The following is a 57,671-nucleotide window of genomic DNA, read 5'->3' as shown; positions in this document are numbered from 1 at the left end:
GGGCGAAGCATTTCGGCCGACAATTTATTAGTGATAACCAGAGATTTACTGCCGAAATGCTTCGCCCCTACCAGTATATTTGCAAAAATGGGATGTTCCCGGTGTATCCCCATTTACAAATTTGCAAATTTCATCGAACATCTCACAGTGACGAACCCTACAAGTTGATACCACACAATATAGTCTTTCGATTACCTGCACAGAACCAATGCCCAATTCCCAATGCCCAATTCCCAATGCCCAATTCCCAATTCCCAATTCCCAATTCCCAATTCCCAATTCCCAATTCTCAATGCCCAATTCCCAATTCCCAATTCCCAATTCCCAATTCCCAATTCCCAATTCCCAATTCCCAATTCCCAATTCCCAATTCCCAATTCTCAATGCCCAATTCCCCAATCAATAAATCTCTTCCAACCGGCGAAAATCCCGCTCAACTTCCGCCCACAAAGCCCGATTGTGAGGGTCAGTTTTCACCGCCTTTTTCAAATAAATTCTCGCTTTGTCAACCTGCTTTTCTCCGATCAAATACCGTCCCCACCGCTGATAGGCGATCGCCTGCCACTGTCGCACCTCCCGATCTTCGGGCATCCGCTGGGCCAAACCCTCAATTAGGGCGATCGCCCGCGGGAACCTCTGATATTTCAGCAACTGTTGCAGTTCAAAATAAGCATCTTTTTTTAACTTGTCTTCCGCCGCCGACAGATCCTGCTTATCTTCAGTGGGTTGCTGTTTCCGAGTCACCTTAACTGCTTGCGGTTGAGCTTTCACCGCCTCCGCTGGCGCTGTCGGAGTCGGCGGTACAGTTGAATTGGCAACTTTCGATTCCGCAACATCGGCGGGTGCAATATTCACCAGGAACTTATAAGCCTCAGTAATAGCAATAAACTTATTCTTAGCCTGTTCGTTTCCCGGATTCACATCCGGGTGATACTGTCTGGCTAACTTTCGATAAGAGGCCTTAACTTGCGATAAACTCGCACCAGATCTTAGCCCTAACTGTCGGTAATAATCTGCAATATCCATTTAGCATGAATCAAGTTTTCTAATACCATTAAATATGGCAGAATCCTTAAATGTAAAGATTCTGCCAAAATTTACCGCGAACTATGGTAGTGCGAGGGTTGCCCGCACTACTACACTATCAAAACCACTTACCAGAAAGAATTGGTTTAAAGCCTCTCCCTTAAGCGGGAGAAATTAAAACAAGACTATTCATTACTCAAATCCTCGGACTTGCAGGTCAACTGTCAACTGTCAACTGTCAACTGTCAAGGACGATCTTCTACCACTTTGTCGATCAAGCCGTATTCCTTGGCTTCCTCGGCGGACATGAAATAGTCGCGATCCATGTCTTTCTCGATTTTCTCGATCGGCTTTCCGGTATTTTTAGCATAGATACCGTTGAGTTGGTGGCGCAAGCGCAGAATCTCCTTCGCCTCAATCTGAATATCCGTTGCTTGTCCCCGCGTCCCCCCAGAAGGCTGGTGAATCATGATCCGCGAGTGAGGCAAAGCCAACCGTTTGCCCTTCGTACCCGCAGCCAGCAGGAAAGAACCCATCGAAGCAGCCAAGCCCACACAAATCGTCACCACGTCAGATTTAATGTGCTGCATGGTATCAAAAATAGCCATGCCTGCCGACACCATCCCCCCGGGGGAATTGATGTACAAAATAATATCTTTGCCCGAATCTTCCGAATCGAGATACAGCATCACCGCGATGATTTGATTGGCAATTTCATCGTCAATGTCCTTGCCCAAGAAAATAATCCGTTCCCGGTAAAGGCGATCGTAGATATTAATCCACTGAGTATCATAACCACCCGGCATTTTGTAGGGAACTTTTGGCACACCTATAGGCATAATTCGGAACTCCGTTTAGTTGGTAATTGGTAATTGGGAATTGGGAATTGGGAATCGGTAATTGGGAATCGGTAATTGGGAATTGTTAGTCATAAAAAAACTATTGAATAACTAATTCAGGGTAGAAACTACTAGCCATTAACCCTTAATTTTTACTCATGCCACATTCCCCATTCCCCATTCCCCATTCCCCATTCCCCATTCCCAGTTATACGACGGCCGCAGAAAGGGCTTTCGGCAATTCTTCCGAACTTTCAAGAACGCGATCGATCAAACCGTATTCTTTCGCTTCATAGGGCGTCAGGTACAGCAACCGATCCATATCTTTAGTAATTTTGTCGATCGGTTGGCCAGTACAGCTTGCAAAAATATCGAGCATCGTCGCCTTATTTGCCAGCACTTCCTTCGCCCGAATTTGAATGTCGCTGGCTTGACCTCGCGTGTAAGCCTTGGGTTGGTGCAATACAATCGAAGCGTGGGGCAAACTCGCCCGAAAGCCCTTTGTACCAGCCGCTAACAGCATCGCAGCCATGCCCATTGCCGAACCGAGACAAATAGTCTGCACGGGCGGCTTAATGTACCTGATCGTGTCGCAGATAGCGAAGGCTTCGGTTTCAAAGCCGACGGGTTCGCCACTGTAACCAGAAGTGCCGGTCGAGTTGATATAGATTTTGATCGGCTTATCCGGGTCTTCGTACTGCAAGAACAGCAGTTCAGCGATAATCAGTTCTGTTACCGCAGGCACCAGAGGCATACCCAGATAAACGATCCGCTCCTTCAGCAACAGGGAAGGTAAATCGGGAGGGGGAGTTCGAGAGTTGCCCTCTCCGTAGTATTGCGATTGCACGGCTTTAATGGGTGTGTTCATGTTTGTTTTTGCCTGGGGACACCCACCATACTTCGGCTACGGCTCGCTTGAGCTAAGTCGAAGGGCTCAGCACAAGTATCTGTACTCAGCTTGGTGGGACGAAGAAAGGAGGGCAGAGTATGTGCCTTTCCTCAAAAGAATGGGGTTGTTGACAACCGAAATGTTGCCTGAACTCATGGAGTTATTCTTAAAGAAATAGTAACGCAATCTTTAGGTATCCCGCATGAAAGTTAGTTTGCTCCCGGTCTTGAACGACCCCAACCTTGATGCTGCTGCGCCATCAACCCAGCGCCAGCTAGCCGTTTCAGTGTCGGCGACGGCAAGCGCGATCGACTCCAGCGTACCTTTAAACCTGTGCCTGATTCTCGATCACAGCGGCTCGATGGGCGGGCGCCCCTTGGAAACCGTCAAACAAGCCGCCGGACGGTTGCTGGACAGGTTAAAACCTGGGGATCGCTTTTGTGCGGTGGCTTTCGATCACAAAGCCAAAGTTCTCGTCCCCAATCAAGTTGTGGGAGATCCCGCCAGCATTAAACGGCAAATCGAGCAATTGCGCCCCGCTGGCGGCACGGCAATTGATGAAGGGATTAAGTTAGGTATTGAAGAGTTGGGGAAAGGCAAAAAAGAAGCAATATCTCAGGCGTTTCTGCTGACTGACGGCGAAAACGAACACGGCGACAATAACCGCTGTTTGAAGTTGGCGAAACTGGCCGCTGAGTACAACATGACTTTGAATTCTCTGGGATTTGGGGATAACTGGAACCAGGATATTTTGGAAAAGATTGCTGATGCTGGCGGCGGTGCTCTGGCTCATATTCAGCGGCCGGAAGATGCGGTTGATGAGTTTGGCAAGTTGTTTACTCGCATCCAAGGTGTAGGTTTGACTAATGCTTATTTGCTATTTTCGCTGATGCCAAAAGTGCGGTTAGCCGAACTCAAACCGATCGCGCAAGTTGCCCCGGATACGATCGAATTACCGGTGCAGCAGGATGGCGATCGCTTTATGGTGCGTTTGGGAGATTTAATGAAGGATGTAGAGCGAGTAGTTTTGGCTAATATTTATATTGGACAGTTGCCGGAAGGTACGCAGGCGATCGGGCAATTACAAATTCGCTATGACGATCCGACAGTCGGTGAAGGTTTGCTTTCCGATCCTGTTGCAGTTTCGGCTAATGTCCTAAAAGTTTATCAGCCTGCACTTAACCCGATGGTGCAGCAGCACATTTTAGCTTTGGCTAAGTACCGCCAAACTCAACTCGCAGAAACTAGGTTACAACAGGGCGATCGCGCTGGTGCGGCCACGATGCTACAAACGGCTGCTAAAACTGCTCTGCAAATGGGCGATAAAAGTGCCGCAACTGTGCTGCAAACCTCTGCTACTCGTTTGCAGTCTGGTGCAGAATTGACGGAAGCCGATCGCAAGAAAACTCGCATTGCTTCTAAAACTGTATTGAAGTAATATTATTTTCGCTTAATTGCGATCGGCAGCATTGTTCGTAGTAAGGAATGCAAGTCCTAATTTACTAAAAGCCTTAGAGAGGACTAAAGTCCTTACTACGAACCGGTTTATAATGTTTGTACCACCTATCGAGAGTGCTTGTATGAGCCAGACAATATCTGATAAAGTACGCTGGACTACCGCCGATTTAGAACTCTTACCCGATAACGGCGATCGTTATGAACTTATTGATGGAGAGTTATTTGTGACTAGAGCACCGCATTGGGGTCATCAACAGACTTGTGGCAGATTTTTCTCTGTGCTTGATACTTGGTCGATGTCTGCTGGTTTAGGACGAGCTGCAATCAATCCAGGGCTGATTTTCACAGAGGCCGATAACGTCATTCCTGATGTAGTTTGGGCGAGCAATGAACGCTTGGCCCTCTTGCTAGACGAAGCCGGTCATTTAACCGCCGCTCCTGAGTTAGTGGTTGAAGTATTATCTGCTGGTACAGATAATGAAAGAAGGGATAGAGATTTGAAACTCCGACTTTATTCAGTGCGGGGAGTACAAGAATACTGGATTGCTAATTGGCGGTTGCAGCAAATAGAGGTTTATCGCAGGGAACAAGCAAGTTTAAGATTAGTTGCTACGCTGTTGAGAAACGATCAACTTACTTCACCTTTGTTACCTGGTTTTAGTTGCTCTGTAGCTCAGGTTTTTGCTTAGACTTATGAAATATTTGTACAGAGCGATCGCACTTTGCGGATTTGTTACCGTTTTGGGTGGCATATCCCCTGCCATTTCTATTCAACCCTCACCAATACTCATCGTTCAAAATTCGGCTGAAGACTTATTTAACAGCGGTTTAGCCAAGTCAGAGGCTGGAGATATCCCAGGGGCGATCGCAGATTACACCGCAGCTATTGCCATCAACCCCAACTACGCCAAAGCTTATAACAAACGCGGCATCATTCACGGCCGCTATCTCAAGGACTATCCAGCAGCCAAAGCCGACTTCGATCGCGCCATTGAAATTAACCCGAAGTATGCCGATGCTTACTACAACCGTGCGAAAGTCCGCTATTTATTAAAAGACAAACCGGGCGCGATCGCTGACTATCAAAAAGCCGCCGATTTTTATCAAAAAGACGGCAAGACAGAAGATTATCAAGATGCAATAAAACACCTGCACAGGCTGCTATTATAAATGTTTTGGGAAACAGGGTATAATATAACCACAGCTTTAAAATTTTCAAATTATGACCTTAAGCAAAAGTTACAACTACGCCTCCCATGAAGACTATTTAGAAGGGGAAAAATTTAGCCCGATCAAACACGAATACAGACAAGGAGAAATCTACGCAATGGCGGGAGCAAGCGATGCCCATGAAACAATTGCAGGCAACTTATTTGCGCTGCTGAGAAACCACGTTCGGGGTACAGGATGCCGCATTTACATAGGAAACATGAAAGCCAGAATTGAGCAAGCAGACGTGTTTTACTATCCAGACATCATGGTGACTTGCGACGAAAGAGATAGAAGCCTTGAATATTTCAAACGCCACCCGCGCTTAATCGTAGAAGTTCTATCTCCAACAACAGCATCATTCGATCGCGGAAATAAATTTGCCGACTACCGCACCGTAGAAACTTTGCAAGAATACGTAGTGATTAATCAAGAAAGAATCGGTGTAGAATGTTATCGGCGCAATGCAGAAGGGCGCTGGGAACTTTACCCTTACGGTGTTGGCGAAGAAGTTCGCTTGGCTAGCGTAGACTTTCAATGCCCGATCGCACAAATTTATGAAGATGTTTTAGAAATCGGTTAAAATAGTCGATCGCACAAACACCAAAAATTCATCAGCGTTCATCAGCGTCCATCAGCGGTTGAACACTCCAAATTAACCATTCAAAAAATGCCTGCAACCTCCACCGTCACCGTCACCGTACCCGCCACAACCGCCAACCTCGGCCCCGGATTCGACTGCATCGGCGCCGCTTTAAGCCTCCACAATCATTTCCAATTCTCCCTAATAGAACCCTCCGCAACAGAGAAACTAAAAATTACCGTTACGGGCGCAGAAGCTGCCAAAGTCAAGACAGACGACAGCAATCTCGCTTACCAAGCCTTTGTCAAGTTATACGAATACCTCCGTCAATCCCCCCCACCAGTGGCGATACACATAGATATGCAAGTGCCGCTGGCGAGGGGTTTGGGGAGCTCCGCTACAGCTATTGTCGGCGGGTTAGTCGCTGCGAATTGTTTAGCCGGCAAGCCTTTGAGTCAGGTGGATGTGATGCAGTTGGCGATCGAACTTGAAGGACATCCCGACAACGTTGTCCCCGCTTTGTTGGGAGGTTGTCGCCTCGCTGCTAGTAATACACCCCCCCAACCCCCCCTTAGCAAGGGGGGGCTAAGAGAACAACTCCCCCTTAGCGAAGCGGGGCTAAGAGAATCACCCCCCCTTAGCAAGGGGGGGCAGGGGGGGGGTTCCTGGCAAATTTGCGACATTCCGTGGCATCCCGATCTCGTGCCCGTGGTAGCCATTCCCGATTTTGAACTTTCTACAGCCGAAGCGCGACGAGTTTTGCCAACAGATTACAGCAGGGCTGACGCGATTTTCAATGCTGCACATCTCGGTTTGTTGGTGCGGGCTTTGGCTACGGGCGATCGCAATTGGCTGCGTTGCGCCCTCCAAGACAAGATTCACCAGCCTTACCGGCGATCGCTGATTCAGGGATATGAAGCGGTGCAAGAAGCTGCAATGAATGCAGGGGCTTGTGGGATGGTAATTAGCGGTGCGGGGCCGACGCTTTTGGCTTTAACGGATGTTACTAATGTTGATGCGGTTGTGAGGGAAATGGCGGCTGCTTGGATGGAATTTGGGGTGAAGGCTGATGTGCGGGCGATTTCTATTGATACTCAAGGTGCACAAGTCTCCAGTTAATTAGTCGTAAGGTGTGTACCCTTTCGGGTAAACGCATCTTAAAAATTCGCCATCATCTAAAAATATTAAGACTACCTATGATTGACAGTCCATAAACCGCTGAAAAGCCGGCCTAATGGAATCTGTGTTACAAAAATAACAGAAATCTTCTATGGGTAGCTAAGTTATGCCAGTTCGCTTCATCAACGATCGCTATGCTATATCCCCCAATCCGCGATCGGGCGGGATGGCTGATGTCTATCGCGCAAGAGACTACGATCAGGAAGAACGGCTGGTTGCAGTAAAAGAATTCAAACACGGGCAGATTGAAGCAGATATTCTAGCCGAGTCCTTCAAACGTGAAACCCAAGCCCTGCAAGAGTTGAAGCACCCCGGAATTGTGGAACTTCTCGATTTTGGCAAGGATGAAACTACGGGTAACTATTTTCTCGTCTTGGAGTGGATGGACAAGGATTTGGCAACTCTTCTGAAAGAATCTCCTCCCGACGGTTGGGATTCATTTTGGAAAGCGGTAGCGTTACCCGTGTTGGAGGCTCTGGCTTTTTCCCATAATCGCAGAATAATACACCGCGATATCAAGCCCAGCAACATTTTAGTGGGGAGTGACGGTCAACTCAAACTTGCTGACTTTGGCATATCCAAGCTTAAGGGCTATTTGCAACCAAGCATTACTCTCAAAGACTTTGTATCGCGTACATTCACTCCGCCAGAAACCGACGATGGTTCCTATACCTACACTCGCGATATCTACAGTTTTGGTGTATTGGTTCTAAAGTGCCTGACCAATATTGAACTCACAGATCATAATAGTATCCCCAGCGCACTGAAAGCGTTTAATGCACCACCTGAAATCCTTGAAATAATCGAGCGTACTGTTTCTCTCTATCCAGAAGAGCGTCAGCCTAATGCAGAGGTACTGCTAGCTCAACTTAATGCTATTCAAGGGAAGACAAAAACAGGAGTAATTAAGAAGCCTCCTTGCTTCCTTAAGCTTATACCAAAGTGCTTGAACAGACTTAAAAGTGAAATTGAGATTTATTCTGAAGTTGAGATCGAGAATCTTATCCTTGACGATCTCAATAATGAATCGGGTTGTGGGATTCGTCCCTATAAATTTAAGGACGACGCAGACGATTCATCTCGTGAAGATCATTACGAAATTTATGGTGTTTCCTATCGGTATCACATGAAGGTGGATCAAAACCGAGGAAATCACCTAGTTATTTTCAATGCTTGGTCTACTTCCTACTCGCAACTGGAACAGCGTCGAGAGCGTGCTTGGAATCTATCCTACGAGTTCAAATTTGGAATGCCACTGAATTCATATGAAGCAAAAGAGGTTATTCAGAAGCTACAGGATTCAGTGATAGAGCATGAAGCCAACTTAAAAGAACAAGAAGATGAAAAAGAAAAGCAACGGATATTCCAAGTTTGGTGGGATATTCTCAGAGCCAAGACAGATTGGGAAAAAAACCGAGAGAAACCGATTAAATACACAAGCGTTACTCGTGAGGGAAACCGCGTTATCTTTGAACTATCAGAACTTCCAGAAAATGACATAGCTGGACAACCCCGCCATGTGACAAACCCAAAAGGATTTAGCATCTTGGGGGGAGATATTGAGCAGGTCATCAGTGACAGATTGACTCTTTATGTTAAATATGGAGAACCAGACAGACTCCCACAATCTGGCGAGTTACGCTTTGATACTCGTGCTGCTGAGGTTGCCCTAAATCGACAAAAAAATGCCCTTGATGCGATTCGATTTGACCGGGGAGTACGCTCAGACATTCGCCAATTACTCGTCAATCCTCAAGAAGTTCGTAATCCTAAAGTAGAGGTGGATGTCCAGTTTGTTCAACCTCTCAATGAATCACAGCAGGAAGTTGTTAAAGCTGCACTCGCAACAGAAGATTTTCTGATTGTTCAAGGTCCACCAGGTACAGGAAAGACAACATTTATTACAGAAGTTGTTCTGCAAACTCTTAAAACTAATCCTGATGCTCGAATTTTGCTCAGTTCACAAACTCATGTTGCACTAGATAACGCCCTAGAACGGATTCAAGCTAAAAATCCTAACTTGAAGTTGGTGCGACTTGGTAACCATGAACGGGTATCAGAGAATGTTCATTCGCTCTTACTCGAAGAACAGATGGAACAGTGGCGAGAGGGTGCAATTGCTAAAGGACAGGAATTTATTGATAATTGGTCAGCGCAACGAGGTATTTCTCAGCATAACAGTGAAATAGCCACACTATTTCAAGAAATGAAAACTCTGGTTACAAAAATTGAAAATCTCAGAGGAGATGTTAATATCTGGAAACACGATTTAGATGAAATACTAGCAATAAATTACAACCCAGAAAACCCAGATTCATTGTTGGAAACTAAAATCCCCAAGGATAAGCTAGAGGAATGTCAGAGTATTGAAGCTGAAATTAGTATCCTTCGTAAACAATTAAAAGAAGCACGAGAGCAACAGAAGGAAAAATCAAAGCGTCTTAAAGAATTAACCGGAAGCAGTATCAATAAACTTTTGAGACTTTCGGTTCAGGAGATAGAAGAGCGGATAAATCAACTAATAAATCCAAATGCACCTGATGCGAAGATGCTCCAACGGCTGATAGCTATTCAGGCGGAGTGGTTCGATCAGTTTGGTCGAAATGAGAAATTCAATGCACCTTTGATTAAGCGATCGCAAGTGGTAGCCGGAACCTGCATCGGAATTCCTAGAGATATTCAAGACATAGAATTTGACCTGTGTATTGTTGATGAGGCTTCAAAAGCTACGGCGACAGAAGTGTTGGTTCCAATTGCGCGATCGCATCGCTGGATACTTGTTGGCGATCCCAAACAACTCCCACCATTTCGAGATGAAGCTAGCAGAGATTCTGACTTTCTGGACAAATACGACCTAACTCAAGAGGATATCCGAGAAACCCTGTTCGATCGACTGCTGAGAACACTCCCAGATGGCTGCCACAAGATGTTAACAATTCAACATCGAATGGTTGCACCAATCGGCGATCTGGTCAGTGAGTGCTTCTATGATAGTCAGCTAAAAAGTGCCAGGACTGACTTAGATCAGCATCTTCGCAGTGTTTTACCACAACCTGTGACTTGGTTAACAACAACCAAACTTCAGAATAGTCGCGAACAGTCTGCCAATTCTAGCTTTAACAATATTTGTGAGGTCAATGTCATAGTTCAGTTTCTCAAACAGCTAAACCAGACGGCACTAAAGGCGCAGAAAAAATACAGTGTCGCTGTATTGACGGGGTATGCAGCACAGCTAAAGTTGCTCGATCGTAACCTGGCCTCAGAATTAAACAATTGGCAAGCATTAAAAGTTGAGTGTAATACAGTGGATGCCTTCCAAGGACGCGAAGCTGATATTGCAGTGTACTCTGTGACTCGTTCTAACAAAGAAGGTAAAGTGGGTTTTCTGCGCGATGCAGAACGATTAAATGTGGCCTTATCCAGAGGTAAAGTTGGCTTAGTAATCGTGGGAGATCATTACTTCTGTAGAACCTCACATGACAACCCATTACACCGAGTTTTGGATTACGTTGAAAGTCACCATGAAAATTGCGCCCTAAAGGAGCTTAACTTATGAGTTCAGAAGAATCAGTTTTTCTTACTCCAGAAGAACTACGCCGCTATGACAATCGTACAGGCTTCGATTTAGTTAGCTGTAAAGAAGTCGGATTGCCAGTTTATAAAATCACTGTTCTAGCTCTAACCCAACTCCATAAACCGATTCCCCCTATAGAAGAATATGTCTTGAAAGCTATTAATGCTAGTTTATCCTCAGAAGTGGATATTGCTGGATTTCTTGGTCTCGAACCGTCTATCGTCAGGGATGCAATGATAAATTTAAGGATGAGTGAGGATATTGACCTTATAGCTCCTGATGACTCTCTGATGCAAGTTTGGAAGTTGACCAAAAAAGGTGAAGGAACGCTCCGCGATGCCAAAATTATTGTTCCAGAGGAGCGAACATTTGATATCAACTTTGATGGACTCCTACGGCATCCTCGCTGGTACGGGCGATTGGAATCACGTTTACTCAAGCAAAAAGACTTGCGTAATCAAGAAATTATAGAAATTGAACCATCTCCGAAAAAGCCACCCGAACTTTCCGATCTTAAACTCAAAGATGTGGACGCAATTATTCGCCAGATTGAGGGGGCAAGCAAAGCCAAAGTCAAGCAAGATAGAGACCTGCTAGCCTTGAAAGCTATTGAGCGTAGACAGAGATTTTTTCAACCTGCATTGGCACTAATCTATAAAGCAAAAGATAGTGATGATGTTCAGGTTGCCTTCGGTATTGATGGTGTCCTGTCCACTGAACATGAAGCCGCTTTCGCCCGTTCTAATGGAGTCAAGAAACTTAAAATATTAGAGACGATAAAAGAAAGCGCACCACGGAAACTAGCTGAAGAAGTTTTAGGACGTGAATTCATCGATCAAAACCCTATTCCAAATATTGAAATCGTCAAAGAAAAAGTATTTACGGCTCAGGCTGAACTACAAGCCCAAATTGAGACCACACAAAATCGGATTGAGCAGACTAATAACGATGAAGAAAAACGTCTTCTAACTCAGCAGCTTCAAGAGGCTTTACAGCGAATAGAATATCTTGAAAATCAACTTAAATCAGAACTAGCTTTGCTGCCTATTCGTTTTCTAGAAGTATATGAACACCGTCCACTGCTCGAACAGGCTCTTAAAGAGAGCCAAGAACGTCTGATGATTATCTCGCCTTGGATTCGAGCAAGTTCTGTGGATAAAAAATTTCTCCAAGAGTTTGAAAATCTCCTCAAGCGGGGAGTACAAGTTTTCATTGGGTACGGTTTGGGAGAAAATGATGATAAAAAGTACCAATCTGATATCCGGGCTGAGAATAATATTCAAAAATTAGCGAGTCAGTATAAGGATAATTTCCGGCTCAAGCGCCTTGGAGATACTCATGCAAAAATCCTCATTTCTGATGTGAAATTTGCTGTAACGACAAGTTTCAATTGGCTTTCCTTCAAGGGAGACCGCGATCGCACGTTCCGGGATGAGCGGGGGACGCTGGTATCTGACCACCATAAAATCGATGAACTGTTCGATAGCTATAGGTCGCGATTTAAAGATTGAATGGTCTCGCTTCCACAAAGTTAAAACCTTCTTCCCTCTTCCTTCCTCTGCGGTGGGTTAAAAATTTTAGTGATTTTGAATACAATTCCCGACTAAATAGCCGATCGCACTCCTCAATTTTGTCTGGGGATCTAAAGTTCCCCTAAAGTTCCATGCCCGATCGCAAAACCCTCCCTAAAATAGAAGTTGCAGGACTATCGGTCTCATCGCCGATTCAGGAACACCTGAAAAATCCCAAACTAGCGAGCCACAAGACAGGGAGAACATCAAAATCATGGTAAACGCGCCGACAGGGGAAGCCCGCCTAGGCCAAACCGAGCAGGTACAAGCCTTAGACCGCGATTGTACGACTCTATCCCGTCATGTACTCCAGCAACTGCACAGCTTTTCAGCAGATGCTCAGGATTTGAGTGCCCTAATGAGTCGCATCGGATTGGCTGCAAAGTTGATCGCAAGGCGACTCAGCAGAGCCGGGTTAATGGAAGATGCTTTAGGGTTTACAGGGGCTGTAAACGTGCAGGGAGAATCTGTCAAAAAGATGGATATCTATGCTAATGAAGTGTTTATCTCGGTATTCCAGCAAAGTGGACTTGTCTGCCGCTTGGCTTCGGAGGAAATGGAAAAACCCTATTACATTCCTGAAAATTGTCCGATCGGGCGTTACAGTCTGCTCTACGATCCCATAGACGGTTCTTCCAATCTTGACATCAATCTCAATGTCGGCTCCATATTCAGCATCCGCAAGCAAGAGGGGGATGATGAAGACGGTTCTGCTGCCGATTTGCTCCAACACGGGCACAAACAAATCGCTGCCGGCTACGTGCTGTATGGGCCCAGTACCATGCTGGTTTATTCGATCGGGCAAGGCGTTCATTCATTTACCCTCGACCCCAGTTTAGGCGAGTTTATTCTATCAACCGAAAACATCAAGATTCCAGATAACGGCCCGATCTACAGTGTCAATGAAGGTAGCTTTTGGCAGTGGGAAGAATCTTATCGGGATTACATTCGCTACGTACATCGAAATCAAGGCTACACTGCTCGGTACGGCGGGGCTTTGGTGGGAGATTTTCACCGGATTTTATTTCAGGGAGGCGTGTTTTTGTATCCCGGAACCGTGAAAAACCCCGATGGCAAATTGCGTTTACTCTACGAGTCGGCTCCTTTGGCGTTTTTGATGGAGCAAGCCGGAGGGCGCGCTAGTACGGGTATTCAAGACATCTTGGACGTGGTGCCGACTAAAATTCACGAGCGCACGCCTTTGATTATTGGCAGTAAAGAAAATGTAGCGTTGGTTGAGTCTTTTATTAAAGAGCGATCGCGCAATCCCATAACACTTGAGGAGTGAAGTTAGTTGACAGTTGACAGTTGACAGTTGACAGTTGACAGTTGACAGTTGTCAATTGATAGTTGTTAGTTGTTAGTTATTAGACCGAAGTTGGAAGATAGTAAGAGGAAAAAAGGAAGAAGGAAGAAAGTTTTCACTGCCCATTACCAATTACCCATTACCCATTACCAATTATCCAAGTTTAGGAGTTAAATCAATGACGGACCAGACAAAGAATCACCTGTTAGAAATCAAAGAAATTGGCCAGAGCATCTGGATGGACAATTTGACCCGCAATCTGATCGAGTCCGGCGAACTCAAAAAGATGATAGAAAGTCGCGGGCTGCGAGGGATTACATCCAATCCGGCTATTTTTGAGAAGGCGATCGCGGGTAATGTGATTTACGATGCTGATATTGAAGCGGGCATCCGGGCTGGTAAATCTGTACTCGAAATTTACGAATCTCTGGTATTTGCAGATATCCGCAATGCTTGTGACATCTTCGCCCCAGTTTACGCAGAGTCCAAGGGTTTGGACGGTTACATCAGTATCGAAGTGCCACCGACGATCGCGAATGACACAGAAAGTACAATTAGCGAAGCCTTGCGCTATTATCAGGCGATCGGCAAACCAAATGTGATGATTAAGATTCCCGGAACTGCTCAAGGTTTGCCCGCCGTAGAGCGAGTCATCAGTGAAGGGATTAACGTTAACGTGACTTTGCTGTTCTCGGTTGACAGCTACGTCGAAACTTTCTGGGCGTACATTCGCGGTTTGGAAGCGCGGGCAGCTAAGGGTTTGGATGTGAGCAACATCGCTTCTGTTGCCAGTTTCTTCTTGAGCCGGATCGACATCAATATTGACGGCAAGATTGACGAGAAACTCAAAAACGTCACAGATATTTCCACCAAAGCCAAACTGGAAGCAGTGAAGGGAAAAATTGCGATCGCCAATGCCAAGGTAGCTTACCAGAAGTATAAAGAGATCGTCGCGAGCGATCGTTGGCAAGCATTAGCAGCAAAGGGAGCCGAAGTGCAGCGTTTGCTGTGGGCTTCCACCAGCACCAAAAACCCCAACTACAGCGATGTGATGTATGTGGATGAGCTAATCGGCCCCGACACGGTTAACACTTTGCCGCCGAACACCGTGGAAGCTTGTTTCGATCACTGCGATGTCGCGCCCCGGATTGAGAATAACGTTGCAGAAGCTTACAGCCTGATCGAAAGTCTCAAAGATCCCGACATCGACATCAACTTGGACAAAGTGATGGAAGACTTGCTCCTGGACGGGATCGAGAAATTCGTCAGCCCCTTCCAATCCCTGATGGATTCCTTGGAAGAGAAAGTTAAGAGGCTCGCACCCGTATAGTTCGCCGATTTGGTATCGGTAAGGGCAGAAACTCTCAGGAGTCTGAACACATAATCGTTTTGGCTCCTGAATCCTGATTAAATGCTCGTCCCCAATTATTGACGCGACTGAGATTATGGAAAATTTGTGTACGAACGTACACAATTCCCTTGTCAAAGAATATTTTGTGTACGAACGTACACAATTCCCTTGTCAAAGAATATCAAGTCCGCAAATTCCTGATTTTTCATACCTGACTGCTAAAGAAGTGTTATGTTAACTCCCCATACCATTCAACAAAGCGAGGAAGTCAACGCCCAACTGGATATCGCTGAACGGGCGAGGCTTCAACAACTCGAATCGATCGTAGAACAAGGACTTCATACTTTTTACGAAGTTGGCAAAGCCCTTGAGGAAATTCGGGAACAAAAACTGTACCGGGAAACCCACAAGAATTTTGAGGCTTATTGCCACGAAAAGTGGGGAATCACGAAACGAAGAGCTTATCAGTTCATTGACGCGGCTGAGATTATGGAAAATTTGTGTACGAACGTACACAATTCCCTTGTTAAAGAATATCAAATCCGCCCATTAAAGGGATTGCCCCCCGAGGTACAGCTAGAAATTTGGCAAGAAGCAGTAGAGTCATCGCCCAACGGGATTCCTACTGGTGCAGCAGTTCAGCGTTTGGTTGAACAGCGATTTCCATCGCTAGGAAGCGGGCGAACTCCCAAGGATACTGCTTCAGAATTGGAAAAATTGCGATCGGACAATCAACGCCTCAGACAGCAAATCCGAGAGCAAAACAGAGAGAGGGATCGGCGTGCTGCTGCTGTGGCGTTGGAAATGGAGCAACTTCGAGCCGAAAACAGGCAGCTAAAAGCTGAACTGCTACAGCGCGATCGAGATTGGGAAGTCAGACTAGCTGCTGAAAGGGTTAAAATCCGGGCGGAAGTTATAGCGGAACTCAGAGAGGAAATCCGGGCGGAAGTCAAAGCCGAATATGAAGGGCAGATCAACTCTCTGACCCAGCAATTAGCAGAAATGACGGCAAATTATCATGCTGTACTGGCAAGATTAACAGCACTAGAACAAGGAAAATAAATGGTAACGATACTTGAAAATCCACTGCGGGTTGGTTTGCGAAAGGAACGGATGCCGGAACCGCAAATTCTGGTGATATTTGGAGCTTCCGGCGATCTCACCCAGCGCAAACTGGTACCAGCAATTTATCAGATGAAGCTCGATCGGCGTTTACCACCAGAAACTACCGTGGTGGGAGTCGCCCGTCGCCCTTGGAGTCACGATTACTTCCGAGAACAAATGCGGGAAGGCATCGAAGAATTTGGCGGCGGTATTAGCAATGAGGAATTGTGGCAAGATTTCGCCAAAGGTTTGTACTACTGTCCCGGCGACATTGATAACCCCGAAAGCTATCAAAAACTCAAAGCTTTCTTAGCCGAACTCGATGAAGAAAGGAGAACCCGCGGCAATCACATCTTTTATCTGTCCGTTTCTCCGAACTTTTTCCCAGAAGCAATTCGGCAACTGGGCGCAGCTCAAATGCTGGCAGATCCAATAAAACATCGCTTGGTAATTGAAAAACCCTTCGGCCGCGACTTGAGTTCGGCAAAAGCTCTCAACCGTGTGGTGCAGCAGGTTTGCCAAGAACAGCAAGTTTACCGGATCGACCACTATTTGGGTAAAGAAACGGTTCAAAATTTGATGGTGTTCCGGTTTGCGAACGCGATTTTTGAACCGCTGTGGAACAGGCAATTTGTGGATCACGTACAAATTACGGTTGCAGAAACTGTGGGCGTAGAAGACCGGGCCGGTTACTACGAATCCTCTGGGGCGTTGCGGGATATGCTGCAAAACCACTTGATGCAGATTTTCTGTCTGACGGCGATGGAACCGCCAAACTCCCTCGATGCTGACAGCATCCGCACCGAAAAGATGAAAGTTCTGCAAGCAACTCGCTTGGCGGATTTGAATAACTTAGAGTTTTCCGCGATTCGCGGTCAATATTCCGCAGGGTGGATGAAAGGCAAACCCGTGCCGGGTTATCACGAAGAACCGGGGGTTGCTCCCAACTCGACAACGCCGACTTTTGTGGCGATGAAGTTTATGATTGACAACTGGCGATGGCAGGGAGTGCCTTTCTACCTGCGGACTGGTAAGCGGTTGCCGAAAAAAGTTAGCGAAATTGCAATTCAGTTTCGGGAAGTGCCGCTGTTAATTTTTCAGTCGGCGGCCCAACAAACTACTCCTAACGTTTTGACGATGCGGGTGCATCCCAATGAGGGGATTTCGCTGAGGTTTGAGGCGAAAATGCCGGGGCCAGATTTGCGGACGCGGACGGTGGATATGGATTTTAGTTATGGTGCTTCGTTTGGGGTGACATCTTCGGATGCTTACGATCGCCTGTTGATTGATTGTATGCTGGGCGACCAAACTTTGTTTACCCGTTCTGATGAAGTGGAAGAAGCTTGGCGGGTGGTAACTCCGGCGCTGATGGCTTGGGAATCTTCCAACGACCAAAGTTTGGTTCCTAAATATGAAGCTGGTACTTGGGAACCGGCAGAAGCAGAATTAATGATTAACAGAGACGGCCGCAAGTGGCGACGACTTTAAAAGTCAATTGTCAGTTGTCAGTTGTCAGTTGTCAGTTGTCAGTTGTCAGTTGTTAGTTGTTAGTTGTTAGTTGTCATTAGGTAAGAGTTGCTAACTTAAGAATCATCAAGGACTAATTTAGTAATCCTAATGTTCGGGAACTCTTGCGTGATAGCAGTTGTGACCAATGACCAATGACCAATGACCAATGACCAATGACCAATGACCAATGTCCGATGCCCGATGCCCGATGCCCGATGCCCAATGACCAATAACCAATAACCAATAACCAATAACCAATAAGAAAGGAGAAAAAACCGATGACGATGACACCGATGAAAGCTCCGCCTCTGGTTTCGCTGCAAAACCCTAAAGATGTGTCGATCGACCAAATAGAGGCAGAACTGAGTAAAATCTGGGAAAGTTACAGAGAATCAGGATCGAAGGGCGATTTTCCGATCGCGACTAGGGCAGCAACTTTTACTTTTGTCGTGTACGAACCGGAAGAAACCCAGCAATTATTGGCGGATCTGGGATTTTATGACGGGCCTGTCGATGGTATTAGCGGGCCGATGACGGCATCTAGCATCAGGGCTGCTCAAAAAGCTTACGGAATGCCCAGAAGTGGCAAACCTAGCGCTGAATTGTTGGCGATGTTGCGCGAAGAAGTGGCTCGCAAAAATGCCAAGGGAGAGCTTTTGGGTTCGAGTGGCTTGGGTTCCGGGGGTTCGGGGGTGGCTGATGCGATCGTAGCTGCGAATCCCTGCCGGATTATTGCTCTGTGCCCGACGGCGGGAGAAGATACGGGCGTGCAGGCTCAAGTGGCTGCTTACTGTCCGGTGCACAAGCGCGGCAGCGGCAATCTGATCTGCTGCGAGTATATTACGCTGCGGGGTACGGAAGCTGCTCTGGAACGGGTGAGCGCGATCGTGACAGCGCTGACGATCGCGGATTTGCCGACTTTGTTATGGTGGAAAGCGAATCCCGATGCCGATCGAGGTTTGTTCCAGCGGCTGGCGGCAACTAGCAGTTCTGTGATTATCGACTCTAGCAGTTTTGCCGAGTCTGAAGCGGAATTGCTGTTGATGCAAAGTCTGATCGAGGAAGGAATTCCGATCGCGGATTTGAATTGGCGCAGGCTGGCGGCGTGGCAGGAGTTGGCTGCCGAGGCCTTCGATCCGCCGGAACGTAGGGCGGCAATTCGGGAGATCGATCGAGTGACGATCGATTACGAACAAGGCAATTCTACTCAAGCGCTGATGTATTTGGGCTGGCTGGCGAGCCGGCTTCAGTGGCGTCCGGTTGCTTTCAAGCAAGAAGAGGGCGATTACCAAATTAAGCGCATTAAATTCGCAGGTGCGGACGAACGGGTTGTAGAAGCCGAGTTAGCTGCGATTCCGATTGCCGATACGGGCGATGTCCCCGGCGATTTAATTGCTCTGCGTTTAAATTCTACGAACGAGAAAGCGGCCTGCGGTACGGTTCTGTGTTCGGAAACGGGGGGCTGTATGCGGATGGAAATGAAGGGAGGCGCTCAAACCGATCGATTTAACCAGGTGACTCCTCTGTTCGATCAGGTGACGGAACAGTTGCTGGGCCAGCACTTGCAGAGTTGGGGCCGGGATATGCTGTACGAGGAAAGTTTGGCGGTGACGGCTCAAATGCTGAAGTTGGCTAAGAGGTAAAGAGAAGTTCGGCAACGGATGCAAGTAACGGATGTAACGGATGTAACGGATAGAATAAGGAAGAAGGAATTGAGTTAATATAAAGTAGAGCAGGCAATGTCTGCTCTACTTTATATTCTTCTTTCTTTCTTCGCGTTCTTCGTGTCTTCGCGGTTCGTTAAAGCATTATTTAATAGATGAGAGAGCTACACTCATAACTTTATCAACTATCTGTTTTCAGTATTTATTGTAACTAACTAGAACTATGGCTTTAGTAATTGCTGGCGAACGAAGCGGGGCAGGAAAGACTACTGTAACGATCGCCCTTTTAGCTTATTTAATCCGCCGCGGCTTGAACGTGCAATCTTTTAAGGTCGGCCCTGACTACATTGACCCGATGTTTCATGCTTTTGTGACTGGCCGCCCCTGTCGGAATTTAGACCCGGTTTTAACGTCTGAATCTTATGTAAAAAAGTGTTTTTCCCGCCACATTCAAGATGTCGATTGTGCTTTGGTTGAAGGGGTAATGGGTTTATTTGATGGGGTTTCTCCAAAGAAGGAAGAAGGAAGAAGGAAGAGGGAAGAGGGAAGAGAGAAGAGGGAAGAAGAACAAAATTATCCTATTTCCTTTGCTTCTACGGCTCATGTTGCTTATTTGTTGAATTTGCCGATATTGTTTGTGATAGATTGCAGCCGGCTTTCTGGTTCTGTGGCTGCGATCGCCCACGGTTTTCGTTCTTTTAACCCAAATCTTAAGTTCGCGGGTTTGGTGCTCAATCGGGTGGCGAGCGATCGACATTTGGATCTGCTGACAGATGCTCTGGAACCGCTCAATTTACCGATTTTAGGAGTTTTGCGTAGGGATGAGGCTGTGACGATTCCCGATCGGCATTTGGGTTTGATTCCGGCCGAGGAGTTGCCGCATCTTCACGGTGCGATCGATAAATTGGCTGATTTGGCTGCTGTTAGTTTTGACTGGGAGCAACTTTTACCTTTATTGGCTGCAACTCCTCATGGGGGGGGTGAGGGGTCTGAGCAACTTTTGGGTAGATACAGTCTCCCTTACTCAATTGTAACTAAAAAAGATGATGTTGTCAACTGTTTGGAAAAAAAGTTTTCGGTGAGGATTGCAGTTGCGCGCGATCGGGCTTTTAATTTTTACTATCAGGACAATCTTGATTTGCTGGAAGAGTTGGGCGCCGAGTTGGTATTTTGGAGTCCGTTGGATGACTCGGTTTTTCCTGAGAATGTGCAGGGGTTGTATTTTGGCGGTGGTTTTCCCGAAGTGTTTGCTGGGGAATTAAGCGGTAATGTTTTAATTCGGGATGCTGTCAGAAGTGCGATTTTTTCGGGAATGCCGACTTATGCGGAGTGCGGCGGTTTGATGTACTTGTGCGATTCGATTGTAGACTTCGACGGGAATTCTTGGCAAGGAGTGGGAGTTTTGCCGGCTGTGGCTGCGATGGGAAAGCGTTTGACTCTGGGATATCGAGAAGCTGTGGCGGTGGGAGATAGTTTGGTGTTAACTGCGGGGGATGTGGTTTGGGGACATGAGTTTCATCGATCGCATTTAACAGTGGAACCAACTAATCCAATTTATCACAGTTGGAGGTACGGCAAACGGGGAGAAGTTGAGGCGGTTGCTGAAGGTTGGGGGGTTTATGGGGTGCACGCTGCTTATTTGCATTTGCACTGGGGTGCGAACCCTGATATTGCGGTTCGTTTTTTGCAGCAGTGTTCTAATTTTGATTGTAAGGGTGTTTTGGGCGATCGAGTGAATTAGATTTTTTTAACCGCAGAGGGCGCAGAGGGCGCAGAGAAGAGAGATAGAGGAGTATTTGTATTATGTTTTTGATGAAATGAGTGAGGAGGTGTTGGGATTTATGAGTACATCAGTTTCAATGAAGCAATTGCCGGCACAATGGATAACATCGGAGAATTTTCGGAGTTACGGTCAAGTTATTTCTGCGAGTTTTGATGGCAAGTCTTTTGATGATGAGGATGCTAAGTTAAATTTGCAAAATGGCATTCCTAGATTTTACATTATGCGGTTGCACGAGAAGGGTCGCAAGTTTGGTAAAATTACGCGGCACGTTGAATGTACTCAGTGTTTGGGTTCTCTGGAAGGGAAGGATTGGTTGATGGCTGTTGCGCCTCCTGGGGATAGCGATCGACCTAGTTTGGAGGATATTGTTGCTTTTCGGATTCCGGGTGATTGTTTTATTAAGTTAGATGTGGGGACTTGGCACGCGGGGCCTTATTTTGATGCTGATTTTGTGGATTTTTATAATCTGGAGTTGAGCGATACTAATGTGGTTGACCATTTTAGCTTTGATTTGGTGAAGCATCACAATCTGGAGTTTGAGATTGTCTAATGTTGGTGATTTGTCGTTGCGCTTTCTTCCTGGTGATTATTTTTCGTTATGGGTTGTTTTTTTGAGTAAGATTTTTTGACCGCAGAGGGCGCAGAGGGCACAGAGGAAGAGATGGAAGAGAAAGAAATAAATAGGATGTGTGAACAAAAGTATAGCATGGTTCTGCGCCGATGTCGTTTGTTGGGTGCGGGCGATCGCGAAACGGTGGATATTGCGATCGATGATGATACAATAGTTGCGGTATCGCCGCGCATATCAGGAATGGGCGAACAGGAAATCGACATTCAAGGCAATTTAGTTAGTCCTCCGTTTGTGGAGTCGCACATTCATCTCGATTCTGCTTTGACTGCGGGGAACCGCGATGGAATCAAAGCGGCACTTTGTTTGAGGGAATTCAAATTTGGGGTGAACGCAAGCAAGGTTTAACTCTGGATGATGTCAAAAAACGGGCGATTGAAACTTTAAGGTTGCAAGCATCTCAAGGGATTTTGTTTGTCAGGAGTCACGCTGATGTTAGCGAACCGACGCTGACTGCTTTGCAAGGACTTTTGGAAGTACGAGAAGAAGTCAAAGATTGGATGACTTTGCAAGTTGTGGCTTTTCCCCAAGACGGGATTTATGGGAGTCCTGGAAACGACAAACTTTTAGATAAATCTCTGGATATGGGTGCGGATGCTGTGGGCGGGATTCCGCATTACGAGTTGACACGGGAAGATGGAGTAAAATCGGTTCACCGCATATTTGAACTTGCAGAAAAATACAATAAATTAATTGATATCCACTGCGATGAAATCGATGACGAACAGTCGAGATTTTTGGAAGTTGTAGCAGCTTGTGCGATTAGAAGCGGTGCGGGTTCGCGGGTGACAGCCAGTCACACGACAGCTTTCGGTTCCTACAACAATGCCTATGCTTTTAAGCTGATGGGAATTTTGCAAAAATCCCACATCAATTTCATCGCTAATCCTTTGATTAATATCACTCTGCAAGGGCGTGCGGATAGTTATCCCAAACGTCGCGGAGTGACGCGGGTTAAGGAGTTGTGGCAGCATGGATTGAATGTGAGTTTGGGGCACGACTGCGTGCAAGATCCGTGGTACAGTTTGGGTACGGGAAATATGTTAGATGTGGCTCACATGGCGGTTCATGTTTGTCAGATGACGGGAATGGCTGAGATTGCAGCTTGTTTTAATATGGTCACTGTCAACGGTGCTAAAACTCTCTATCTGGGAGATGATAATTATGGGATAGATGCGGGGAAACCTGCAAATTTGATTGTGTTGGATGCTGAGGATTGTTATGATGCAATTAGGAGGCGCGCTGCGGTTCGGTATGTGATTTCGCGGGGTAAGTTGCTAGCGGAAACTGTCCCAGCAAAAACTTGTTTTTTCTGACTGTCAACTTGCGGTTTTTTTTAGTAGTGCGCTGTACAAACAACAACTTTATCGATATAAAATATCAAGGGTTTTAGCTGGAAAAGCAACCTTGACTAATATCGTAAAAAATGATAGCTTTTAGATAAAATTAATCCTTCAAACACATATGAACGCTAAGTTTCAAGACCTAGAGTGCGATACAGATATTTTGCTTATAGAGAAAGATACTTTTACAGTTGAAAGATTTAAAGACCTAATGCGACAGAAGCTTGCTAAAAACCTTAATGAAATAATACCCAACTCGCGAGAGGTAAGAATGTTTTTTAAATTGTTTTATGATTGCTCTATTGGTGAACTAGATCTAAAAGTAGATAAAGGTCAATGGATTTTTCCTCCTGCAGGAATGACCTGTCAGCTTCTCAAAATCGGTTCCCAAGCTTGGCAAAAAGGTAAGCTAAGAGTAAAAGCCTATTTAAAATTTAATTTCTCTAGCGTGGAAGTGCAAATAAGTTGTGATTTTTGTCCTGATGAACCTGCCGAACCAGAATCTATTCTAGATGACATCCGCCAATCTGAAGAGTACAAAAAACTCGCTAATAACAACTGACCTCTGAAACTGCTAAACTATGAGTCAAGGTGCTATTCCCGATGAGAGTCCGAGAAACTTGCCAGAGCAACTGCTTCTGCAAGATGCAGTTGCTGGAAATAGCAAAGGTATTCAAGGCGGAGTGAATAATATGCTGGGAGATGCTCCCAGACTTGTGGCAATCTATGGTGGATATCCTGAACATTGGTATAAAATGACCAGCATTCAGTCTTTTATGATTGATGGAGCGTCTGTACAAGTTCATTGGTTTCGGAATAGTCAGACTCAGGAAAATGTAGAGTACAAGTTCAAACGTCAGTACCCGAAAATAGCTCCCAAGAATCTGTAATTAGGAAAGAAAAAAATATGATAATTCGCTGTATCGCTAATACAGGTGCATTGCTTCCTGATGATTACATAGAACCTACTATAGGTTACACAAGACAACTACAGTTCTCATTAACGGTAGGTCGTGAATATGTTGTTTATGCTTTTAGAGAATGGCGGGGAACTATTTGGTATTATATCTGCGATGATAATTACAGCTATTATCCCATGCAGAATCCGGCGCCACTGTTTGAAGTGGTTGATGACAGAGTTTCTAAGTATTGGCGGTTTAAACTTTCGCCCAATGGATTCTTGATGATAGCATTTGAACAGTGGTTTACCGATCCTTATTTTTATGATAAGCTGACGGATCAGGAAGAGGCGGAGGTTGAGATTTTTGATAAGGTTAAGGAATTGATGGATGCTGAGGATTTTGATTTGCCTCCCTTAGATGTCGCCGTTGAAAAATTGCGGGAAGCTGTCAGTGTTTGAGTTGAGAAAGAGAGAAGTTCAATTTAGTCTTTTTCGTGTGATTCACATACTTTTTCAACAAATGACATCGGAAACTGTTAAACTATGAAGCAAGGTGCTATTCCCGATGAGAGTCCGAGAAATTTACTAGAGCAACTGCTACTGCAAGATGCTAAAGCTGGTAATTGTAGAGCCATTCAGGGCGGATCTGACGATATACTAGGGGATGTTTCCAGACTGGTTGCCCTCTATGGAGGTAATCCCGAAGACTGGTACAAAATAACCAGCATTCAGGCTTTTGTAATTAATGGAGCTTCCGTACAAGTGCACTGGTTTGAAAACAGGGAAATTTTGCAACAAGTTGAATTAAAGTTTAAACGACAATATCCTAAAATAGCCCCTAAGAATTTATAGGTATACAAGTTATGATTGTTCGCTGTATTGCTAATACTGGAGAACTTCTACCGGAAAATTATATTGATCCTGCCCGAGGTTATACTAAAAAGGTTGAATTGCCGTTGACAGTTGGCAAGGAATATGTTGTTTATGCAATCCGATCGTGGCAGGGAAGAGTTTGGTACTATATTTGTGATGATAATTACACCTATTATCCCATACAGACTCCGGCACCGCTGTTTGAAGTAGTTGATAACCGAGTTTCTAAGTATTGGCAGTTTATGCTTGAGCCGAATGGGGTGTTAAGGTTTGCTTTTGAGCAGTGGTTTACTGACGCTTATTTTTATGATAAGCTGACAGACCAAGAAGAGGCGGAGGTGGAAATTTTTGATAAGGTTAAGGAATTGATGGATGCTGAGGTTTTTGATTTGCCTCCCTTAGATGTCGCCGTTGAGAAGTTGCGGGAAACTGTCAGTGTTTGAGTTGGGGAAAGTACGAGAGTAAATTGATTTTGTTAACCAGATTGACTAAGATAGCTTGAAATGGTATAAAATATCAAAGAGCAGAAATTGGTAAAATAAAATGGAAGAAAAAGTTAAAATCAATACAAGCTATGAGACACTAGACGGCGAAGATGATGTTTTGTTATTGGGGAAAGCTACTTTTACTGTTCGTCACTTGAAAGAGCTAACAGCTAGCAAGTTTTACAAGATAATGGTTCAGACTTATGTAGCAGAAACTAACAAGCGTGAGCAGTCGATAATTCAGTGGATACAATATCTGTCGATTAACGAAGAAACAAAAATTATGGGAGGGGATATAAACTGGAAATCGCCTCAAGAAGGAATTGATTGTCAAATTCTAAAAATTGGTTCTAAGGGTTGGCAAAAAGGAAAGCTTAAGATAGAAGTCAATGCAACTTTGCAGTCTTGGAAAACGCAGACATCCATAAAGTTTTGTCCTGATGAACCACCAGAGCCAAAATCACCTTTAGATGATATCCGACAATCCGAGGAATACAAAAAACTGAGCGATAATAAATGACAGCCCGATCGCCATTACAATAAAATAATCGATCGCACCCCGCCGCACTGATAAGGGAAAATAGAAAAATGACAAATATAGAAGAATATGTCGATCGCACCGCTGAACTGATAAACTTACCCATCAAACCGGAACATCGCCCCGGCGTTGTGGTAAACTTCGAGAGGATAGTGCAGATCGCCCGACTCGTTACAGAATTCCCCTTACCCCCAGAAATCGAAGCTGCACCAGTGTTTGAACCTTAGATTTTTTACCGCCGATGAACGCAGATGAAGCCAAATTTTTAGCAGGAGCGGATGCAGTCGCTACAGCATCCGCTGTTAAAAGTGGTAAAATTGCAGCGACAGCGGTTGTGAATGCTGCATTAGAACGAATTGCCGATCAAGATAAAACACTCAATTGCTTTACTGCCATCACCGCAGAAAGTGCGATCGCAGCAGCCGAAAAGATAGATAATGCGATCGCAAATAACGAAAACCCAGGCCCGCTAGCAGGCGTTCCCTTTGCAGTAAAAAATTTGTTCGATGTCAGCGGAATTACTACCCTAGCCGGGTCAAAAATCAACGCTGACAACCCTCCGGCGAGCCAAGACGCGGCGGGGGTCGCACGACTAAAACAAGCTGGTGCTATCCTTGTAGGTACGCTGAACATGGATGAGTACGCCTACGGTTTCGTCACCGAAAACAGCCACTACGGGGCGACTCGCAACCCCCGCGATACTGCGCGCATCGCCGGCGGTTCCAGTGGCGGTTCCGCAGCAGCAGTCGCCGCCGGTTTAGTACCCTTCACCCTCGGTTCCGATACTAACGGTTCCATCCGCGTACCGGCTGCGCTGTGCGGTGTGTTTGGGTTTAAGCCTACTTACGGCCGTTTGTCTAGGGCCGGTGCTTTTTTGTTTTCGAGTAGTTTGGATTGCGTGGGGCCGTTCGGGCGATCGCTCCGAGACATCGGTCTACTGTATGATATCCTGCAAGGCCCAGATTCTCGCGATCCAGTTTGCACTCAACGCCCGCCAGAACTTACCTCGCCACAGTTAAATACAGGAATTGAAGGATTGCGAATTGCTGTTGCTGACGGCTATTTCGCTACTGGGGCCGAACCGGAAGCTATGGATGCTGTAGAAATAGTTGCCCGAACCTTGACAAATGTCTTGAATTGTGGTATTGAGACGGAAACAACAACAACAAACCCCCGAAAAATCGGGGGGCTTGCAACTGTCAGCATACCGGAATCCGATCGCGCGAGGGCGGCAGCGTTTATAATTACTGCTTGCGAGGGTGGAAACTTGCATTTGGAGAATTTGCGGACGCGCCCTCAAGACTTCGATCCGGCAACGCGCGATCGTTTTTTGGCTGGAACCCTGATTCCTGCGACATGGTACGTGCAAGCACAGAGATTCAGACAGTGGTATCGGTCTCAAATTCGTGCAATATTCCAACATACAGATATCATTCTCGCACCCGCCACGCCGATCGCAGCTCCTGAAATTGGCGTCGAGAAAATGGTCATCGCCGGACAAGAAACAAGAGTGCGTCCTAATCTGGGACTGTTCACCCAACCCCTATCATTTATAGGCTTGCCGGTGCTTTGCGTGCCCGTACAGCGGCCCGGCGCTTTGCCCTTGGGGGTACAAATTATTGGTGCTCCCTACAGCGAAGCGGTGATTCTCCGAGTCGCTGCGGTACTAGAATCGCAAGGCATTATATGTGCCGAATCAATTTAGTCCTAGTTCTAGGGTTTGTTGTTGCGGTGGAAGCGTCTCTTAGTCCTTCTAGCAATAGCTTTGCGCTTCTGCTTTTCGAGGGGGGTTTCAAAGTGGCGGTGCTTTCTCATGTCGGGGAAAATTCCCGCTTTGGAAACTTGTCGCTTAAACCGTCGTAGGGCTGACTCAATCCCTTCATTTTCGCCGATTACAACTTGGGTCATTCTTTCTCCTTTGGTTCGTTAGATCAAGTTTTATCATATCAAGGTTTCTGGCGGCGCGACCTGTTGGATGTCGGGCGATCGACCAAAACCCCAAAATTATACCAGAAAATAGGTTCTTCATTCAGTTGATAGTTGACAATTGACAGTTGACAGTTAATTGACAGTTGACTACTGACCAACTGACCAACTGACCAACGTATCCGCTCAATAAATCGGGGTAAATCGCTCAATGATGAGCGTTAAATATCGCAAAATCGTTCCAAACGCAGTACTCTACCCCGAGCTATTGAGCGGATACTGACCAACTGTCAACTGTCAACTGTCAACTGTCAACTGACCAACTGATTTTCCTGGCGCAGGTAAGCTTGAATAAACGGCTCTAATTCGCCGTTCATCACATCTAAGACGGCAGTTGTTTCCACTCCAGTCCGCAAATCCTTGACCATTTGATAGGGGTGAAACACGTAGTTGCGAATTTGGTTGCCCCAAGCCGCCTCTACCATATCGCCGCGAATCTCGGCAATTTCGGCGGCGCGCTGTTCCCTAGCAACCACCAACAGCCTAGCTTTGAGTAAGGCGAGAGCTTTTTCTTTATTTTGCAACTGACTGCGTTCTTCGGTACAGCGGACGGCTAAACCAGTCGGAAGGTGAACGATGCGGACAGCCGTTTCTACCTTGTTAACATTTTGTCCGCCCTTGCCGCCTGCGCGAGAAGTCGTGACTTCCAAATCTTTTTCTGGAATATCCAGTTTAACGGATCGATCGAGCACCGGCATCACTTCAACGCCCGCAAAACTTGTTTGACGCTTGTCATTAGCGTTAAACGGCGAAATTCTCACCAAACGGTGAGTACCTTTTTCCGACCTCATGTAGCCGTAAGCGTAGCGGCCGACAATTTCCAAAGAGGCAGATTTAACACCTGCTTCCTCTCCCTCAGAAATCTCGGTTAAATGTACCTTGTAACCCTGACTTTCACCCCAGCGGGTGTACATCCGCAGCAGCATTTCGGCCCAATCTTGAGCATCTGTACCGCCGGCCCCGGCGTTAATTGTCAAAACCGCGCCGCCTTCATCGTAGGGCCCAGAGAGTAATTGTTGCAGTTCCCACTGGTCGAGTTCGCGGGTTAATTGGGAAAGACTCGATGAGGCTTCTTGGAACAGGGACTCGTCTGCGTCTAACTCCAGCAGTTCTAAAATAGCTCTAGCGTCTTCTAGGCTAGTCTGCCAGCCGTGGTATTGGTCTAAATGAGATTTGAAGTCATTCAGTTCTTGGAGGGTTCCTTGAGCTTGTTCTTGGTCGTCCCAGAATGCCGGTTGGGCGCAGATTTGCTCTAAATCTTGGATTTTGGCTGTGAGTGCGGGGATGTCAAAGATAGTCCTGGGTGGTACCCAGTCGATCGGACAATGTTTCAATATCGTGTTTGATGTCTAGAACTTCCACTGTGAGTTCTCCTAGTTTTGTGGTGTCTTGTCGATTTTAGCTGAAATTGGGTTCAATCTGTGCAAATCAATTTTTCAGCAGCAGACCAGCTTTGATGAATGGGTCAATCTTGCCGTCGAGTACCTCGGCGACGGCTGTTGTTTCGATTCCTGTACGGAAATCCAGAACTTTGTCCTGGTTTGCGCTGTCGCTGGCAAATTGATATTCTCGAATTGGTTGGTTGAGGAATGTTTTTAGCCGATCGCACTGAATGTCTGCAAGCTGCTGAACTCCTTGCCTTTGCATAATAGCAAACAGTTTGCTCTTGAGAACCGCCAAAGCCTTGTCTTTATTTTGCATTTGAGTGCGACATCCGTCACAAATGGCAGAAATACCAGTAGGAATATGCACAATTTTCACCCATGCTTTGGTTCCGTTAGTATTCTGATTGAGATTGGGTAATATGGCTCTTAAATCCTGCTGTGCAATCTCCAATTGCACGTACATTGGCAAAATTTCCACCGTCGCTGTAGAAGAGAGTAGCATTATGGTAATATTAAAAGGCGATTTCCGTTTAAGTCGGTGTATTCCGGTTTCTGACTTGAGATAGCCGCAAGCGTAACGTCCGTCTATTTCCAAGGTTGTAGAAATAATTCCTATTTCAGGCGCTGGGGAAGATTCAACGTCCGCAACTTGGTAGCCTCGGCTTAGTCCCCACATAATATACATTCTGAGCAACATTTCTGCCCAGTATTGAGCATCGATACCGTTTGTTCCGGCCTTAATTATGAGGTAGGCTCCATTTTTGTCGCAAGGCCCGCTCAAGGATTGCTCTATTTCATACTCTTGGAGAGAGTGGTTTAGTTGAGCTAAATTAGTTTGAAGTTCTTGCTCTAGTTCGTCGTCTGCTTGAAATTCGAGTAACTCCAGTGCTGCTGTAGCATCTGCCAAAATTGTTTGGCACTGGTTGAGTTTTGCCTGATAGGATTGGAGTGCGTCTAGTTCTTGGAGTGGTCGTTCAACTGTCTTGATGCTTTTGCCAGATTCCGGCTGTGCTGCTAGCTGTTGTAACTTTTGGCTTTCGGCGGTTAAGGCTGAGTCAAAGACAGTCTTGTAGGTTGGTTAGTCGATCGCACAAAATTTCGATATTGTGTTTGGTCTCTAGAATTTCCACTGTGATTTCTCCAGCGTTGTGGGTGATTATATTAATCTTAGCTTGTGGCTCACTTGTTGTGCCACAAATACTAAAAAATATTTTTTGACCGCGGATGAACGCGGATGAACGCGGATGCAAGCGGGAATTGTCAAGGTAATAAAAAACCGCAGCCGGATGTCGATCGCGCTGCGGTTGTTTTTAAGCTAAACTTTCAATGATTAATCGCGACCGTTGAGAGCAATCATCAGGCGCAGAATGAAGATGAACAAGTTGATGTAAGTCAAGTACATCGACAGGGCGGCGGGCAAATACTGGTCGTCGTGGTAGGTGCGAGGTAAGATGTAAAAATCGACGATCGCAGCACCAGCAAATATAAACACGCCGATGCCAGAAATGCCAATTTCCAACCAAGTTGGGGTGTAAACGCCAAACAGCGACAGCAGAAATTGACCGCCAACGACTACTAACAAAGCAATGACACCTAAACTGATAGTCTTGGTGAGGGCCATGCCGTCTGCTTCCGACAAGTTGGAGCCTATTTGGCGGGCGGCGATGAAAGTAATGCCGCAGCCGAGGGCTGCAAAACCGATGCCGCCGATACCGACGCCTTGGGTTCTGAGGGCTGTAAATACCAATCCGCTGAGGGTGTAGCCGGAAAGCAGGCTGTAGGTAGCCAGCAGGGGCAAGGCGGTGTTTTTGTTGTTTTGTTCGGCGGCGGCGCTGGCGACGAAGAACAGAATTAATTCTAGGACGATCGCAGCAATAAACGTGGGAAAGAAGATACCGGGATAGTTGCGGATGACTCCGAGGCCGCCGTAGGTGCCGACAGCAGTTAAGACAAGTCCGCCGCCCACGAAGGGGAGAGCGTTAGCGATGACGTTGGGGCCAACCAGCGCGTGGTTTTTGGCCTCGCGCACGGCTTCGCGGAAGTTGCTGGTGTTACTCACGAGGATGTTACCTAATTTTGGCTGAGATTTGCTATCTATATTTTGACAGCTTTACAGTTTGTTGACAAAACATGAAGTAGTTTAAAGATTTGATAAAGAACGGGGGTGAGATCACTTCCTACCTGGAAGTGATTGTTTATAATCAACGCCGTACCAGTAAATCTCCACCCTGCGGTCGTTGTCGGGGAACGATGTCTGAGACCGTTGTCAGTCGTCGTAGAGCTATAATTGAGGTTAAAGTACCGGTGCTATTGCCGGCGATGGGCAACCTAAAAGTCGATCGCATTGCAAATATATAGCTGAAGTTAATCAATTTGGAATTTGGGATTTACGATTTGGGATTGAGCAGTTTATGATTGAGTCAGGGACTCCCATTGATTTTAGGTTTTTGATTGGTGACTTAGTTGAAACTACAGCCCGGAAATCTGAATCATCTCAACTATAAAATAAATCTTAAATTTTTAAGCGGTTGGGTGGGTTGCGAAAGTGGTCGAGACAGGGTATGTAAAGCAAATTAATCGTGAAAGTATTTAGTTCGATCGACAAAATGCCAAACAGGTAATATCTAATGCCCACCTTTTTTGCTCGCACATTATTCCCACCTGCCGCCGGAATTCTATTGGCGGCAACTACCCTTATTTCCGGCGGTCAAGCTGCCCTTGCAGCTAATGTCAGTGCCGTTTCTACTGCCACTTCATCGCAGGGTTCAGAACATTTGCTGCTGGCTCTGACTGGTCAATCCGCCCAAGGTACAATTTTACCGAGCCCGAACTCGGGAACGGTAAACCGGGCGGCTGGGCCGGTGAAAATTCCTGAGCCTTCAATGCTGGCGGGGTTGGTTTTAGTCGCCGGTTCGCTGGTGATGACTCGCCGGAGAGGGAGAGTTAAACAGGAGAGTTTTGGCAAAAATCAAAGTTTTTAGATTGTTAAGAGTAGATGCAACACAGGGAAGATGCCTGTGCCACAATTCAGGACACAGGGAAGATGCCTGTGCCACGATCCAGGCTAGTGAATCTCGATGTGAACTACCCGACTCTCACCCTATCGGGTAGAGAGCGGGCTTCCAGCTTCAAGGGGAACCGCGTTCGACAAGACCGAAATCTTGCCACCACGACTTACATTCCCTCCACTGGCAGCAGCACTCGTTCCTAATGCCAAAAACCGCAAGGCTTCATCTCTGATATTTTTTGCCGCATTTACGTCGCGATCGTTTCGAGATTTACATTTAGGACAATCCCAATGACGAACATCCAATGGCATCTCAAATACTTTGTGCAGACAATTATTGCAAGTTTTGGAGCTAGGGAAAAATCGCTCAACCTCAATATAGGTTTTCCCATCTTTCTCAGCTTTGTACTTGAGCATTGTTCCGAACATCCCCCAGCCAGCACCGCTAATTGCTTTGGCTAGACAGTGGTTGCGTACCATGCCTTTGACATTTAGATCTTCTACTGCAATGACTTGGTTTTCGTCTACTATCTTGCGGGACAGTTTGTGCAGAAAATCCTCGCGAACACGTTTGATTTTAGAGTGGACTTTAGCCACTAATCTTCTAGCTTTGTTTCTAGTGCTACTTCCTTTCTGTTTACGACTGAGTTTTTGCTGTTTGCGCTTGAGGTTTTTGCTATGTTTCTTGAGGTGACGAGGGTTTTTATACTTACTGCCATCGCTAGTTACACAGAAGTCAATCAAACCTACATCTAAACCAATTGCCTTGCCTTTCGCAGTAGTTTCTACGCTCTTGATGCCATCATCAACCAAGATAGAAGCAAAATACTTTCCATCTGGGTTTTTAGATACGGTAACAGTCTTAACTGTGCCATCAAAAGTGCGATGAACTTTGCAATTCACTTCACCAATGATAGGTAGCTTGATCGACTTTTCGCCAACCTTGACATTCTGAGGATAGCTGACAGATTGCCGACCGTGCTTTGATTTGAAGCTAGGGAATCCAGCTTTTTTCTCAAAGAAGTTTTGGTAGGCAACAGACAGATTTAGCGCAACAACCTGTAGAGATTGCGAGTAAGCCCCTTTCTTCAGCCAAGGATATTCTATTTTTAGCTGAGGTAATAAACCTTGGATCGCACCTCGACTTAGCCCCTTACCCGTAGCCTTGTATGTTTCCTGACTCATATTTAGGCTGTAATTCCACAACCAACGCGAACAGCCGAAAGCACCAGCAAAATACTGCTGCTGTTCGGCTGTCGGATATAGTCGGAACTTGTAAGCCTGATACATTATCATTAACCAAGGTTGCTGATAATATTATAGCTGATATACAAAGAAAATGCAAGGAGTTTGCTCATCTCGTCGCCGAGGAGCCCATCTCTCTATGGCTTACGCCTAGTAGCTTGTGGGCAAATGGGACTCCTCACCTCGCTCGGCTTTCATCCCGACGCTCACGCCCTGCGTTAGAGCGCGGGACTTCCCGCGTGTCCGTTAAGGATTTTAGCCGATCGCGTCGCGCAGAGCATTTTTAGTCATAGCTGCGATCGACTGTTCCGAAGCTTTCGGCAAATGATAGTATTTCCCGCCAGAAGTCTTGGCCAACTCCTTCGCAAAGCCGGTCGAAATAAACTTGCTCTCGGTATCAATCACCAGCAACTGCATTCCCAAACCGCGAATTTTGGCAGCAATTTCTAGCAACTCCTTCTTAATATCCGGCTTTTCGCCATCTAAAATCGGTTCGCCCAAAGAACGAGCCAAAGGAATATTACCGCGTCCGTCAGTAATAGCAACAATCGCCACTTGACCGATATCTCCAGACTGCCGCGCATTAACTCCCACGCGCACCGCCTGAGTCAAACCGTGGGCCAGGGGGGAACCGCCGCCGCAGGGCAATCGTTCCAAACGCTTGCGGGCCAAGGCTATCGATCGAGTCGGCGGTAACAATACTTCTGCTTGTTCTCCGCGAAAGGGAATCAGCGCAACTTGGTCGCGACTTTGATAAGCTTCGGTGAGTAGCTGCATGACAGCACCTTTGGCCGACTGCATCCGGTTGAGCGCCATGGAACCCGAAGCATCCACGACAAATACGACTAAAGCTCCAGCTTTTCGGGCTAAGCGCTTCGCCCGAATGTCTCCCTGTTCCACAAATACCCGCTTATCTCGATTTGGGCTGGAACTCGCCGCGGGTTCCTGGTCTGAATTCCTTTGGCGGCGGGCTTTTTGGTAAGGTGCGGCGGCCCTAAGAGTCGCGTCAACGGCGATGCGACGGACTGGGCCTTTGGGCAATATTGGCTTGACGTAACGGCCTCTATCTTCGGAGAAAATGGTGGTTCTGCTGCCGGATTTGCCTTGTTTGTTGGCGGATTGTTGGGCGAATAAAAGCACGCTGGGGTCGAGAATTACGCCTTCGGGGTCAAACAGAAATTCTTCGGGAATGGTATCTTGCTCTGGTTCTTCTTGAGGTTCGGGGTTGTCTTCATCCTCTTGATTTTCTTCGTCTTCTTGCTCGTTTTCTGGTTCGTCTTGTTCTTGTTCTGACTGCTTTTGGGGTGGTGGCGGCGGGGGAGGAGGAGAGTTTTCGTCTGGGGGAGATTGGATGACGGTGGCGCGGGGTACGATGACTAATTCTACGGCGCGGCGCAAGTCTTCGGCGTTAACTTCTGTACGTCCTTCGATGGCGGCGCAGGCGCGGGCGACGCGCACTGCGAATATTTCGGCGCGGTGTCCTTGAACTGCGCCGCGGATGGCTTCTTCTACTAAGTAGGCGATTTGTTCGCGTTTAATGGTGACATCTTTGAGCCATTCTCTGGCGAGGATGATTTGGGTTTTGAGGTTGTCGGTGTCTTCGGCGTATTGAGTGAGAAATTGTTGGGGGGAGCTGGAGTAGGATAAAGCTTGTTCTACTGCGTAGACTCTTTCTTGTAGTTCGAGGGCTGCGTCGGCGGAAAGGACGATCGCGATGCGATCGAGCAAATGTTCTCTGAGGGGGCCTTCTTCGGGGTTGTAGGTGGCAATGAACAGAGGTTTGCAGGGATGTTGGAAGCTAATTCCTTCGCGCTCTATTTGGTTGCGGCCTTCGGTTAATACTGTGAGCAATTGGTTGGAAATATTGTCATCGAGGAGGTTAATTTCGTCTACATAAAGTACGCCTCGATTTGCTTGGGCTAAGAGTCCGGGTTGAAATACAGTTTGACCGAATTTTACTGATTGTTCGACATCGACTGAACCTAAGAGTCTGTCTTCGGTGACACCCAAGGGAATTTGAATGAATGGTGTGGGAATTATTTCGGTGGCTGGATTTGTATTTGTGGAACGGGCATCTTGCCCGTTTTCTTCTGACAGGTCAGAGGCATTTTCTGCAATAATTTCATCAGGTTCAGCGTTGCAAAAAGAGTCTTTGACAATTTCAATTGGTGGCAGTAGGGAATGCAAGGCGCGGGCCATTACTGATTTTGCTGTACCGCGGCGTCCGGCGATCGCAACTCCTCCCAATCCGGGATCTACTGCTGCCAACAGCAGGGCTAATTTGATTGCTTCTTGCCCAACTACGGCGGTGAGGGGAAAGGATGCTGTGGAAGGGCTAAGGCTGGCTGCGGGCATAGGATTTTCTGATTTTCGGATCTAAAAATTTGAACTTAATGTTTAGGTTACTGCTTGAAGTATTTTAACTTCTAAGGGGAGAATCACGGTAAAAGTTGAGCCGACTCCGATTTCTGATGCGAGCTCGATTTTGCCTTGCATCAGGGTAACGAGCCGCGATACTATAGCTAATCCCAAACCGGTGCTGTCGGGGGGAAAGTGCTGTTGGCCGGCTTCTGAGGCTTGAAAGAATGGCTCAAAGATGCGGTTGGTATGTGCGGGAGCGATGCCGATGCCGGTATCTGTAATGGCGATCGCCCAATTTGCATTTCCAGCACGGCAGCAACTTAATTCAATGCTACCAGCTTCTGTGTAGCGAATGGCATTGCTCAGCAGGTTAGTGAGAATTTGTTGCAGCCGCTGTGCGTCGGCGATTACTTGTGTGGGGGCGCAGTCGCTGGTAACAGCGAGCTTTAATCCTTTAGCATCAGCTATTGGCTGCATCATTTCTACTACGGTACTAATTATAGATCGTACATTAGTTTGCCGCAGGTTAAGTTTAATTTTGCCTGCATCGGCGCGAGAAAGTTCTAGGGTATCGTTAATCAGGCGCAGCAACTGTCTGCCGTTGCGCAATACTCGCTCGATGTGTTCGATGCCGGGGAGGGTATCTTTGATTTCGGATTGCCATTTTTCTTGACGCAAAAACAGTTCGGAATAACCGATAATTGAGTTGAGGGGAGTTTTGAGTTCGTGAGCTAAATGGTAGAGGTTTTCTTGATTGACGCTGACAAGACGATTCAGTTCTTGATTGTTGAGTTTTAACTGAGTTTGGATTTGTTGAAGTTCCTGGAGCCTCTGAGCGACGTAGCTATCGAAACACTGGGCAATTGCTTCGTCTACTACGGCATCTATGAGCCGAAAAGCTCTGAATACGTCGGCGGTGGTTCCTGCTAGCAATGGTGCTTCTAAGTGGGAGAATATTACTTGACGCAATAAATGGTATTCCCGAGCTACTTCTGCGGCATCGTAGCCTTGTTCTGCTCGCAGAAACCCGTGGTCTAAACTGGCTTCAATTATTGCTTTTATGTCGCTGTTTTGAGATTGTGAAAGCACTGTGACCATCGCCCCCAACAGGTGAGGTATGTGATTTTCGATCGCAGAGTGTGGCAAGGTGTCAGCGCTTTCTATTTTCCGATCCAAGCGTACTGCTTCAATCCAGTTTTTGAGGATGGTATCGGTTTTGTCGGCGAGCAGTTGGCTGTAGTCCATAATGTCTGCGTGGGGGCGAAGTTTGGCAGATATTCCCCATGTTTCATTGTAGTTGAGCGATCGCCCGATCGCCATACCAAACTTCACCCCCACGCGAGCCTGCCAAAAGAAGTAGTTTCGCTCTAATTTTTCCCTGTGCTGCAACTCTCACTATGAATACATTCCAGCTTGGTGCTGCCAAAAGGAGCACTTAAACTTATTGACCTAATAGCCATAAAGTAGTATAATCCCTCAATCCGAGAGGTTTGAATTTTTAATTTTTAATTTTGTCAGGGGACTAAATGGAAAACGTGCAAGCTGCGATCGCTGCGGCCACATTTATCGGTGTAGTTTTCTTAATAATTACAGAATGGATACACCTCACAATTGCGGCATTTCTGGGAGCGCTGATTCTGGTTTTCACCCACGTAATGACGTTAAAGGATGCGATCGAATATATTAGTCGCAGTCACGGAACGCTGGGCTTGTTTTTTGGAGTCATGGTCATGGTGAGAGCCTTTGAGCCTACCAAGATATTCGACTACTTGGCAACTCAAATGGTGCTTTTGGCGAAAGGCAAAGGCAAAAATCTCTTGCTTGGTATTGTCGGAATTACTACCCCAATTTGTGCAGTTTTACCCAACGCCACGACTGTCATGCTGCTAGCACCGTTAATACCGCCAATGGCAGAAGAAGTCGGTGTAGATTTTGTGCCGCTGCTGATTTTAATGGTATTTGTGGCTAACAGTTCGGGACTGCTGACAATCGTGGGAGATCCGGCGACATTCATAGTCGGCGATGCGATTAACATGAGCTTTACAGATTACCTGTTAAAGTTAAGTTTAGGTGGGGCGATCGCCGTAGCAGTCATCTTAGTTATTCTGCCGTGGATGTTCCCCGAAATCTGGCACAAAGAATTGGATGATTTGGAACATTTGCCACACCCAAAAATCAATCATCCGCGAGTGTTAGCGGTGGGCGGTTTAATTATAGCTTTCGTGCTGACATTTTTTGTAGTGGGAGAGTCGCTGCCCGTGCCAATTTCACCAGCAGCCGTGGCTTTGTTGGGGGCGGCTTTGGCAATGCTCTTGGCTCACCATTCCAAAATAGATTCTTTGAACAATATTTTACGGGATTTAGATTGGAGTACGCTGCTATTTTTCATGTCGATATTTGTGCTAATTGGCGGTTTGGAAAAAACCGGAGTCATCGCTGGGATGTCGGGAATTTTAGCAGCTATTTTAGGTAAAAATATTTTTCTTGGTTCTTTAACGCTGTTATTTTTCGTGGGTTTGATGTCGAGCGTGGTGCCAAATATTCCGCTTGTTGTGGCGATGGTGCCACTGTTAAAACAGTATGTTGTGAATGTCGGACTCGCACCGACGGAGGTGCTGGCACCCGATTTTGCAGGGCAGTTTCCACCTGCTGTGCTGCCACTGTTTTATGCGATGATGTACGGGGCAACTTTAGGAGGAAATGGCACTTTGGTAGGAGCTTCTTCTAATATTGTGGCTGCGGGAATTTCTGAGCTGCACGGGCGCCGGATTTCTTTTCAAACTTTTCTGCGTTACGGGCTTCCTGTGATGGCTTTGCAATTGGTGGCTGCGGCTGTTTATGTAACTATCCGGTTTCTGATTTGAAGAAGTCATTAGTCATTAGTCATTGGTCATTAGTCATTGGTCATTGGTCATTAGTCATTAGTCATTGGTCAGCATTTATTATACCCCTTCAAAAAAAGCAACTGTAGGCCAGCGATCCAAACCCTTAAGTCATCAGTCATTGCCTAATCTCAAATCGAAAAATGGAAAATCTCAAATTGTATTAGTTCTGTTTCTCAACTTTTGGGCTTCGCCGATCATCGCCCCTACCTACTCCTAAAGACGTATTGACAGGATGAGAAGGTCGTGCTAGGTTAATTTAAATTGGCTTAAAAGTCAAGCCTAATCCAGCACTGCGCCCTTAAACAAAGCCTGTGGCTGGAGCGGAGGAACCAATTTTCGGGGCGAATCCCTACAGAATTAAAAACCAAAGTTAAAAATTGCCAAATTTGAGTGTAATTTTGAGTTTGAAATCTTTAGAGAAGGGCATCTCTCAGTCCTAGCCCGTCAGCTAACTTCGCAGGCATTGAGAAGAGACTGAAGAGTCAACTTGTCTTCAATAGATAGTTTGGCTTCGTCAGTGTCTCCGGTTGGTATTGTTCAAGATTTCTTGTACCGCCCCTGACTCTGAGGAGATTTAAATGTCAATTCAACTTAATTTATCTGCGATCGCAATTGCCGGACAAGCTGCCTGGAAACGAACAAAACCCGTCATCATCCGAGATAATGTATTGTTGCCGGCGGTTGGTTTTTTGGGAATTCTTGGCCTGTGGTGGATTGTTGCCAGCTTCAAAAGCGATTTAATTCCCACTCCGTATCAAGCGTTAATCGCTAATTTAGATTACATATTGCATCCATTTTACCAGCGCGGGCCGGGAGATTTAGGCATTGGCTGGCTGCTGCTGGCGAGTTTGCGGCGGGTGTTGCTAGGATTTTTGCTGGGTGCCGTTGTGGCGATTCCCGTGGGATTTCTGATCGGGATGTCGAAACCGGCGATGATGGCGCTCAATCCGCTGATTCAAATCTTCAAACCGGTGTCGCCGCTGGCTTGGCTGCCGATCGCTCTATCAATCTTTAATTTAGCAGATCCGTCGGCAATTTTTGTGATATTTATTACGTCTTTGTGGCCGACAATTATCAACACGGCTTTGGGAGTCTCTAGCGTTTCCAAGGATTATCTGGATGTGGCGCGAGTGTTGGAGATGCCGCGCTGGAGGCGGATTACTAAGATAATTTTGCCTGCGAGTTTGCCTTACATTTTTACTGGCTTGCGGATTAGTTTGGGGATTGCTTGGCTGGTGATTGTGGCGGTGGAAATGCTGACTGGTGGTGTAGGAATTGGCTTTTTTGTGTGGGATGAGTGGAGCCGTTTGAATCTAAGTTCGGTATTTTTAGCGGTGTTTGTAATTGGCATAACTGGTTTGCTGCTCGATTGGGCTGTTGGCAAAGTTCAAGAAATGGTAACGCATCGATCGATCGAGAGTCATTAGTTATTAGTCATTAGTCAGTAGTCATTAGTCAGCAGTCATTAGTCATTAGCTAAAAACTCAGGTTTGAGATGGCGGATAGTTAGCGATTAACGATGGAGAATTATATCATAGTGAACTCCAAATAAAATGCAATTGATTTGCTAGAGCCAAACCCTTAACTCATCAGTAATTGCCAATTCTTCAATTCTTCAATTCTTCAATTCTTCAATTCTAAAATCTAAAATCTAAAATCTAAAATGGTATGAGTGATAACTTTTCCAATGAATGGAATCGGCGGGAGTTTTTGCAAGGAATGGGTGCGGCGGCGGGAATGGCTTTATCTGGTTGTGGGATTAACGCCGATCGATCGGCAAAAGGACTCACAGAAGAAGCCGAAGCGGTAAAGCCGATCGTCAATTCCCAAACCTTAGAGAAACCCAATCTAACCATAGGGTACGTACCCGTTAACGATTGTGCACCATTTGCGATCGCCTGGAAGAAAGGATTTTTCCGCAAATACGGCTTAAACGTCAAACTCAACCGCGAAGCAAGCTGGGCAACCTCCCGCGACGGCCTGATTTTCGGGCGCCTCGACGCCTCCCCAGTCGTATCCGGCGCCATCACAAACGCCCGCATTGGTGCCGAAGGAGCGCGTCACGCACCCATGTGCGCGGCAATGACAATTCACCGCCACGGCAACGCGATGACGATGAGCAAAGCAATGTGGGATTTTGGTTTGCGCCCGTGGCACGAATACAACGGCAATTTAGAAGAATTTGGCAAGCAATTTCGAGGTTTTTTTGAGAGTCAACCAGTAGAAAATAAAGTCTGGGCAGTTGTACTAAGTTCTGCTATTTACGAATACTTTGTGCGTTATATATCTGCCGCTGCCGGTATCGATCCGTTCAAAGAATTTAGGATAATTATTGTGCCGCCGCCTCAAATGGTAACGAATATGAGAATCGGGGCGATGCAGGCTTACATGGTGGCAGAACCTTGGAATACGCGGGCAATTAAAGGTAATTTGGGCGTGGGGTTTACCTTCGCGCAAGGTAAGGAAGTTTGGCAGGGACATCCCGATCGCGTTTTGGGAGTAATGCAATCATTCATTGACGAAAACCCGAAGACTTATTACTCGCTGGTGAAGGCAATGGTGGAAGCTTGTCAGTTTTGCAGCAAACCGGAAAATCGCAGTCAAATAGCAGCATTGTTGACCGATCGATCTTTTACGGGGGCTAAACCTAAAAACGGGGCGATCGACAAATTTACGCGACCGGGAATAGTTGGGGAATACAATTATGGTGGGTTTGATGAAAAAGACCGCACTATAATATCTGAAGATACCACAATTTTCTATGACATTCCTAAGAACTTGCCCCAAATACCGGGAAATCATTCAACATTTTTGTGGCAGTCTCACAGTATTTGGTTGATGACTCAAGCGGCCCGCTGGGGACACATTAAGGAGGTGCCGAAAAATGCTGATGAATTAGCTAAACAAGCTTGGAGAACCGACCTTTACCGCAAGATTGTTGCCGAAATGGCGATCGATTGTCCCCAGGAGGATTACAAAGTCGAACCTGCGGAAGTTTTCATTGACAAAAAATCATTTGACCCCAGCGATCCGGTGGGTTATTTGAATAGTTTTGAAATTCGAGCCAATCGCCCTCAATCTTTTTTTCAGTCTTAATATTTGACTGCTTTCGCTGTTCCTATGACATCTTGCACCATTTTCAACAACCTGTATGGGCGGGGAAAGCCAACAGCCTAAAAGGTAGCAGACAGGTTAAATAAACCCGCCCCACCCCACGAAAAAGCCCCAATTGACATTGATGCAAGAGCTCAGTTGAAACCGACTGCTAAATTTGAGGCTTTAGGCAGTGGCAGTTAAATTAAATTACTTTACTACTTGTTAGGAGAATACCGTGACTCAATTTACTTCTACATCTACCCCCACCAACGACAAAGTTAACAGCAAATCTGCTAATTTTCTGGAAATCAACAATTTGTTCAAGTCGTATAAAAATGCTGATGGCAGCGAATTTAGCGTTTTGGAAAATATCAACTTAAGTATTGGATCTGACGAATTTATTTCAGTAATCGGTCACTCGGGTTGTGGCAAATCGACGCTGCTGAAAATAGTAGCAGGTTTGGAACAACAAAGTGGCGGAATCGTGACACTAGAAGGCAAGGAAATTCGCAAACCTGGAGCCGATCGCATGATGGTATTCCAGCACTACGGATTGCTGCCTTGGTTGACGGTGCGGGAAAACATTCGCCTAGCAGTTGATGAAGTTTTGCAAAATCTCAACCGCGCTGAGAAGATTAGCCTTGTCAATGAACACCTAGCAATGGTAAACTTAACAGCAGCAGCAGATAAATATCCCGATCAAATTTCAGGGGGCATGAAGCAACGGGTTGGGATTGCGCGAGCTTTGGCACTTCGGCCGAAGATGTTATTAATGGACGAACCATTTGGAGCGCTGGATGCTCTGACTCGTGGCAAGTTGCAAAAACAGGTGCTCGATATCTGGGAAAATCACAGACAAGCTGCAATGATGATTACCCACGACGTGGACGAGGCTATCTATATGTCCGATCGCATTGTGTTGATGACAAACGGCCCGGCGGCGACAATCGGCGAGATTTTGGCAGTGCCGTTTTCGCATCCGCGCGATCGCCAGGAGTTGCGGGAATCTCAGGAATATTACGAACTGCGAAACTACGCTTTGAATTTTCTCGATCGCTACTTTACTCAAGACGAATAACCCAAGGGCGACTAGAAGAACCGACAAAAAAATTCACTTAAGAGAGGTCTAGCCTGTGAATCTCAAAACAATTTTAGCGCGTTTTGAAAGTGCATTAGGATGCCAAAACTTAGCGGAAGAAATGGTGTTGCTGCCGGAGTCAAAAGTCCCTGTTTCTAAGAAAAAGTCAAAACCGACAAAACCGACAAAATCTATCAATTTTATTGTGGGTTACAACAGTTCTCCTCAAAGTCAAACAGCTCTCGATATTACCCTTTGGATTGCTCATCAAACTCGTTTAGTAACAACTCAAGAAGTCACGGTGCAAGTCGTCTACGTACTCGACGAAACTCCCAACATTTACGATGAAAATACTTGTAGTTTGGGTGTGGAAAATGCCTGGGCTACGAAGCCCCAACTGTCGGATTTAGAGGAAAAATCGGCTCTTTACTGTGCAGCGCCTGCGATCGCATTACCTACAGCCGAAATCCAATCGGTATCCCAGCGAGCGACCTGGATCGATCCGCCTTATTTTCGAGCAATTTTCTGTCAAAATAATGAGTACGAGGTAGCAGATAAGTTGCTGTGGCAAGCCCGCTGTTTGGCTGAGGAATGGCGCGGTTTATTCAAAGCTCATTTACGCATCGGTAAAGTTGCGACAGAATTGAGAAATGTGGTAGAATTAGAATCGGCAAATTTACTATTTTTAGGCTGCAATTCTCGCAACCACCCGCTGGTTAGGCAACTCGGCAAGAATTTTCCCTGCTGCGTGTTGGGGATTCCTGCCGCACTCAGCTATCCGATGGATTTGGGGCCCGAAGAAAGTTTGAGCAACTTGCAGTTGGCTACAGCTATGCCTGCACGTTAAACTTGTGGGAAATGGAAGCCTCTGAGGTGAGATTTTATAGCGCGAGCGAGTTAAGATCCCTGCGCGGTTGGTGCTTCTCTTGCTTCAAAAACGCTAGATTGATGAGTGTTATTAAGGGTTGTTGAATGCTTATCGGATCGCAGAAAGTTCATCAACTAATTTTATCCTGCCCCGGCAGACAGAGCGCAGGAGGCGATCGATAGAGCGTTTGTCATCCTCAGTCAAAGTCTCGTCAAAAATAGCCGCCAGCAAACCGTAGCGATCGGCTATAGTAATGTAGCCTCTATGATTCACTTCGGCAAACAACTCGCCCAAAGCAGATGGAATCAGGTTGACAGGGGTTTGCATAGAGATTGACTCTCAACTCGACATCGCGCGATCGATCTTTTCTGCGGTAACAGAGATCGATCGGACTATTTTATTCTCTCGGTATATTGCCTGAAAAGATGTGATAATAAACAGCAAAATTTGTGATAATAAACATCAGAATTTGTGAACGAAATCACATTTAATCTTGGCGAATTATGATTCAATTTTACAGTTGCGTTGGGAGCATCTCAGTTTTGCAAGAAGCATTTTTAAAGAGCGGACTCTACTGATGTACTACGAACCATTTTTTGAGCGGGGCAGCACTGTAAATGCAAAACTGAGATGCTCCCGTTGCGTTCGATCGCAAACAGAGCAACTGCAAACTTAATTTTTGCTAAAGATTGTAAATCGGCACTGCTTCCACCGGTTCAGCCAACTCAAACTTAAACACGCGCGAATAGAAATAGAATTCGCCATCAAGAGTTCTTTTGATATTTTCAGCGCGACGAAAACCGTGCTGTTCCCCTTCATAAGCAACGTAAGCAACCGGCAAACCTTTAGCTTTCAATATCTCTACCATCATTTCGGCTTGATTGGGCGGCACGACTTTATCTTCCAATCCTTGAAAGAAGATAACGGGACAAGATAAACCTTCGGCTGCATGAATGGGCGATCGAGCTACATACAAATCTTTTCGTGCAGGATAAGGCCCGATCAATCCATCCAGATACCGCGCTTCAAACTTGTGAGTATCATTTGTCAAAGCCTCCAAATCGCTAACTCCATAATAGCTCGCACCGGCCTTAAACACATCGCGGAAAGTCAGAGCGCACAGAGTTGTGTAGCCCCCTGCACTGCCTCCGGCGATCGCCATTCTTTCGCCGTCTACCAAACCCTGTTCGGCTAAATATTTAGCACCATTAGCGCAGTCATCAACATCAACAATACCCCAACTATCTTGCAGCCTTCTTCTGTATTCCCGGCCGTAACCAGTGCTACCACCGTAGTTGACATCAAGCACCGCAAAACCGCGACTCGTCCAATATTGAATTTTCAAATTCATGCTGCTAGAAGTAGCAGCAGTCGGGCCGCCGTGGCTTTTGACAACTAACGGCGGTTTTTCAGATTCAGGTGCAGCGAAGTCTTGGTTTTTCGGAGGATAGAAGAAGCCAAAAGCAGTCAAACCATTTTCGGTTGGAAATTCCAGCGGTTCCGGTACAGAAAGATAACCAGAATCGATGTTTAAATCGCTCGACTTTCGCAAAATTTTCCGTTGACTTGTGGCTAAATTTAGCTGTACAATAGCAGTAGATGCGATCGGCGAACCTGCCAGAAAAACTACAGTTTCTCCCCGCGCTTTCACCGACGAAATATCAGTGTAACCTGTCTCAATATTTGTCAACTGCTTTGTCGCTAAATCGAGACTTCCTAGATGCCACTTACCTTGCTGAGTGTAGGTGCAAATAATTTTGCTTTCCGAGACAAAGGCATAGGTAGACATTCCAAAAACCCATTGGGGAAGGCCGAATTCAGCGGACATTTCGCAGACTGGTTCAATTTCTGGTTGTTCGCGCAAGCTTTTTTCTATCTTTGCTTCCCCCCTTGCTAAGGGGGGATTGAGGGGGGTTCTGTAAAAATTCCACCAGTTCGACTTATCGGAAACAAAATACAAAACTCCATCGGGCGACCATTCTGGCTGAAAAATAGACTCATCAACTCCGCCCGCAACTAAATATTTTTCGCCTAAAGAACCATCAGCATTAATTTCTGCCACCCACAATTCTGTGCCATCCCACGGCATATTTGGGTGGTTCCAACAAATCCAGGAAAGTTGAACACCGTCAGGACTCAAACGAGGGGAAGCATAAAAATCGTTGCCCTGAGTTAAAATTTGAATATCTTCGCCGTTATCTAGATTAATACTAACAATTGTATTCACAGATTCGCCTTTTCCTGCATTGTCTTCGCGCACACAAATCAGGCGATTTCTTGGTTTGTCAACGATCGCATCTGCGTAGCAACATTTAGCAGCCGGTGTCAATGGTTCTGGTGGAGAATTTAATGTTTGACAATAAATTCTTTGGTCGGCAAAATGAGAGAAATAAACCACGCTATCAGAAACTGCAAAAGCAGCGCCGCCGTATTCGTGGACGCGAGTGCGAACGTTGAACGGAGGCGGTGTTACGTCAGTTATTTTACCGTCGGGAGTCCGCCGCACGAGGACGCTTCTTCCTGCTTCCGATGGTCTTCCTTCTACCCAGTAAATATCATCGCCGTCAATGGCAATTTGTCCGAGTCCGACAGTTCCTGAAACAATTAAATCTGAGGTGATGGGAGATTTCCAAGAACCGTAAGGTGATATGGTATTCATAATAAATTGGAATTGGGAATTGGGAATTGGGAATTGGGAATTGGGAATTGGGAATTGGGAATTGGGAATTGGGAATTGGGAATTGGGAATTGGGAATTGGGAATTGGCGAGTACCTCACTTGAGAACGGCTATAGTTGAATCAGTTGTGTTTTTAGAACAAATAAATTTATATTTGTACTTTACACTAATTCAATGATGGGGAAGCAGAATGTCGAAAAAGCTGGTACTAATGGATCACGACGGTGCAGTTGACGACTATCTCTCAGTCGTGTTGCTGATGACAATGGAGGAAGTGCAAACTCTGGGAGTAATTGTCACTCCGGCGGATTGCTACATTCAGCCAGCCGTGAGTGCAACCCGCAAAATCCTCGATTTGATGGGGTGTTCAGAGGTGCCAGTGGCGGCGAGTACGGTGCGGGGATTGAATCCATTTCCGGTGTTGTTTAGGCGAGATTCCTTTGCGTGCGATCGACTTCCCATTCTAAATGAAAAAGCAACCATTGACACACCGTTAATATCAGAACCCGGACAAAACTTTATGGTGGGAGTTTTGCGGGATGCAAAGGAACCGGTCACATTAATGGTAACGGGGCCGCTAACAACAGTGGCACAAGCCTTAGATATTGCACCAGAAATTGAAAGCAAAATCAAAGAAATTGTGTGGATGGGAGGGGCGCTCAACGCTATAGGCAATGTTAGCAAAGATATGGAACCGGGACAAGATATGTCGGCGGAATGGAATGCTTACTGGGATCCGATAGCCATTGAGAGAATTTGGCAAACACAAATTCCCGTTGTGATGTGTCCTTTAGATATCACCAATAATGTACCGCTGACTGTGGATTTTTCTAATCGCTTAGCCAGACAGCGCAAATATCCAATCTCCGATTTAGCAGGACAGTGTTATGCTTTAGCCATAGCTCAAGATTACTATTTTTGGGATATTTTGGCAACGGCTTATTTGGCACATCCAGAATTTTACGAACTGCGAGAATGGGAAACCGAAATAGTTACTGAAGGTGTCAGTCAAGGACGTACAAAAGTTGAAACAGGAGGGCGAAAAATTCAAGCAATGGATCGAGTAGATACGGAAAAGTTTTACAATTACATATTGCAACAGTGGGCGCGTTAAGCATAACAATATCTGGTAGAGGCGGGTTGTTAGCCAAAAATATCCCTACAAAACCCGCCCTAACTCAAATATTTACGCTATCTTCTCTTTCCTCTCTTTCTCTGCGCCCTCTGCGCCCTCTGCGGTTAATCAAAAAAAATCTCATTCACAAATCCAACAAAATTGCGGTAAGCGGCGTGGACTCGGTTCGTCAATTGTCGATAGTGGAAAAAATCCGATGAAATTATCCTCAAAAAAATTCTGGATTGTTGCGTGTGTTTTGTACTTGTTAATTATTCTCAGTATCATGCTGGTAGCAGATATGGGAAAGTTAACTAACTTTCCTCTGGCTCATCCGCCTTATGACAAACTCGGACATTTTATTTTGTACGGAATAGCATCTTTTTTGTGCCATAGAGCAACGGGCAAAAAAATGATGATGGTGTTGAATTATCCAATTCCTTTCGGGCCAGCACTGTTTACTATTTTCACTGCTGGGGAAGAAATGCTGCAAGCGATTTTACCCAATCGTACTGCTAGTATTGAAGATTTTTTAGCGAGTTTTGCGGGTATTGTAGTTTTTTATTGGATTGGAGAAGCTTGGGATAAAGAAAAAGGAAAGTTCGGCAACTGATTGTGTAACGGATGTAACGGATGTAACGGATGCAAGGAAGAAATAAGAATAAGGAAGAAGGAAGGAAAGAAGGAAGAAAGAAAGAAGAAGGAAGAAGGAAGAAGGAAGAAGGAAGAAGTTGAGTTTGTAGGGTGATATTCGGCGCATCGGTTGATGGGGGCGATCGACTAATGTTGTGTTTATGTATTATCCAACCATTGCGATCGGGTGCGTAGCTATTAAATTAGCTAGGGATTGTTGGTGGATCCACACCCTAGGACTTTTTTTGGTATAGGGATATTTTTGCTTCATAAAATGGAGCAAATGTCAATAAAATGTGTTTGCGAAAGTTCAATTACTCTCTTCCAAAAAGGTTTGTACTCGACCGTTTGGTCTCAATACAACTCGAATTTTGGGGTTTTTGCCATGAGTAACGGCAGAAACAAAGGGCTCGCCGACTAAGGGCATACTAGCCCGATCGATATAATCGGCGGCTGCTTTGCCCATCGGGACAATAGTTTGAATTGAGCCGTTTTCATCGATTTGCAGGCTGTATTCTAAGGTTTGTTCCATTCCTTCTGGTGGCTTCCAGCGTTCCTCAAAGTAGGTTCTAGCTTCTGAAACTTGAGGAATTGTATCAAATAAAGTGCGGTTTTTTTTGCTGGCGGTAGCCCGGTTGTTGTCCTCTGACTCGGCTTGCGGTTTAGTGTCCTCAAGGGGTGGGAGTTCGGTGCTGGGGGGGGAAATCGGCTGGGGGAGGGGGGGGAATGATTGCGGTGGGGGAACTGGGAATCGCGATGCAGATAGGGATGGTGGCAGGGGGGGCGGTACGGCGGGAGCTAGTCTCGGCGGTATGGGGGGCAGCAGGTAGGGTGCTTGGGGGGCGGCAATTGGGGGCCCTGCGGGATCGGGAATTGTGATGATTTGCCCTTGGGGGAGGGCTGGGGCGCTCTGTGATGCTGCGGGTGCGCTGCTGTTGGGGGGGAATAGCAGGGGTGGCTGCTGGATGGGGCTGGGTTTGTTGGTGCTTGGGCTTGGGGCTAGGGCGATTGGGGGCAAGCTGGGGCTGGGGGTGGCGGCGGCGGTGTTGATGGGCGGGGGCGGTAGGGGGGGTAAGCCTGGTGTGGCTGCGGCTGTTGGTGTTGCTGTTGGGGATGTGGTGGGGGATGTGGTGGGGGCGGGAACTGGGCTGGGGTTGGCGCCGGCAAGTATTTGGGGCTGCGGGAGTGCGGGGGTAAATTGTGGGTTGGTGGGGGCTGTGACGGGGGCTGTGGCGGTTGTTGGGGAGGTGTTGGAGGACGATCGATCGAGCATTTTAACAATTCCCGTCGTCATTCCGACGCTGGCGACTAGGATTGCTGCGATATTCAACCATGGTAATGCTTTCGCTTCTGGGCGATCGCGGTTGAGGTTGGGGACTGCCATGACTTCGGCGGCGCAGTCATCTAGTGCGGTGGCTAAGTCAAAGAGTTGGAGGGTACTCAAGTGTACTTCCGGCCCGGATTCGGCGGCGCTCAATGAGCCTAAGAACAAGTTGTGGGCGAGCAAGCCGCGGGGTTCTAGGCGGGGGGGAACTGGCAGGTAGGTAGTGTTTGGGGCTGCGGTTGCTAGTTCGGATGTGCTGAGGGGTCGATCGAATGTAACGACATTGCGCGCGACTTCTGGCGAGTCTGGGGCTGTGGTAAAACCTGTTTGGGAGTTGAGGTTGTTGTCCCAATCGCGGGCTTCGCCGAGGAAGTTTTGGACGTAGTTGGTGACTGCTTCGTGGAGGGTTTCGAGTTGATTGCGATCGCCCCTGAGAGTAACGTGTTCGGTATCTGGTAGCCTGGGGTCATCTAGTCGCAACTCAAAATTTAAAGATTTAAACACGGGTTTGCCCGCCCAACGAGATAGAGGCGAACTTTTGGCTGTAATTTCCAGCGTGCAAGTGGGGGGCGTGTAGCGTTTGAGAGCCATAGCAAGAAGACTGTATGTTATTTGTTATTTGTTATTTGTTATTTGTTATTTGTTTGTTCTAATAACCAATAACCAATAACTAATGACTGGTGACTAATTCTTAGCACGATCTAGGAGGGCGAGCCAGAGGCGCCGGTGGCCGCCGGGACTGCTGTAAAACAGCAAATCGATCAGGAGTTTGAGGGCCAAATTAGTTAGTTCTTTTGCCGATAAAGTTTCTGCATCTTCCATGCGATCGGCATAAGTGTTGCTGAACCTATCAATATAGTCTCCCAACAAAGCGACTGTGTGAGGTTCGCGGTTTTGCTCAGCCATTTGTTCGAGCAAGGCCACGGCGCGGCGGATTAAAGCTTGATGCTGTTTTGCCAAATTACAGCTTATCAAAACGAGCGATCGAGCTTCCTCCACATCCAGTTTTTTCCGCCCTCCCTGGCCTTTTCGCAGCGGGTTCGATTGGCGCAGCCGCCACAAAGCTACGCGATCGGCTACCATTGGCTCTAAATTCAGTTCGGCTGCTACCTTGAGCATCGCCTCTGAGCCAATTTCTGCCAGGGCTTCTAGGGCTAACAGCACTAAATCCAGTTGGGCTTTAATGTTGTCCAACTGGGTAGGTTCTGGTGCTTTTTGGGTCAATTCTTCCCAGTTGGGAGATGGGCCCGTTTCGTTTGTGGGAGCGGAGGGCTTTACAGTCGAGCGCATGGCTTGGGCACGGGAAATAAGACAGGTTGATGCAGGATATCGACAGTATGCAGTAATGCAAGCTTTGTGGCCGGACAAAAGCTGATCTGTTAATTTTTCTCCATAACTCGTGGCTTTGATTCCGGCAATCCTAGTTGCTGGACGGATTTGCGAGTTGAAAGTTGCGGTTGCAAGTTCGATCGCCCAACCGCAGCAAAACCCAAAAATTTTCACCCCCAACCATCCTACGCCGCCCCTTGCCCGAAATCAATTCTGCGCGTTCCAACTAAGCTGTTGCGGTACAAAAGATTTAAGTTTTCGGGCGGGCAGGATGCCCAGCCCACAGGAGTTTCAAGCAACATGATGCTGAAAATTAGATGCACGCGAGCTTATTTGAGATAAACCAACGTCACACCTCCACCTCCTTCTTTTTGACTGGCGAGCTCGTAGCGGGAAACCTGCGGGTGAGAATCGAGGAACTCGTGAACCCCGCGCCGCAACTGTCCCGTACCTTTGCCGTGAATTATCCACAGCGCACCGTATTCGACTGCTTTGGAAAGAGCTCTGTCGATTTCGATTTCGGCATCGGAGACTCTGGCGCCCCGAAGGTCGATCGAATTATTAGCAGTGCGGATGGCAATTTCGGGATTGGGTTTTGCTGGTTCCGACGCTGCTTGTTTAGCTTTGGCGGTAGCGGCTGCTTGAGCTGCAACCTTGGCTAATTGAGCCTTAGTTTCCGGTTTTTGACCGTCGAGGGATTCAATTTCTGTTAGTTTGACGGTCATTTTCATAATCCCAAACCGCACGCTCAACTCTTCGTTAGCATCTGGCCCGCTGAGAACTTCGGCGGTTTGGCCTAAGCTGGGAATGCGGATACGATCGCCCGTTTTTGGCATAAAACCCGGTTTCGGTTTCGCCGGTTGTTTCCGAGAGGGCAGGTGTTTTTGGGAAATTTGATTTAAGGTTTCTGTCGCTATTTGGGCATTTTGAGCCGTTTGGTCGCCCGCCTGCAAGCGACGAATAATTTGAGCAATTTCTGATTTTGCCGATCCTATTGCCTCATTTACTGCCACTTCCTGAGCTATTTTTAGTTCTCGCTCCCGCTCTTGCAAAGCCGCTGCTTTTTGAGAAACTTCCTTGTGCAGTTTTTCGGTTTGGTGCAGCAGTTGAGTTGCTTCTCTGGCCTTGGTTTCCTGTCTCCGGCGCTGGGCTTCGAGTCCTGCAATCACTTGATTGACATCTTGAGATGCTCCGCCGACATAGGTTTGAGCTTCATCGACTATCGATGCTAGCAAACCGAGTCTTTTAGCAATAGTTAGGGCGTTGGAACGTCCGGGAATTCCCCACAGCAAGCGGTAGGTTGGCTGCATCGAACTGTCGTCAAATTCTACTGAGGCATTTTCAAAGCGGGCGTCTTGATATTTGAGGGCTTTGAGTTCGCCAAAGTGGGTAGTTGCGACTGTTAGCAGCGAATGTTGGGCGAGATATTGCAATAGGGCGATCGCCAATGCACTACCTTCAGATGGTTGGGAATTGGGAATTGGGAATTGGGAATTGGGAATTGGGAATTGGGAATTGGGAATTGGGAATTGGGAATTGGGAATTGGGAATTGGGAATTGGGCATTTTCTTCTCCTTCTCCTGCACTTTCTCCTTCCGATTTATTATGCAAAACTTCTAAAATACGGCTGATGCGACGGATGTGACCGCTGAAAGTAGACAAACTTTGCTGCAAAGATTGTTCGTCACCAATATCGGCAAGAATATTGTCGAACCAAGGCAATTCTACGGGTTCGCGAGCGGCGACAAACATTCCGGTTTTTGCCATTACAGCAGCCAATCCCAAGGTTTTGAGGGTGACAGTTTTGCCGCCGGTGTTGGGGCCGGTGATGGCGACGACGCGGATCTGGGGGCTGATTGTTAAATCGACGGGAACGACTGCAAAGCCTTGTTCGTGCTGTTGCTGCCAAACTAATAAAGGATGGCGCAATTGACGGAGGGTAATTGGCGATCGCAGATTCCGAATTAATACTTGGCTTTTTTCTGGTTGTTCCTCATCTAAATTTTCATCACTCGAATTTTCATCATCTAATTTTTCTGTATTTTTTGGTGCTAATTCTGGCTCTCCCAAGTCGATAAATTTCGGCGGGTTTGCTTGGAGCCAATAACCGTAGCGCGCTTTAGCCGCAGCTAAATCTATAGTTGTTACTACCACCACCAATCTATCTAAATCTGGTTTGACTGCTGCGACTTGCTCGGTGAGGGCGCGGCGGACTGCTTCTTCTTCGGCTTGTTCTTGCCGGAGCAACTGCCGCATTTGGTTGTTAAGATTGACTGTGTTGTGGGGTTCTACGTACAGTGTCGCGCCGCTGGCGGAGGAGTCGTGAACGATGCCCGGTATAGCATCTTTTTGGGGAGCTTTTACCGGAATCACAAAGCGCGAGCTTCTTTGAGTAATTACCTGTTCTTGGACGGCGTTGGATTGGCGCTGTAAAATTCCTTGCAATATTTGATAAATGCGATCGCGCAACTGTCGCATTTGCACTCGAATTCCTGCTAATTTAGGAGTGGCGCGATCGGCTACTTGAGCGCGATCGTCTATACAGCGATGGATTTCTTGCTCGATTTCGGGATAAGTCCGCAGTTGCGATGCCAGTTCTTTGAGCGTCGGGACATCGGGCGCCGAGTCAATTATCCGGCGCAATTGCCTTGCTCCTGCGAGTGTAGTAGCAATCGCGAGCAATTCTTCGCCACCGAGCAAACCTTGAAGTTCGGCTCGTTGCAGGGTAGAGCCGATGTCTTGGATGCCCTCAAAACTCAAAGCACCCCCAGCGCGGCTTTCTAACTGATAAGCTTCCTGAGTTTGGGCTAGGAGTTCGGCTGTTTGAGCTTGAGTTGCTGGGATTTGGAGGTCGAGGGCGGCCGCGACGCCGAGTTTAGTAGCAGCGAAGGTAGCCAAGTGCTGACACAGGCGCGGCCATTCTAATAGTTCTAGTGTTTCGGATTGAATCAAAGTTGAGGTGGTGTTGGTGATTGGCATTCCCAGGCGCTGACCGAGAAGGTTCATTTGACGATACTATTAATTAATTTTAAAGTTTTTTATGGTTTCCGGGCGCAACTTGAGAAAGTATCTGGGATAACCGTCAGTCTATTTTCCATGTTTGGATTTGAGATTTGAGATTTATTGCACAGGTGAATCTGCGAACTTTAACGGGGTCTAAATTTGTGGGATCTCCACGACTCCTGTCGGGGGCTGGTATCTGTTTGCGGGCGGGTGACAAATTAGCAAGGCGAGAATTTGTATTTTTGGGTTCGCCGTCTCAAATTATACATTCTACTGATACCTGTTTGGCAAAACGATGCAACTGTAGGCCCGCAATCCAAATCATTATCCAGTAACTCCTGCCCAATCTAAAATCTCCAATCTAAAATCTCAAATGGTATGAGCATTTTTGCTGTTGAGGGAGCTAGCATCTACTGTTTTTTGCTGGGATTAAACTATTTTGTTTTAAATATGTCCGGGTAATTGTGGCGGTTGTATCCTAAAGAGAAAGTTGTGGAGCTGGTGTTATGGCAAAGATTCTGACGATCGCAGATAGTGTGACTTGGGAAGTCGTCCAAGAGTTACTGGAAAAGGAGGGACATCAGGTAAAAGTCGCTTCCGACGGCAAAGATGGTTTTGACATGGCGAGGGAATTATCTCCGGATGTGATAATTTGCGATGGGACTTTGCCTCAAATTCACTGGTTGGAGGTGTGCCGGCTGGTGAAAGCCGATAGAGAATTGAGTACAGGGTATTTTCTGCTGCTGACAACACCCGAGCAATTTGCCGAAGTTCAAGAATTGGACGGGCTGGTGGACGATTTTCTGTTGAAACCGATAGTGAAGCAAGAATTGTTGGGGAGGCTGCGGGCGGGATTGCGCGAGCGCGAGTTGAGGCTGGAGTTGGCACGAACTCAGCAAGAATTGCAACTGTCGCGCGATCGATCGCTGGAAAGTGAAAAAATGTCCAACTTGGGGGAATTAGTGTCTGGTATTGCCCACGAAATTAACAACCCAATTACTTTTATTTACAGCAATCTCACCCACGTCCAAAGTTACGCTACCGATTTAATTGAACTACTGCGATTGTATCAAAAACAGCTCGTCAATCCTGACGCGGAAATTATGCAAAAACAGCAAGATATGGATGTGGAATTCCTGCTCGACGACTTGTTGAAAATTGTGAGTTCCATGCGTACCGGGAGCGATCGCATCCGCCAAATAATCTTGTCGGTACAGGATTTTTCCCGCAGCGATCGCTCTGGCTGGCAGTTATTCGATATTTCCGACGGTTTAGAAAACACTTTGTTGTTGTTGCAGCACCGCTTGCCGGCCCGCGATGGCAGGCGGGATATCAAGGTGATGAAGGAATACGGAAATTTGCCGCAAGTTGAGTGTTACGCGGGTCAGCTCAATCAAGCTTTTCTGAATATTATTAATCAGGCGATCGATGCTTTAGAAGAGTCGAGTCAAGAGTTGGAAGAGTCGGAATCAGTTAAATTCAAGCCTGTGATTTTGATTAGCACTCAGGTAATCGATGCTCAGCGGATTGCTATTGAGATTGCTGATAACGGCATGGCAATCAGCGAAGAGATTGCAGCGGAAAATTCGGACAATTTTTTGATGGGGAAACCTGCGGAATACAGCAGCACCTTGGGGATTGCTGTCAGCTATCGGATAATTGTAGAGCAGCATAAAGGAGAGTTAAAGTATTTTTCGGAACCGGGTAAAGGTACTAAGTTTCGGATAGAAATCCCGCTCAGGCACAGTTAATTAATGGGAGGTTAATCTTTAGGTACGTAGTTGCGCTTCAGCGCTCTTTGTTTATATAGATAAGAGCGCTAAAGCGCAACAACGTACCTTATTTTTCGTGAGATATTGTGGCGAATCCGCCCCAAGCGATGGGTGCATCTCACCGTTGAAGAGGGCGAAGCATGACCGCATATAAGTTATTAGTTATAATCCCATATTGACTGCGGTCATGCTTCGCCCCTACAAACATATTTGCCAAAACCAGATGCACCCTTTATATTTATATAATAGTAGATTTAAATGATTTGTAAGATGCTGTTTCTCTGGATCAAGAGCCTGCTCTGCGGTTAGTTGTAAAAACTCTGATCAACCGCCAGACCCGGAAATTGAGAAACTACTTCGATATCAAATATTGGAAAATGTAAAATTTTGTATAGAAATTACCCAAATTTCCGAAATATAGACGATAGTTGATATTCAAGAGACTTCAATCGTCAACAAAAACAAGTTTAAATTAGGTAATAAAATGGTAGTAGCAGCACCTGTTCAATCCGGCAGTCAGTCGATTTTTCAAGCTCGTTATGACAACTTTATTGGCGGTAAGTGGGTAGCACCGGTGAAGGGGAAATACTCGGAAAACCTTTCTCCAATTACCGGAAAATCAATTTGTCAAATTCCCCGATCGAGCGCGGAGGATGTAGAATTGGCACTAGATGCTGCCCACGCCGCGAAAGACAAGTGGGGTAAGACTTCCCCCGCAGACAGGGCACGGGTTTTGCACAAAATTGCCGATCGCATCGAAGAAAACCTCGATCGCCTCGCCATCGCCGAAACCTGGGACAACGGTAAACCAATTCGCGAAACCAGACTAGCAGACATCCCACTGGCGATCGACCATTTCCGCTACTTCGCAAGCTGCATCCGGGCCCAAGAAGGGTCGATCGGCGAACTCGACGAAAACACCGTCGCCTACCACTTCCACGAACCCCTAGGCGTCATCGGACAAATCATCCCCTGGAACTTCCCAATCCTCATGGCTGCGTGGAAACTCGCCCCAGCCCTCGCCGCCGGAAACTGCGTTGTCCTCAAACCCGCAGGGCCAACCCCCGCATCCATCCTAGTATTGATGGAAATCATCGCCGACTTAGTACCGGATGGCGTCATCAACGTCGTCAACGGGCCCGGCGCCGAAATCGGCAAAACCCTCGCCACCAGCCCCCGGATTGCGAAAGTAGCCTTCACCGGTGAAACAACCACGGGCCGGCTGATCATGCAGTACGCCTCCCAAAACGTCATCCCCGTCACCCTAGAATTAGGCGGAAAATCGCCCAACATTTTCTTTGAGGATGTCTGCGCCCAAGATGACGATTTTCTGGACAAAGCAGTGGAAGGCTTTGTGATGTTTGCTTTCAACCAAGGCGAAGTTTGCACTTGTCCTTCGCGGGCGTTAATTCAAGAGTCAATTTACGATCGATTCATGGAAAAGGCGATCGATCGCATCCGCCAAATCAAACAAGACAACCCCCTAGATCCAACAACCGCCCTCGGCGCGCAAGTCTCCGTCAACCAGATGGAAAAAATCGCCGAATACGTCAAAATCGGGCGTGAAGAAGGCGCAGAATGCCTGATTGGCGGCGAAAGAAAAATCTTATCCGGCGACTTACAAGACGGCTATTATTTCCAGCCGACAGTCTTCAAAGGAAACAACAAAATGCGAATTTTCCAAGAAGAAATCTTCGGCCCAGTATTAGCAGTCACCACCTTCAAAGACGAAGCCCAAGCCTTAGAAATTGCCAACGATACCCTCTACGGTTTAGGCGCCGGAGTTTGGACGCGCGACATCAACACCGCCTACCGCATGGGCCGCGCCGTTCAAGCAGGCCGCGTGTGGACAAACTGCTATCATTTGTATCCAGCCCACGCAGCCTTCGGCGGCTACAAATCATCGGGTATCGGCCGCGAAAACCACAAAATGATGTTGGATCACTACCAACAAACCAAGAACTTATTAGTCAGCTACAGCCCGAAAGCATTAGGCTTCTTCTAAAAAGGTACGTAGTTGCGCTTCAGCGCTCTTAGATTATCTAAAAAAAGAGCGCCAAATCGCAACAACCAAGAACTTCTTCTAAAAGGTAC

The 57,671-nt window shown here is 46.7% G+C and carries 51 protein-coding genes, 2 pseudogenes and 1 riboswitch; of the genes and pseudogenes, 35 read left to right on the top strand and 18 right to left on the bottom strand.

The genetic code is table 11. From position 1 onward, the window contains the following. Nucleotides 1–45: 45 nt before the first annotated feature. The 4 genes from JGK16_RS03870 to JGK16_RS03855 all read right to left on the bottom strand — a co-directional run bounded on the left by JGK16_RS03870 (nt 46) and on the right by JGK16_RS03855 (nt 2,733). Nucleotides 46–399 (bottom strand): hypothetical protein, encoded by a 354-nt coding sequence (locus tag JGK16_RS03870; protein ID WP_293189703.1) that lies wholly within the window; start codon nt 397–399, stop codon nt 46–48. Beyond that, nucleotides 400–1,026 carry a DnaJ domain-containing protein gene (locus JGK16_RS03865; protein WP_293189705.1) on the bottom strand — a complete coding sequence of 209 codons (627 nt, stop codon included), beginning with the start codon at nt 1,024–1,026 and terminating at the stop codon, nt 400–402. 245 nt (nt 1,027–1,271) lie between these two features. After that, nucleotides 1,272–1,865, bottom strand: a complete 594-nt coding sequence (locus tag JGK16_RS03860) for an ATP-dependent Clp protease proteolytic subunit (RefSeq protein ID WP_293174632.1) — start codon at nt 1,863–1,865, stop codon at nt 1,272–1,274. Between the two features lie 208 nt (nt 1,866–2,073). Continuing rightward, nucleotides 2,074–2,733: an ATP-dependent Clp protease proteolytic subunit gene (locus JGK16_RS03855; RefSeq protein WP_293174629.1), complete on the bottom strand. Its 660-nt coding sequence runs from the start codon at nt 2,731–2,733 to the stop codon at nt 2,074–2,076. A 223-nt stretch (nt 2,734–2,956) separates the two neighbouring features. Here JGK16_RS03855 and JGK16_RS03850 point away from each other — a divergent pair, with 223 nt between their 5' ends. The 24 genes from JGK16_RS03850 to JGK16_RS03740 all read left to right on the top strand — a co-directional run bounded on the left by JGK16_RS03850 (nt 2,957) and on the right by JGK16_RS03740 (nt 27,518). Continuing rightward, nucleotides 2,957–4,192 carry a VWA domain-containing protein gene (locus tag JGK16_RS03850; RefSeq protein ID WP_293189707.1) on the top strand — a complete coding sequence of 412 codons (1,236 nt, stop codon included), beginning with the start codon at nt 2,957–2,959 and terminating at the stop codon, nt 4,190–4,192. 142 nt (nt 4,193–4,334) lie between these two features. Next, the gene (locus JGK16_RS03845) at nt 4,335–4,901 is read left to right on the top strand and encodes a Uma2 family endonuclease (protein ID WP_293174623.1); all 567 of its coding nucleotides are present in this window, start codon (nt 4,335–4,337) and stop codon (nt 4,899–4,901) included. A gap of 4 nt (nt 4,902–4,905) precedes the next feature. After that, the gene (locus JGK16_RS03840) at nt 4,906–5,382 is read left to right on the top strand and encodes a tetratricopeptide repeat protein (protein WP_293189709.1); all 477 of its coding nucleotides are present in this window, start codon (nt 4,906–4,908) and stop codon (nt 5,380–5,382) included. Nucleotides 5,383–5,434: 52 nt separating this feature from the next. Beyond that, on the top strand, nt 5,435–6,004 hold the full coding sequence (locus JGK16_RS03835) for a Uma2 family endonuclease (RefSeq protein WP_293189711.1): 570 nt from the start codon (nt 5,435–5,437) through the stop codon (nt 6,002–6,004). Nucleotides 6,005–6,091: 87 nt separating this feature from the next. Continuing rightward, on the top strand, nt 6,092–7,123 hold the full coding sequence (gene thrB / locus JGK16_RS03830; protein ID WP_293189713.1) for a homoserine kinase: 1,032 nt from the start codon (nt 6,092–6,094) through the stop codon (nt 7,121–7,123). Nucleotides 7,124–7,349: 226 nt separating this feature from the next. Continuing rightward, a complete protein-coding gene (locus tag JGK16_RS03825; RefSeq protein ID WP_293189715.1) occupies nt 7,350–10,739 on the top strand; it encodes a serine/threonine-protein kinase in 3,390 nt (1,129 codons plus the stop codon). Next, a complete protein-coding gene (locus JGK16_RS03820) occupies nt 10,736–12,268 on the top strand; it encodes a phospholipase D-like domain-containing protein (protein WP_293189717.1) in 1,533 nt (510 codons plus the stop codon). The genes JGK16_RS03825 and JGK16_RS03820 overlap by 4 nt, the downstream gene beginning before the upstream one ends. Nucleotides 12,269–12,542: 274 nt before the next feature. Next, nucleotides 12,543–13,616 (top strand): class 1 fructose-bisphosphatase, encoded by a 1,074-nt coding sequence (gene fbp, locus JGK16_RS03815; RefSeq protein ID WP_293174592.1) that lies wholly within the window; start codon nt 12,543–12,545, stop codon nt 13,614–13,616. Nucleotides 13,617–13,812: 196 nt separating this feature from the next. Then, nucleotides 13,813–14,964, top strand: a complete 1,152-nt coding sequence (gene tal / locus JGK16_RS03810) for a transaldolase (RefSeq protein ID WP_293189719.1) — start codon at nt 13,813–13,815, stop codon at nt 14,962–14,964. A 252-nt stretch (nt 14,965–15,216) separates the two neighbouring features. Continuing rightward, entirely contained in the window at nt 15,217–16,047 is an 831-nt protein-coding gene (locus JGK16_RS03805; protein ID WP_293189721.1) for a hypothetical protein, read from the top strand. Next, on the top strand, nt 16,048–17,577 hold the full coding sequence (gene zwf / locus JGK16_RS03800; RefSeq protein ID WP_293189723.1) for a glucose-6-phosphate dehydrogenase: 1,530 nt from the start codon (nt 16,048–16,050) through the stop codon (nt 17,575–17,577). 299 nt (nt 17,578–17,876) lie between these two features. Then, the gene (gene opcA / locus JGK16_RS03795) at nt 17,877–19,241 is read left to right on the top strand and encodes a glucose-6-phosphate dehydrogenase assembly protein OpcA (RefSeq protein ID WP_293174581.1); all 1,365 of its coding nucleotides are present in this window, start codon (nt 17,877–17,879) and stop codon (nt 19,239–19,241) included. 244 nt (nt 19,242–19,485) lie between these two features. Then, a complete protein-coding gene (locus JGK16_RS03790; RefSeq protein ID WP_293189725.1) occupies nt 19,486–21,003 on the top strand; it encodes a cobyrinate a,c-diamide synthase in 1,518 nt (505 codons plus the stop codon). Nucleotides 21,004–21,103: 100 nt separating this feature from the next. Next, nucleotides 21,104–21,595, top strand: a complete 492-nt coding sequence (locus JGK16_RS03785) for an ureidoglycolate lyase (protein ID WP_293174575.1) — start codon at nt 21,104–21,106, stop codon at nt 21,593–21,595. Between the two features lie 135 nt (nt 21,596–21,730). Beyond that, nucleotides 21,731–22,021, top strand: coding sequence for a hypothetical protein (locus tag JGK16_RS32685; RefSeq protein WP_325314872.1), 291 nt, complete (start codon nt 21,731–21,733; stop codon nt 22,019–22,021). After that, on the top strand, nt 21,976–22,989 hold the full coding sequence (codA, locus tag JGK16_RS03780) for a cytosine deaminase (RefSeq protein ID WP_293231029.1): 1,014 nt from the start codon (nt 21,976–21,978) through the stop codon (nt 22,987–22,989). The genes JGK16_RS32685 and codA overlap by 46 nt, the downstream gene beginning before the upstream one ends. Nucleotides 22,990–23,137: 148 nt before the next feature. Continuing rightward, on the top strand, nt 23,138–23,578 hold the full coding sequence (locus JGK16_RS03775; protein ID WP_293174572.1) for a KGK domain-containing protein: 441 nt from the start codon (nt 23,138–23,140) through the stop codon (nt 23,576–23,578). 19 nt (nt 23,579–23,597) lie between these two features. After that, the gene (locus tag JGK16_RS03770) at nt 23,598–23,906 is read left to right on the top strand and encodes a hypothetical protein (RefSeq protein ID WP_293174569.1); all 309 of its coding nucleotides are present in this window, start codon (nt 23,598–23,600) and stop codon (nt 23,904–23,906) included. A gap of 17 nt (nt 23,907–23,923) precedes the next feature. Continuing rightward, the gene (locus JGK16_RS03765; RefSeq protein ID WP_293174565.1) at nt 23,924–24,376 is read left to right on the top strand and encodes a hypothetical protein; all 453 of its coding nucleotides are present in this window, start codon (nt 23,924–23,926) and stop codon (nt 24,374–24,376) included. 84 nt (nt 24,377–24,460) lie between these two features. After that, nucleotides 24,461–24,769 (top strand): hypothetical protein, encoded by a 309-nt coding sequence (locus JGK16_RS03760; RefSeq protein WP_293174562.1) that lies wholly within the window; start codon nt 24,461–24,463, stop codon nt 24,767–24,769. A gap of 11 nt (nt 24,770–24,780) precedes the next feature. Continuing rightward, nucleotides 24,781–25,233, top strand: a complete 453-nt coding sequence (locus tag JGK16_RS03755) for a hypothetical protein (protein ID WP_293174559.1) — start codon at nt 24,781–24,783, stop codon at nt 25,231–25,233. A gap of 100 nt (nt 25,234–25,333) precedes the next feature. Next, nucleotides 25,334–25,795 (top strand): KGK domain-containing protein, encoded by a 462-nt coding sequence (locus JGK16_RS03750; RefSeq protein ID WP_293189727.1) that lies wholly within the window; start codon nt 25,334–25,336, stop codon nt 25,793–25,795. A gap of 68 nt (nt 25,796–25,863) precedes the next feature. Next, nucleotides 25,864–26,040, top strand: a complete 177-nt coding sequence (locus JGK16_RS03745; RefSeq protein WP_293174553.1) for a DUF4089 domain-containing protein — start codon at nt 25,864–25,866, stop codon at nt 26,038–26,040. 14 nt (nt 26,041–26,054) lie between these two features. Beyond that, nucleotides 26,055–27,518 carry an AtzE family amidohydrolase gene (locus tag JGK16_RS03740; protein WP_293189729.1) on the top strand — a complete coding sequence of 488 codons (1,464 nt, stop codon included), beginning with the start codon at nt 26,055–26,057 and terminating at the stop codon, nt 27,516–27,518. A gap of 8 nt (nt 27,519–27,526) precedes the next feature. Here the strand turns inward: JGK16_RS03740 and rpsU are convergent, their stop codons facing one another. The 6 genes and pseudogenes from rpsU to JGK16_RS03710 all read right to left on the bottom strand — a co-directional run bounded on the left by rpsU (nt 27,527) and on the right by JGK16_RS03710 (nt 31,243). Then, nucleotides 27,527–27,721 (bottom strand): 30S ribosomal protein S21, encoded by a 195-nt coding sequence (gene rpsU, locus JGK16_RS03735; protein WP_006632476.1) that lies wholly within the window; start codon nt 27,719–27,721, stop codon nt 27,527–27,529. Between the two features lie 38 nt (nt 27,722–27,759). Beyond that, nucleotides 27,760–27,900: a hypothetical protein gene (locus tag JGK16_RS03730; RefSeq protein WP_293202784.1), complete on the bottom strand. Its 141-nt coding sequence runs from the start codon at nt 27,898–27,900 to the stop codon at nt 27,760–27,762. A gap of 150 nt (nt 27,901–28,050) precedes the next feature. Next, nucleotides 28,051–29,161 (bottom strand): peptide chain release factor 2 gene (prfB, locus tag JGK16_RS03725; RefSeq protein ID WP_293174547.1). Its coding sequence is split into 2 segments (ribosomal slippage): nt 28,051–29,088 and nt 29,090–29,161, totalling 1,110 coding nucleotides; the frame shifts between segments, so codons are not numbered across the junction. A 66-nt stretch (nt 29,162–29,227) separates the two neighbouring features. Then, nucleotides 29,228–29,647, bottom strand: coding sequence for a peptide chain release factor-like protein (locus tag JGK16_RS03720; protein WP_293174984.1), 420 nt, complete (start codon nt 29,645–29,647; stop codon nt 29,228–29,230). 24 nt (nt 29,648–29,671) lie between these two features. Continuing rightward, nucleotides 29,672–30,217: pseudogene (locus JGK16_RS03715) on the bottom strand (PCRF domain-containing protein); the annotation flags it as partial. A 297-nt stretch (nt 30,218–30,514) separates the two neighbouring features. Beyond that, nucleotides 30,515–31,243, bottom strand: a complete 729-nt coding sequence (locus JGK16_RS03710) for a Bax inhibitor-1 family protein (RefSeq protein ID WP_293174544.1) — start codon at nt 31,241–31,243, stop codon at nt 30,515–30,517. 568 nt (nt 31,244–31,811) lie between these two features. Here JGK16_RS03710 and JGK16_RS03705 point away from each other — a divergent pair. After that, a complete protein-coding gene (locus tag JGK16_RS03705; protein WP_293189731.1) occupies nt 31,812–32,165 on the top strand; it encodes a PEP-CTERM sorting domain-containing protein in 354 nt (117 codons plus the stop codon). Between the two features lie 119 nt (nt 32,166–32,284). On the opposite strand, the gene JGK16_RS03700 is transcribed toward JGK16_RS03705, so the two are convergent. From JGK16_RS03700 to JGK16_RS03690, 3 genes are all read right to left on the bottom strand, one after another. After that, nucleotides 32,285–33,481: an RNA-guided endonuclease TnpB family protein gene (locus JGK16_RS03700; protein WP_293189749.1), complete on the bottom strand. Its 1,197-nt coding sequence runs from the start codon at nt 33,479–33,481 to the stop codon at nt 32,285–32,287. A 210-nt stretch (nt 33,482–33,691) separates the two neighbouring features. Then, nucleotides 33,692–35,791, bottom strand: a complete 2,100-nt coding sequence (gene bchD, locus JGK16_RS03695; RefSeq protein ID WP_293189733.1) for a magnesium chelatase ATPase subunit D — start codon at nt 35,789–35,791, stop codon at nt 33,692–33,694. Between the two features lie 42 nt (nt 35,792–35,833). Then, nucleotides 35,834–37,186, bottom strand: coding sequence for a HAMP domain-containing sensor histidine kinase (locus JGK16_RS03690; protein WP_325314869.1), 1,353 nt, complete (start codon nt 37,184–37,186; stop codon nt 35,834–35,836). A 137-nt stretch (nt 37,187–37,323) separates the two neighbouring features. Between JGK16_RS03690 and JGK16_RS03685 the strand changes: the two genes are divergently transcribed. The 5 genes from JGK16_RS03685 to JGK16_RS03665 all read left to right on the top strand — a co-directional run bounded on the left by JGK16_RS03685 (nt 37,324) and on the right by JGK16_RS03665 (nt 43,703). After that, complete coding sequence (locus JGK16_RS03685) at nt 37,324–38,661, top strand: SLC13 family permease (protein WP_293174531.1); 1,338 nt, start codon at nt 37,324–37,326, stop codon at nt 38,659–38,661. Nucleotides 38,662–38,948: 287 nt separating this feature from the next. Next, a riboswitch (cyclic di-AMP (ydaO/yuaA leader) is annotated at nt 38,949–39,160 on the top strand. Nucleotides 39,161–39,260: 100 nt separating this feature from the next. Further along, complete coding sequence (gene ntrB / locus JGK16_RS03680; RefSeq protein WP_293174528.1) at nt 39,261–40,109, top strand: nitrate ABC transporter permease; 849 nt, start codon at nt 39,261–39,263, stop codon at nt 40,107–40,109. 241 nt (nt 40,110–40,350) lie between these two features. Then, entirely contained in the window at nt 40,351–41,778 is a 1,428-nt protein-coding gene (locus JGK16_RS03675) for an ABC transporter substrate-binding protein (protein ID WP_293174526.1), read from the top strand. A 235-nt stretch (nt 41,779–42,013) separates the two neighbouring features. Then, on the top strand, nt 42,014–42,856 hold the full coding sequence (locus JGK16_RS03670; protein WP_293189735.1) for a nitrate ABC transporter ATP-binding protein: 843 nt from the start codon (nt 42,014–42,016) through the stop codon (nt 42,854–42,856). A 55-nt stretch (nt 42,857–42,911) separates the two neighbouring features. After that, nucleotides 42,912–43,703 carry a universal stress protein gene (locus JGK16_RS03665; protein ID WP_293174520.1) on the top strand — a complete coding sequence of 264 codons (792 nt, stop codon included), beginning with the start codon at nt 42,912–42,914 and terminating at the stop codon, nt 43,701–43,703. A 129-nt stretch (nt 43,704–43,832) separates the two neighbouring features. Here the strand turns inward: JGK16_RS03665 and JGK16_RS03660 are convergent, their stop codons facing one another. Together JGK16_RS03660 and JGK16_RS03655 are read right to left on the bottom strand one after the other, a co-directional pair. After that, entirely contained in the window at nt 43,833–44,051 is a 219-nt protein-coding gene (locus tag JGK16_RS03660; RefSeq protein WP_293174517.1) for a hypothetical protein, read from the bottom strand. Nucleotides 44,052–44,406: 355 nt separating this feature from the next. After that, nucleotides 44,407–46,383: a S9 family peptidase gene (locus tag JGK16_RS03655; protein WP_293189737.1), complete on the bottom strand. Its 1,977-nt coding sequence runs from the start codon at nt 46,381–46,383 to the stop codon at nt 44,407–44,409. Between JGK16_RS03655 and JGK16_RS03650 the strand changes: the two genes are divergently transcribed. From JGK16_RS03650 to JGK16_RS03640, 3 genes are all read left to right on the top strand, one after another. After that, nucleotides 46,373–46,522 (top strand): hypothetical protein, encoded by a 150-nt coding sequence (locus JGK16_RS03650; protein WP_293202782.1) that lies wholly within the window; start codon nt 46,373–46,375, stop codon nt 46,520–46,522. The two genes, JGK16_RS03655 and JGK16_RS03650, sit on opposite strands and share 11 nt — an antisense overlap. Before the next feature lie 70 nt (nt 46,523–46,592). Next, nucleotides 46,593–47,516 (top strand): nucleoside hydrolase, encoded by a 924-nt coding sequence (locus tag JGK16_RS03645; protein ID WP_293189741.1) that lies wholly within the window; start codon nt 46,593–46,595, stop codon nt 47,514–47,516. 217 nt (nt 47,517–47,733) lie between these two features. Continuing rightward, on the top strand, nt 47,734–48,129 hold the full coding sequence (locus tag JGK16_RS03640; protein ID WP_293174505.1) for a VanZ family protein: 396 nt from the start codon (nt 47,734–47,736) through the stop codon (nt 48,127–48,129). 330 nt (nt 48,130–48,459) lie between these two features. On the opposite strand, the gene JGK16_RS03635 is transcribed toward JGK16_RS03640, so the two are convergent. The 3 genes and pseudogenes from JGK16_RS03635 to JGK16_RS03625 all read right to left on the bottom strand — a co-directional run bounded on the left by JGK16_RS03635 (nt 48,460) and on the right by JGK16_RS03625 (nt 53,754). Then, a complete protein-coding gene (locus JGK16_RS03635) occupies nt 48,460–50,064 on the bottom strand; it encodes a DUF4335 domain-containing protein (RefSeq protein ID WP_293189743.1) in 1,605 nt (534 codons plus the stop codon). A 93-nt stretch (nt 50,065–50,157) separates the two neighbouring features. Next, nucleotides 50,158–50,763 (bottom strand): DUF3038 domain-containing protein, encoded by a 606-nt coding sequence (locus JGK16_RS03630; protein WP_293122723.1) that lies wholly within the window; start codon nt 50,761–50,763, stop codon nt 50,158–50,160. Between the two features lie 368 nt (nt 50,764–51,131). Beyond that, nucleotides 51,132–53,754: pseudogene (locus JGK16_RS03625) on the bottom strand (endonuclease MutS2). A gap of 557 nt (nt 53,755–54,311) precedes the next feature. On the opposite strand from JGK16_RS03625, the gene JGK16_RS03620 reads away from it, so the two are divergent. Together JGK16_RS03620 and JGK16_RS03615 are read left to right on the top strand one after the other, a co-directional pair. Next, the gene (locus tag JGK16_RS03620; RefSeq protein WP_293189745.1) at nt 54,312–55,556 is read left to right on the top strand and encodes a response regulator; all 1,245 of its coding nucleotides are present in this window, start codon (nt 54,312–54,314) and stop codon (nt 55,554–55,556) included. Between the two features lie 505 nt (nt 55,557–56,061). After that, nucleotides 56,062–57,582 (top strand): aldehyde dehydrogenase family protein, encoded by a 1,521-nt coding sequence (locus JGK16_RS03615; protein ID WP_293202780.1) that lies wholly within the window; start codon nt 56,062–56,064, stop codon nt 57,580–57,582. Nucleotides 57,583–57,671 lie beyond the last annotated feature (89 nt).

Source organism: Microcoleus sp. PH2017_09_SFU_O_A, assembly GCF_020738625.1.
GTDB lineage: Bacteria > Cyanobacteriota > Cyanobacteriia > Cyanobacteriales > Microcoleaceae > Microcoleus.
Note: the sequence above shows the minus strand (reverse complement) of the source record. Positions and strands in the feature narration are given on the sequence as shown.

Bases quoted from the DNA above. Each gene is read 5' to 3' on its own strand.
- JGK16_RS03650 (WP_293202782.1), top strand. From the start codon at position 46,373: ATGGTATTCATAATAAATTGGAATTGGGAATTGGGAATTGGGAATTGG.
- tal (WP_293189719.1), top strand. From the start codon at position 13,813: ATGACGGACCAGACAAAGAATCACCTGTTAGAAATCAAAGAAATTGGC.
- JGK16_RS03745 (WP_293174553.1), top strand. From the start codon at position 25,864: ATGACAAATATAGAAGAATATGTCGATCGCACCGCTGAACTGATAAAC.
- JGK16_RS03640 (WP_293174505.1), top strand. From the start codon at position 47,734: ATGAAATTATCCTCAAAAAAATTCTGGATTGTTGCGTGTGTTTTGTAC.
- JGK16_RS03645 (WP_293189741.1), top strand. From the start codon at position 46,593: ATGTCGAAAAAGCTGGTACTAATGGATCACGACGGTGCAGTTGACGAC.
- JGK16_RS03855 (WP_293174629.1), bottom strand. From the start codon at position 2,733: ATGAACACACCCATTAAAGCCGTGCAATCGCAATACTACGGAGAGGGC.
- JGK16_RS03755 (WP_293174559.1), top strand. From the start codon at position 24,781: ATGATTGTTCGCTGTATTGCTAATACTGGAGAACTTCTACCGGAAAAT.
- JGK16_RS03805 (WP_293189721.1), top strand. From the start codon at position 15,217: ATGTTAACTCCCCATACCATTCAACAAAGCGAGGAAGTCAACGCCCAA.
- rpsU (WP_006632476.1), bottom strand. From the start codon at position 27,721: ATGACCCAAGTTGTAATCGGCGAAAATGAAGGGATTGAGTCAGCCCTA.
- JGK16_RS03865 (WP_293189705.1), bottom strand. From the start codon at position 1,026: ATGGATATTGCAGATTATTACCGACAGTTAGGGCTAAGATCTGGTGCG.
- JGK16_RS32685 (WP_325314872.1), top strand. From the start codon at position 21,731: ATGTGTGAACAAAAGTATAGCATGGTTCTGCGCCGATGTCGTTTGTTG.
- JGK16_RS03785 (WP_293174575.1), top strand. From the start codon at position 21,104: ATGAGTACATCAGTTTCAATGAAGCAATTGCCGGCACAATGGATAACA.
- JGK16_RS03635 (WP_293189743.1), bottom strand. From the start codon at position 50,064: ATGGCTCTCAAACGCTACACGCCCCCCACTTGCACGCTGGAAATTACA.
- JGK16_RS03675 (WP_293174526.1), top strand. From the start codon at position 40,351: ATGAGTGATAACTTTTCCAATGAATGGAATCGGCGGGAGTTTTTGCAA.
- JGK16_RS03860 (WP_293174632.1), bottom strand. From the start codon at position 1,865: ATGCCTATAGGTGTGCCAAAAGTTCCCTACAAAATGCCGGGTGGTTAT.
- JGK16_RS03845 (WP_293174623.1), top strand. From the start codon at position 4,335: ATGAGCCAGACAATATCTGATAAAGTACGCTGGACTACCGCCGATTTA.
- JGK16_RS03660 (WP_293174517.1), bottom strand. From the start codon at position 44,051: ATGCAAACCCCTGTCAACCTGATTCCATCTGCTTTGGGCGAGTTGTTT.
- fbp (WP_293174592.1), top strand. From the start codon at position 12,543: ATGGTAAACGCGCCGACAGGGGAAGCCCGCCTAGGCCAAACCGAGCAG.
- JGK16_RS03790 (WP_293189725.1), top strand. From the start codon at position 19,486: ATGGCTTTAGTAATTGCTGGCGAACGAAGCGGGGCAGGAAAGACTACT.
- JGK16_RS03615 (WP_293202780.1), top strand. From the start codon at position 56,062: ATGGTAGTAGCAGCACCTGTTCAATCCGGCAGTCAGTCGATTTTTCAA.
- JGK16_RS03825 (WP_293189715.1), top strand. From the start codon at position 7,350: ATGGCTGATGTCTATCGCGCAAGAGACTACGATCAGGAAGAACGGCTG.
- ntrB (WP_293174528.1), top strand. From the start codon at position 39,261: ATGTCAATTCAACTTAATTTATCTGCGATCGCAATTGCCGGACAAGCT.
- bchD (WP_293189733.1), bottom strand. From the start codon at position 35,791: ATGCCCGCAGCCAGCCTTAGCCCTTCCACAGCATCCTTTCCCCTCACC.
- JGK16_RS03685 (WP_293174531.1), top strand. From the start codon at position 37,324: ATGGAAAACGTGCAAGCTGCGATCGCTGCGGCCACATTTATCGGTGTA.
- JGK16_RS03655 (WP_293189737.1), bottom strand. From the start codon at position 46,383: ATGAATACCATATCACCTTACGGTTCTTGGAAATCTCCCATCACCTCA.
- JGK16_RS03820 (WP_293189717.1), top strand. From the start codon at position 10,736: ATGAGTTCAGAAGAATCAGTTTTTCTTACTCCAGAAGAACTACGCCGC.
- JGK16_RS03765 (WP_293174565.1), top strand. From the start codon at position 23,924: ATGATAATTCGCTGTATCGCTAATACAGGTGCATTGCTTCCTGATGAT.
- JGK16_RS03850 (WP_293189707.1), top strand. From the start codon at position 2,957: ATGAAAGTTAGTTTGCTCCCGGTCTTGAACGACCCCAACCTTGATGCT.
- JGK16_RS03760 (WP_293174562.1), top strand. From the start codon at position 24,461: ATGAAGCAAGGTGCTATTCCCGATGAGAGTCCGAGAAATTTACTAGAG.
- JGK16_RS03740 (WP_293189729.1), top strand. From the start codon at position 26,055: ATGAACGCAGATGAAGCCAAATTTTTAGCAGGAGCGGATGCAGTCGCT.
- JGK16_RS03835 (WP_293189711.1), top strand. From the start codon at position 5,435: ATGACCTTAAGCAAAAGTTACAACTACGCCTCCCATGAAGACTATTTA.
- JGK16_RS03775 (WP_293174572.1), top strand. From the start codon at position 23,138: ATGAACGCTAAGTTTCAAGACCTAGAGTGCGATACAGATATTTTGCTT.
- JGK16_RS03630 (WP_293122723.1), bottom strand. From the start codon at position 50,763: ATGCGCTCGACTGTAAAGCCCTCCGCTCCCACAAACGAAACGGGCCCA.
- JGK16_RS03750 (WP_293189727.1), top strand. From the start codon at position 25,334: ATGGAAGAAAAAGTTAAAATCAATACAAGCTATGAGACACTAGACGGC.
- JGK16_RS03840 (WP_293189709.1), top strand. From the start codon at position 4,906: ATGAAATATTTGTACAGAGCGATCGCACTTTGCGGATTTGTTACCGTT.
- JGK16_RS03770 (WP_293174569.1), top strand. From the start codon at position 23,598: ATGAGTCAAGGTGCTATTCCCGATGAGAGTCCGAGAAACTTGCCAGAG.
- JGK16_RS03720 (WP_293174984.1), bottom strand. From the start codon at position 29,647: ATGTACGTGCAATTGGAGATTGCACAGCAGGATTTAAGAGCCATATTA.
- thrB (WP_293189713.1), top strand. From the start codon at position 6,092: ATGCCTGCAACCTCCACCGTCACCGTCACCGTACCCGCCACAACCGCC.
- zwf (WP_293189723.1), top strand. From the start codon at position 16,048: ATGGTAACGATACTTGAAAATCCACTGCGGGTTGGTTTGCGAAAGGAA.
- JGK16_RS03620 (WP_293189745.1), top strand. From the start codon at position 54,312: ATGGCAAAGATTCTGACGATCGCAGATAGTGTGACTTGGGAAGTCGTC.
- JGK16_RS03700 (WP_293189749.1), bottom strand. From the start codon at position 33,481: ATGTATCAGGCTTACAAGTTCCGACTATATCCGACAGCCGAACAGCAG.
- opcA (WP_293174581.1), top strand. From the start codon at position 17,877: ATGACGATGACACCGATGAAAGCTCCGCCTCTGGTTTCGCTGCAAAAC.
- JGK16_RS03705 (WP_293189731.1), top strand. From the start codon at position 31,812: ATGCCCACCTTTTTTGCTCGCACATTATTCCCACCTGCCGCCGGAATT.